This is a genomic window from Streptomyces sp. NPDC056600, assembly GCF_042792855.1.
Classification (GTDB): domain Bacteria; phylum Actinomycetota; class Actinomycetes; order Streptomycetales; family Streptomycetaceae; genus Streptomyces.
In genome coordinates this window covers 102,689-157,460 of the sequence record NZ_JBHTVQ010000005.1, presented here as the reverse complement: position 1 = coordinate 157,460, position 54,772 = coordinate 102,689, and the positions used below count along the sequence as shown (strand labels likewise).

Here is a 54,772-nt window from a genome sequence, read left to right as displayed (position 1 = left end):
CGTGGACACGCCACACCGCCAGCAGGTTCGCGGTGTTGCCGCCCCCGACGTAGAGGACGTCCTGACCGAGCAGGAAACTCCGCAGCCCTTCGTCGTCCAGCTCCCTGCGGAACAGCGGCAGGGCGGAAGCCTCGCAGTCCCGCCGTGAGAAGGCGTCCAGGAAGCGGTCGACGTACGCGGGGGCGTCCCCGCTGGCCGTGGGGACGAAGCACACCTTGGGGCGCGGTCTTCCCGCCCGTTCCAGCACCCAGTCGTCCAGCAGCCCGTCCGCGTCCGTGGAGAAGCCTCCGCCCAGCAGCGCCACACGCCGCGCCGGAGCACCCGCCATCGCCATCGGATCGCCTCCTGAAGTCATCGTTCCTGCGTCGACGTCGTCACCCAGCGGATCTCACCGTCGTGCGACTCGTCGGTGGCCTCGAGTCCGGCGGCGGTGGCGACGGCGGCGGAGGCGGCGTGTTCCGGATGGATGTGTGCCACCACGGTTCGCACCCCCTGCCGTCCGAGCCAGTCGACGAGGGCGCGGGCCGCCTCAGCGGCGATGCCACGGCCCTGCCACGGAGTCCCGACCACCCAGGCGACCTCGGCGACGGTGTCGGAGCCGTCGAAGTGGACGGTGGCCTGCACCGTACCCGTCAGGCACGAGGCGGTGCGGAGCCGGATCACCCAGTTCAGCCAGCCGACGGCCGGGTCGGAGGAGCCGGCGGCCAGGCGCCGGTAGCGCGAGCGCAGTCCCCGCGGAGACTCCGGTTCCCCACCGATGAACGCGTGCAGCGCGGGATCGCCCAGCACGGCGGCCATCTCCTCGGCGTGCTCGACGCGAAGGGGCAGCAGTTCCAGCCGGTCCGTGCGGATGGTCCCCGCCGTGAAGGTCACCGCTCGCCTCCGTCCTGGGGCGTCCGCCGGCACGGCGCGGAGCCGCGGCCCGGCCCGCTCATCCGTACCGCTCCGTCAGAGCCTCCAGGTACCGCTCCAGCCGCTGCGTGAGAACGGCCGGCGTCAGGTCCTCGCGCCCGAGCTCCCGCCAGGGCACGGCGACCTTCTCCGCGTCCGGCGCGAACGCCAGGGCGTCGAGAACCCGCCAGTACAGGTGATCCGCGGGACTCTCCGCGAGCACTCCGCCGGCCGCGACGTAGCGGTCCGCCAGCGCCATGCCGGCCTCCACGCCGTGCAGCAGGGCCAGGGCGGTGGAGCAGTGCGCCACGTCGAGGTCGGCCGGACCCCAGGAGGTCTCGACCCAGTCCACGACTCCGCTGATCCGCAGCCGGTCACCCTCGCCCGAGTACAGCACGTTGCCGGGATGGAAGTCCCGGTGCAGGAAGCAGGGCCGGTGGTCGGGGGCGGGCCGGCGGATCACCTCGACGGCACGCCGCCACACGTCCGGCGACTCCGGGTTCTCGGGAAGCCGCACGGACTCCGGGTCGGTCCATGCCTGGTAGTCGCGCGGACGGGTCGCCTCGGTGACGCGCACGCCGTGGACGGCGGCCAACTGCCGGGCGAGGAGCTCGCTCCGGTGCGCGACGCCCGTCTTCTCGCCGTCGACCCTGAGGCTCCCCGGCAGCAGCGTCATCAGCAACGAGGGGTGGTCGCAGTGTTCGGCGGTCGCGTCGACCGCGACGAGGCGGGCCGCGGGGACACCGGTGCCGTCGAGCAGGCGCAGGACGTCGGCCTCCCGGGTGAGCAGCCCGAGAGCGTGCTTCACGAAGAACGGCTTGACGAAGGACCGGAGCACCAGGGAGTAGGAGCCGCCGTCCCCCTCGATCTCGAGCCGGCGCATCCGCGCAGTCCACCCGCCGCGCAGTCGTGTGACCGCGCGGATCCGGTGACCGCGGGGGAGATGGTGCTCCACCCAGGCCCGCGTACCTGCCCAGCCCGGGTCGGAGGGATCCACGCCGTCGGCCGTCGCCACCGCGCCGTTCACCCCGTGTCCGGCCGCTTCGCTGCTGCTTGTCATGGTCACACCTTAACGATCATGTGGCAGGCGGCGGGCGCGAAGACGGCTGAAGGCGGTGGGCGTCGGACGCCGCTGAAGGAAGTCCTTGATCCGCAGGGCGCATTCGCGCGCGCTCATGCGGGTGGTGTCGCACTCCAGGTCGTAGTCGCCGTGGCTGTGCACGAGGTCGTACTGGTGGGCGGCCAACCCGGAAGGGCGGTCCCCGCGCGCCCGTTCGCGGCGGAGCAGCTCGTCCAGCGAACAACGGACCCCGACGAAGAGCACGCTCTCCGGCCGCAGTACGGTCAGGCAGTCCGCCAGCCGCCACGGCTCGCTGAGCACATGGTCGACGACGACGTCGTTACCCACCTCCGCCATGGCGGCGATCGAGCGGTGGAACCCCATCCGGGTCCTCCGCAGCGCGGCGTCGAGCTCCGCTTGCCCCAACTCCCGCTTGGTCCGCATGGCGTTGAAGCTGTCGACCGCGAGGTGGAAGAACACCCCGTCGTCCAGGACGGTCAGGAGCTCGCGGGCGATGCTCGACTTGCCCGAACTGGACGTGCCGTTGAGGAAGATGATGCGCCCGGGTCCCATGCGGACATGATCACACGGGGTCGCGCCGAGGCGTGCGGCCGCCGGCGTCCGGCAGCGCCGCAGGCGGCAGTGCGGCGTCCGGCAGCGCCGCGGGCGGCGGCGGCACCGGGGGCGGGAGCCGGAACCAGTAGCGCCTCACCGGACCGTCCTCGGTCTCCCGGATCCCCTCGAAGACACCGCCGATGCGCTCGATCGTCCTCGCCGAGGCCAGGTTGTCCCGTTCGCAGACCAGCAGGACGCGTTCCATGCCCAGCTTCCACGCCTCGCCGAGCATTCGGCCCAGCGCCCAGCCGGCCAGTCCGCGGCGGCGTGAGGACGGCCGGATGCCGTACCCGATGTGACCGAACTGCAGGATGTGGTCGTCGTGACCCTGACGCAGCGCGATGCCGCCGAGCACCTGTCCGCCCTCGACGATCCACCGGTACACGCAGACCGTCCGCGCCGCCTCATCGGGCCCGACGGCAGGGAAGGACTCCGCGGCCATCCGCGCCAGCCAGGCCGCGAAGCCGGCCGGTGACTCCACCTCGTCGGTCGGCTCCAGACCGAATCCGTCCTCGTGGGGACCCGGACCCCACTCGCGATGCGCCTGGAGCCATGCGGCGTGCAAGTCCGCGGTGGGCGCGATGAGTTCAGGCATGACGCGACGATACCCACGCACACCGCTGTGCGTCGCCGACCGCGGCCGGTCCCGTGCGGTGGCAGGCCGCTCCCGGCCACCATCGGTCGGCCGCGTCGCGCGGAGGCGCGGTACCGGCGTCCAGACTCGGCCGGGTCGCAGCCCCGTCGTCGCGCCACCGCAGAGTCCGCGCGCGAGAGAGTCCGCGCGCGAGAGAGTCCGCGCGCGAGAGAGCCCGTGCGAGAGAGCCCGCGCGGGGGATGACATGAGCACGCCCTTGTGGTGGGTAGGTATCGGCGGGAACGCTGCTCGCCCCCGCCCCCACCGGAAAGAGACGGCATGAGACTTCACCGCACGTCCGGAGCGGCCGCCCTCGCGCTGGCCCTGCTCCTGGCCCTGACCCTGTCGCTGACGTCGGCCGGGCCCGCCGAGGCAGGCCAGACGAGCCTCCGCGCCGCAGATCCGAGTGTCCTGCGGGTCGGCGGCACCTACATCTCCGTGCAGTCGACCGGCGCCGGCATCGCCGTCCGCCAGGCGTCCTCCACCGGCGCGCTGGCCTCGGCGACGCCCCGCCAGGTCTGGTCGGACAGCCGGAACCTCGGCGAGGTGTGGGCGCCCGAGATCGTGCGCGACGGCGGCCGCTACTACATCTACTTCACCGCGGGACGCGGATCCGCCCACCGGATGTACGTGATCAGCTCGGCCTCCCCGGACAGCGGCTGGAGCGGCGAGACGAAGCTCGCGCTGCCCGACGACAAGTGGGCCATCGACGGCACCCTGTTCACCTTCAACGGGCAGCGCTGGTTCGTCTGGTCGGGCTGGGCGGGCGACACCAACGTCGAGCAGAACCTCTACATCGCCCGGATGAGCAGCCCCACCACATCGACCGGCGGCCGGTACGTCATCTCCCAGCCCCGCGAGAGCTGGGAGCGCGTGGTCGGCAACCCGTACATCAACGAGAGCCCCGAGGCGATCAAGGACCCCAACGGGCAGCTGCACATCGTCTACTCGGCCAACGGCAGCTGGAGCGACCAGTACTGCCTGGCCGACCTCCGGCTACGGGCCGGAGGCGACCCGACCTACGTCTGGGACTGGTACAAGTCCAACGGCTGCCTGTTCGGGTCCAACCGGGCGACCATGATGGCCGGCTGGGACCCGACGCTGCACGTCAACGGCCCGGGCCATCACACCTTCGTGCTGCTCGACGGGGACATCGCCACCAGCCCGCCGGCCGGGCCGACGTTCCCCCTGATGTTCCACGCCGTGCCCAAGGGCACCCCGTACGCCTGGGAGAACCGGTACTGGTACACCGGAAGCTTCTGCTGGTGGGGCAACACCGCCTACAGCAGGGCCAACGTCCCCGGCCCCAACACCGACACCGGGTGGAGCCTGAAGTTCTTCGAGTGACCCGTCGGTGAGGGGAGGACCCGACGGAGCGGGCCCTCCCCTCACGGCGTCGTCGGAACCGTGTCACTCCCCGCCGTCGGGGACGTACAGGCAGAACGGATGGCCCGCGGGGTCGATCAGCACCCGTACGTCTTCCTGCGGCTGGAAGTCCGCCTCCTTCGCGCCCAGGGCGAGCGCGCGGTCGACGGCCGAGGGGAGGTCGTCCACCTCGATGTCCAGGTGCATCATCATCTGCTGGTCGGACGGGCCGGCGGGCCACACGGGCCGGGTGAACCGCGACTCCGTCTGGAACGACAACGCGGCGCCTCCGCCGGGCGCCGCGAGCTCGATCCAGTCGCTCTCCTCCCTCCGAACGGACCACCCGAGCAACTCGCGGTAGAAACGCGCGAGTTCGCCTACGTCGGGAGCGTCGAGCGTGGTGGCGGACAGAGTGAACCGTGGTTGCTTCGTCATGCGGTACGTCTTGCCCGCTTGCCTTGACCGAAAGACCGGGGGGAGCGGGTTCCGGGTCGAACTCGGCCGGTTCCATCCACTCGGACGATCCGGCGAACCCACTTCGCAGCCCCGTCCGGCCGCTGCCGATGCGCCGGGCGGCGGCCAGGCCCATCCCGCCCGCACCGGTGACCACGACGACGTCGGGTTCGGTCACTGTTCCTCCTTGAGGAGATGCCTGCCGGCATCGCTGCCGAGATGCCCGCCGAGATGCCCGCCGTGCGGTCCGCCGAGAAGGGCCTGCCGCCACGGGCGGACCGCCTTGGGCGGCATGCCGACCGCCAGGGCCCCGACCAGGCGGCCCTCCGCGCGGTAGGCGGCGAGGAAGCGCCGCTGCCCGAGGTCTCCCTCGGCGATCTCGACGGTGTCGTGACCCCGCAGGTGGCCGTACGCGTGGATCTTCATGTCGTACTGGTCGGACCAGAAGTAGGGGAGTGGGGCGAACACCGTCCGGGCCTGCGGCCGGAGCAGGTTGCGCGCCGCCGCCATGCCCTGCTCGGCGGCGTTGGTGCGATGCTCGATCCGCATCGACGTCCCGAAGAGAGGGTTGTGCCAGCGGGCGACGTCACCGGCGCCGTAGACGCCGGGCGCGGCCTCGCTGAACCGGTCGCAGACGAGCCCGTCGGCGACCTCGAGGCCGCTGCCCTCCAGCCATTCGGTGTTGGGCCACGAGCCGATCGCCACCAGGACCTCGTCACCCTCGACCGAGGAGCCGTCGGCGAGCAGCACCCCGCCGTCGACGACCTCGGTGACGGCTACACCGGTGCGCAGGTCGACGCCGTGCTCGCGGTGCGCCGCGGCCAGGACCTCTCCCACCTCTGCTCCCACCGCGTGGGCCAGCGGTACCGGGGCGGGCTCGAGCAGCACCACCTCGCAGCCCAGTCCACGGGCGACCCCGGCGGCCTCGGCGCCCAGGAACCCGGCGCCCACCACCACGAGCCGTCTGCCCGCGTACAGCCGCTCACGGAGCTCCAAAGCGTCCCGCAGGGTCCGCAGTACCCGGCCGCCGCCGGGCAGCCCTCGGGGCCGGACGCCGGTGGCCACGATCAGACCGTCGTAGCCGACCTCACCGCCGTCACCCAGACGCACCACCCGCGCGATGGTGTCCAGGCCCGTGGCGACGGCGCCGAGCCGCAGGTCCAGGTCGAGCGCCCGCAGCGCCTCCTCGGTCCGCCGCGACAGCCGATCCGCGACCCAGGCGCCGGAGAGGACCTGCTTGGACAGCGGCGGACGGTCGTAGGGGGCGTGCGGCTCCTCACCGATCAGGGTGAGGGAGCCCGCGAAGCCCTCACGGCGCAGTGTCTCGGCCGCGGTGAGACCCGCGGCCGAGGCGCCGACGACGACGATCCGTCTCACCGCTCCACCAGACGCAGGGCGGCCGCCGGGCACACCGCCGCCGCCTCACGGACCTCGTCGTGGTGCTCCGGACCGGGCTCGGGGTCCAGGACGACCGCGACGCCGTCCTCGTCACGCTGGTCGAACACGGCGGGCGCGACCATGGCGCACTGGCCGGCCGCGACGCACCGGGGCTCGTCGAACTCGATGTACAGGGTCATGACGTCTGCTTCCTTCACCAGGTGACCGGCAGGGACTGGAGGCCGTAGGCGACGCCCTCCATGGCGAACGGCACCTCCTCGAAGGGCACCGCGAGCGCCAGGGTGGGGATCCGCCGGTAGAGCGTCCCGTAGACGACCTGCAGCTCGACCCGGGCGAGCGACTGGCCCAGGCACTGGTGGGCGCCGTAGCCGAACGCGTGGTGATGCCGGGCCGGCCTGCGCAGGTCGAGCCGTTCCGGCTCGGGGAACGCCTCGGGATCCCAGTTCGCCCCGGCCAGCTCGAAGATGACACCGTCCCCGGCCCTGACGACCGTGTCGCGCACGGCGATGTCCTCGTCCGCGATGCGCCGGATCCCCGAGTGCACGATCGTCAGGTAGCGCAGCAGCTCCTCGACCGCGCCCGCGACGAACCGGGGATCGTCGCCGTGCTCGCGGAGAAGCTCCAGCTGGTCGGGATTCCGCAGCAGGGCGAGGGTGCCCAGAGAGATCATGCTCGCGCTGGTCTCGTGGCCGGCGATGAGGATCGCGGTGGACATCGTCACGGCCTCCTCGGGGGACATCTCCCCGGCCTTGACGCGCCCCGCCATCTCGGACATCACGTCGTCGCCGGGCGAGGCCATCTTCCTGGCGAACAGGTCCCCGAGGTAGCCGCCCAGCTCGAGGCCCGCCTCCCGGGCCTGCTCGGGCGTGGAGTCGTGACTGATCAGCACGTGGCTGGTGGTCTGGAAGAACTCGTGGTCCTCGTAGGGCGCGCCGAGGATCTCGGTGATGACGAGGGTGGGCACCGGCAGTCCGATCGCCTGGACCAGGTCGGCCGGCCTCGGCCCCGCGAGCATGTCGTCGATCAACCGGTCGAGGACCTCCTGGATGCGGGGCCGCAGCGCTTCGACCCGCTTGACCATGAAGGGGGCGTTGACGGTGCGGCGCAGCCTGGTGTGCTCGGGCGGGTCGGTGTTGGTGATCAGCGCCGGGTGGTGCGGGGCGCTCGCCGCGCGGCTGCGCGTCATGTGCGGATAGCCGGGACGCTTCTCGTCGATGCTCAGCCGGGGATCGTTGAGCAGGGCGCGCTGGTCGGCGTGCCGGGTGATGAACCACGGCGTGCTGCCGTCCCAGATCCGCACCTTGCCCACCGGATCCTCGCGGGTCATCTCACGTACCGTCGCGGCCGGGGCGAACGGGCACCGCGCCTCCCGCTCCATGGGGTAGTCGGGGACGGGACCGACAGGTTGCGGCGTCTCGGACATGGGCCTCCTCGGTGCGTCGTCACGGGCGCCACGGCGGGCGCCGGATGACGGGAAACATCGGAAGGCGCATGCAAACAGAGCCGCCTGACCCTCGACGGACGGCAACCTGACAGAAGGCTGACGTGACGCGGGTCACATGCCGCTTCCGGTCTCCCCCAGCCAATAGCCGAAGCCGCGCCGGGTGTGGATGAGGGCGGGTTCGGTGCGGTCGACCGTCACCCGCAGCCGGGACATCAGCCGCTCGACGGTGTTGGCCGGGCGCGACTCGCCCCAGACCTGCCACGCCAGCTGCTCCTTGGACAGCACCCGCCCGGCGTTGAGCAGCAGGTGGCGCAGCAGCCGGTACTGCGCCGCCGTCACCTCCAGGCGCCGGTCGCCGCGCCACACCTGGTAGACGACCTCGTCGAGGACCAGATCCGCGTACCGCAGCACCGGTCCGCGCGCGCGGCCGGCGGCCCGGAGCAGGACCTGGACGCGTGCCAGCAACTCGGCGGCCCGGCACGGCTTGGTCACGTAGTCGGCCACCCCCGTGCCGATCTCGGGCACCAGCCGGTCCAGCGACTCGCAGGAGGCGACGCAGAGGATGGGCGGACGCTCGGTCAGCGTGGGACGGTGGCGGGACAGGTCCCGCAGGTCGGGGATGTCCACGTCCATGACGATCAGGTCGAAGCGCCGCCGCCCCAGCAGACGCACCGCCTCGGCGCCCGTCGCCACCGCTTCGACCGCGTGCCCCGAAGCGCCCAGGCGGGCGGTCAGGGAACGCCGGAGGCCGGCGTCCGGCGCCGCCACGAGCAGACGACGGCCCAGGGTGATCTGCTCGTCGTGGTGGTCCACCCCAGGTCACCCTCTCGGTCCGGTCGCCGGGCGTTGACGAGTGAAGGCCATCAACTCCCCCCAGAAAACACCTGGTTGCCCGCGCGGGGCGGCAGGGCGGGGAGAGCTGTCCGAAAGTCGCCGTGCCGCGGCGCTCGGGCGCCGGCCCGCCCGGCCTCACCAGGCGGGGACGATCGCCCCCGCACGGTAGGAACGCACCACGACGCCGTCCCCGGCCGCCTCGCGGCGCACCAGGTGGGCGCGGCCGACCCCGTCGACCCGCGCCACGGGAGCCGCCGCGCCCGGCTCCGCGGTGATCCGCAGCGCCGTGTTCTCGTCCAGGGCGATCCCGGACGCGGTCAGACCCCGCCCGACCGCGGACACCAGCCGCGCCAACGTGCCCCACTGCGCGGCGTGCACGTCGACGGAGAAGGGCACGAGACCGAGCCCGGGCCGGACCTCGACCTCCTCCAGGTCCTCCGCGGTGTCCTCGGGACACACCGGCACCCCGTCGCCCAGCCAGCCGCCGACCACCGCGTCGCGGGCGGCGACGGCCGCACCGGCGGAGAACCCCGCGAAGGGCACGCCGCGCTCGCGCAGCACATCCGCCAGCGCCTTGCGGCAGTCGGCCAGCGCCGCCTGGTAAGCGGGGGTCAGCCCGCCGCCCACGAACAGCGCGTCGACGCCGTCCAGCAGCGCCGCGTCGAAACGCTCCCCGATCGGTACCAGCAGCGGCACGGGCACGCACGCCCCGCTCGCGTTCAGCACACCGGCGAACCGCTCGAACTGGGTCGGCCCGTCACCGTCCCCCTCGTCCACCAGGAGAACGCCGACCCGGGCCCCCTCCCCGGCGTCCCGCAGGAACGGCCCGTACAGCGCCGGCACGAACGCCTCGTCCCGGCCACCGCCGATCAGATGGATCCGCGTCCCGGTCCGCCCGTCACTCATCCGCACTCTCCGCTTCTCTCCAGCCCCCGAACCCGCCTGATCAGCGGGAAGGCGCACAGCGTAAGGGCGACGGGAGGCGCCGGTCGACGCATTTCCGGGGCCGGTCGAGCGTCGAGAGCGCCGAAAGGGGCCGGGGAGGGGCGAGCGTCCTCAGGTCAGCCGACCGTGCAGGCCGTGCCGTTGAGGGTGTAGGAGCCCGGCTTGGTGAAGGACCCGGAGTAGGTCCCCTGGAAGCCGAACGACTGGCTGGCGCCCGCCGCGATCTGCGCGTTGGACGAGGTGTTGGTCGCCGTCACCGCGCCGGAGTTCGGCGAGACGGTGGCGTTCCACGCGTTGGTGACCGTCTGCCCGGAGGGCAGGGTGAATCCCACCTTCCAGCCGTTGATCGCCGTGGAACCGGTGTTGGTCACGGTGATGTTGGAGGTGTAACCACCGGGCCAGGAGGTGGCCGTGTTGGTGACCTTGCAGGAACCGCTCGGGTTGGTCGGCGGCGGCGTGGTCGGGTCGGTGGGCGGCGGGGTCGAGGTGCCGGAGTTGACCGTCGACGAGAAGGAGTTCACCGCGAGGCCGGCGCCGTTGATCCAGGGCTCGAAGCCGGCCTGGATGCTGGTGATGTACCAGGACTGCTGAGCCATGCCCTTGGAGATCGTCTGCCGCACGAAGTCCAGGACGTCGAAGCTCATGCTGCTCACCGCGGACGGCGCGACGAACGAGATCACGTCGTTGCCGCCGTTGTTGCCGGTCCAGACGTCCCAGGTGCGGCCGGCGACCGTGGCCGTGCCGGTCTTCGAACCGATCGGCTGGATGGAGCCGACCTTGTTGAGCCAGATCATGATCTCGGTCGCGCTGACGCCGTCCTTCTTGGGCGACGGGTCGAGCCAGATGTCGAACGACGCGTTGTAGGTCGCGTTGCTGACGTAGGTGTACGAGATGCTGCTCGGCGCGCTGGAGATGGTGCTGATCTGCTTCGGCAGGTTCGTGCCCGGCGAACAGTTCGTGTAGTGACAGCCGTTGAAGATCGACGGGTACGACTTGGGGGCGCCGTTCGTGGGGACGGAGCCGTTCGCCGTCGTCAGCTGGAAGCCGGAGCTGGTGACGTTGATGCACTGCTGCTCGCTGGTTCCCCAGCGGTTGTTCTGGACGACGTACTTGCCCTGGATGGTCGTGGAGCCGTACTGGTCGCATATCAGGGTGTCGGCCTGCGCCGTCGTTGACGCAAGACCGACCGAGGTCAGCGAAGCGATTGTCAGGATCAACGCGGCCAGTGCGGGGTGCAGCGCGCGAAGCCTGGACAACAGGGCGGACATGCGGGTCCCTTCATCGAAACGAGCTGGTGGGGGGTGGTGCTCGGGGCGAATCGAAGACGGTCGCGCATCACTCCTTGCAGGGGGGTGCGGATGGCCCGTGGGGGACCGTGTGGGGGTCGTGCACCAGTGGGAGCGCTCCCATGGTGTGGGTGGTGATGGGAGTGGTCAAGGTGTTGGAGGGTTCGAAAATATTCGAAGACACTTTGCGGAAGCCGGCGGGAAAAAGGCCCGTCATCCATCTGTACGTGTACAGGAGTTGACGCTAACGTCCGTAGCACCAGTGGGAGCGATTCCGTTTTCAGTCGACACGTCCGCCTGTACGTGTCCGGCCCGCCAGGAGTCGCTCAAATGCGAAAGTCCCGTGTTCCCGCCCCCCGGCGTGACGCGGCGTGCTCCCGGATGCCGGGCGGAGTCGAACCGCACGGACAAGGAGACCCGCACACGATGCGCCGTACCCGAACAGCCTTACTCTCAGCTTTCGCGATGGTCGCGGGGGCAACGGGAGTGGCGGCCGCCATGCAGCCCTCGACCGCGGCTGCAGCCGCCGCGGCCTGCACCGTGAAGTACCAGGTGCAGAGCTCGTGGAGCGGCGGATTCACCGCCAACGTGACCCTCACCAACAACTCGGCCGCGAAGTCCTCCTGGAAGGTCGGCTGGTCCTTCGCCGGCAACCAGAAGGTCACCAACGGGTGGAACGCCAAGATCACCCAGAGCGGCGCCGCCGTGACCGCCGCCAACGAGTCGTACAACGGCCAGCTGGGCAGCGGGGCCTCGGTCAGCTTCGGCTTCAACGGCACCTTCAGCGGCACCAACGCGGCGCCCACGGCGTTCACGCTCGACGGCGCGGCCTGTGACACCGGGGACGGCCAGCCGCCCACGAGTCAGCCGCCGACCAGCCAGCCCCCCACCTCGCAGCCTCCGACGAGCCAGCCGCCCACCTCCCAGCCTCCGGGCCAGAAGGTGGACAACCCGTACGCCGGCGCCAAGGGGTACGTGAACCCGGACTGGTCCGCCAAGGCGGCCGCCGAGCCGGGTGGTTCCAAGGTCTCCAACCAGCCCACCGGCGTCTGGGTGGACCGGATCGCCGCCATCAACGGCGCGAACGGAGCGATGGGCGTCCGCGCCCACCTGGACAAGGCTCTGGAGCAGAAGGGCTCCGGCGAACTGGCGATCCAGTTCGTGATCTACAACCTGCCCGGCCGTGACTGCTCCGCACTGGCCTCCAACGGCGAACTCGGCCCGACGGAGATCGACAAGTACAAGACGCAGTACATCGACCCGATCGCCGCGATCTTCAAGGACCCGAAGTACGCGAGCCTGCGGATCGTCACGACGATCGAGGTGGACTCGCTGCCCAACCTGATCACCAACGTGTCCGGCCGTGACACCTCGGTGGCCATGTGCGACACCATGAAGAGCAACGGGAACTACGTCAAGGGCGTCGCCTACGCGCTCAAGACGCTCGGCGCCATCCCCAACGTCTACAACTACGTGGACGCCGGACATCACGGGTGGCTGGGCTGGGACACCAACCTGGGCCCGACGGTCGACCTGTTCAAGACCACGGCCACCACTGACGGCGCCCAGCTGTCGAACGTGCACGGCTTCATCGTGAACACGGCCAACTACAGCGCCCTGAAGGAGCCGTACTTCAAGGTCACCGACTCGGTGAACGGCACGTCCGTGCGCCAGTCCAAGTGGGTGGACTGGAACCAGTCCGTCGACGAGGTCACCTACGCGCAGATGCTGCGGGACAAGGCGATCTCGGCCGGCTTCCCGAGCAACATCGGCGTTCTGATCGACACCTCCCGTAACGGCTGGGGCGGCTCCGCCCGTCCGACCGCCGCGGGCCCGACGACCAGTGTCGACGCCTACGTGAACGGTGGTCGCGTCGATCGGCGCATCCACCTCGGCAACTGGTGCAACCAGTCCGGTGCCGGTCTCGGCGAGCGTCCGAAGGCCAACCCCGAGCCGGGCATCGACGCCTACGTCTGGATGAAGCCCCCGGGTGAGTCCGACGGCGCCAGCCAGCTCATCGACAACGACGAGGGCAAGGGCTTCGACCGGATGTGCGACCCGACCTACACGGGCAACGCGCGCAACGGCAACAGCATGTCCGGGGCGCTGCCCAACGCGCCGCTGTCCGGCAAGTGGTTCTCGGCCCAGTTCCAGGAGCTGGTCAAGAACGCCTACCCGCCGCTGTCCTGACACCGGCACCGCACAGAAGGCTGCCCGCCCCGCCGTCGACACGGCGGGGCGGGCAGCCCGCGTTCACGCCGAGGCCCGCTCCGGCCCGAAGACGTCGGCCACCACACAGCTGACGTTGTCCGGTCCGCCCACCGCGTTGGCCAGGGCGACGAGATCACGCACCGCCTGCTCCGGGCCTTCGGCCTGGGTGAGCACCCGGCGTATCTCCGCGGTCGCGACGACCGCGGACAGGCCGTCCGAGCACAACAGGTACCGGTCGCCCGGCCGTGCGTCGTGCAGGCGCATGTCGGGGGAGTGGTCCGCCCCCGGACCCAGCGCCTTCACCAGCAGGGACCGCTCCGGGTGCGAGGACGCCTCCTCGGGGCTCAGGCGCCCCTCGTCGACCATGGACTGCACCATGGTGTGGTCGTGGGTGATCTGGAACAGACCGCCGTCGCGCAGCAGGTAGACGCGCGAGTCGCCGATGTGGACCAACGCGAGCTGCGAACCGGTCCACAGCATGGCGGTCAGCGTCGTCCCCGCGACGACACCCTCGCCCGCGGTGGACGCCCCGTTCCCGACGGCCGCCCGGACCGCCCTCTCGGCCTGCTCGACCGCGTCCTCCAGGACACCGAGGAGCCCGGCCGCCGGTACGCCGTCGGTCTCCAGCCGCTTCAGCGCCCCGAGGGCAGCGGTGCTGGCGGGCGCTCCGCCGGCGCCGTAGCCGTCGGCCACGGCCAGCAGCCGGGGACCTGCGTGGACGGCGTCCTGGTTGCTCTCGCGGACCAGGCCCCGGTCGGACAGGGCGGCGTAACGGATGCCCAGAGGCTCGGCGACCGTCGAGGTGTTCGTGGACATGGCAGGGTCCTTCCGCTGCAGATGGTCGACGAGGAAGGTCGCCAGATCCCTACGCGTGGCCGTCTCGGTCTCGACCCGGGCCCAGAAGGCGCGGACCTCCCGGGCGGCCGGCCCGGCCTCCAGCGCGCACACGTGCCGGATGCGGGCCAGCGGCATGCCCAGCCGTCGCAGCCAGGCCACCAGCCGGGCCCGTTCCAGCTGCTCGGGCGCGTACCACCGGTAGCCGTTCACCGGGTCGACGTGCGCGGGCGCCAGCAGACCGAGCTCGTCGTAGAGCCGCAGCGCCTTCGGTGACAGCCGCGACGCCTTCGCGAACGCCCCGATCGTCAGCAGCTCCGACTCCACCCGTGCCTCCATGACAGCCCCCTCCTCGTACCGGACGCCTCGCGCCCGGCCCTCCCGATGCTGTGGCTTTCCCCAGGGTGAAGGTCAACCTCCGCCTCCGGACGACCGTCGCCGGTGCCGTCAGACCTCGTCCGGCGCCCGGGCGGGCCCGAGCTCCGCCGCCACGGCGGTGAGGGTCGCCCCCAGCGGGAGCGCGACGCGGGTGAGGGCCAGACGGTCGCCGCGGGTCGGGTCCCGGTTGACGATCAGCACCGGCTTGCCCTCCTGCGCGGCCAGCCGCACGAACCGGAGGCCGGACATCACCGTCAACGACGACCCGAGGACCAGCAACGACGTCGCTTCTCGCACCAGGCGGCGGCAGTGCTCCACCCGCTCCGGCGGCACGTTCTCCCCGAAGAAGACCACGTCCGGTTTGAGGACGCCGCCGCAGACCGTGCACGGCACCACATGGAAGTCGCCGACCTGTTCGTCGTTCAGATCCGCGTCGCCGTCCGGATTCAGCCCACTGGCCACCGGCGCGAACCCCGCGTTGACGGCCTCCAGCCGCTCGGCCAGCTCACGACGCGCACTCCGCGTGCCGCAGGAGAGACAGACCACCCGGGCCAGACTCCCGTGCAGCTCCACCACCGCCTCGCTGCCGGCGGCCTGGTGCAGACCGTCGACGTTCTGGGTGATCACCCCGGTGAGCCGCCCCTCCTCCTCGAACGCCGCCACGGCCCGGTGCCCGTCGTTGGGGTGGGCACGGCCGAAGGTGCGCCAGCCGAGATGGCTGCGCGCCCAGTAGCGCCGCCGGGCCTGCGGGTCGGAGACGAAGTCCTGGTAGGTCATCGGAGTGTGGCGGCTCAGGCTGCCGCCTTCGCCCCGGTAGTCGGGGATGCCGGACTCCGTGGAGATGCCCGCCCCGCTGAGGACCAGCACACCGCCGGCGCGCAGCGCGTCGACGACCGGTCCCGGATCCGCGGTGCCCGGGGGCAGGTCGTCGGGCGGGGTCCAGCTCAAGGTGGGACGCGTGCGCATGCGGCCAGGGTACGGAAGGCGCGCCGACGCCCGCCCGCGCCCCGCCCGGGAAGGCGCAACGGCCGCGGTGATCACCGTCCGTACCGGCCTGGCTTCAACGGGAATTCCGGGGGCACCCTCAATGCCATGACACCCGGGGAGCGGCCGTCTCGCGACGGCTCGGGAGGTATCGGTCATGCGGATCGGCGTCGGGGTATTACTGGTCCTCATGGGGCTGTTCTCCGCCCTGGGCGGCGCGGGGAAATGGGCGGAAATCTTCGGCAGCGACGCCGGTGAGCGTGCCCGGAGTTCCCCTGAGGTCGCCTACCGCGTCGTCGGCTGGCTGCTGGTCGCCGGAGGAATTCTCTGTGCGGCCGGAGTCGGGGAATGACGTGCCGGAATTCCCGGCGGAGCGAAGGAGGAAGCGTTGACGGTGGCCCTGCCCTTACTGCTGGCGGTCGAGGACAGGCGTCCCGACGGCCCCTCGTGGAGTCCTTATCTCGCACTGGGGATATGGCTCTGCATCGCGATCGTTCTCGGTACCCGGTTCTACCGCAGCCGCCGACAGCACAAATAGCGCGGCACCTCGGACAACCTCATGCGGCATTTCCGGACGCGACCTGTCCGGCCAGGGTCCGCAGGAAGCGCGAGCGGGCGTCGTCCCGCCCCGCGCACAGTGCGGGGACGGCCTCGAAGACGGCGAGCGCCCGGCACCAGGCCAGGACCCGGTCCGGCGACTGACCGGGAACGAGGGAGGCCAGCCGCTCGGTCCTCCGCTCCAGCGCCGGGAGATCGCTCACGCCGTCCAGCACCCGGTCGACGGCGTCGAAGTCCGGGTCGCCCCAGGTGGGCCGGGGATCGATCGCCACCGGCCGGCCGCCGGGCCCGGCCAGGACGTTCCCGGCATGGAGATCGCCGTGCACCAGTCCCACGGGGCCGGTGTCGCACAGCGCGAGAGCGGCCGCGCGGGCGCGCTCCAGCACCGCCGGGTCCAGCGCGGGACGGGGATCCGCCGCGGTGAGGCGACGTCCGGCCAGGGTGTGGAGCAACCCGATCCGGTCCGCGAGCGGGCGCAGCCCTGACCGCCGCGGACGACCGGGGACGCCCTCCCGCAGCGCCCGGAGCAGCGCCGCCACCTCCGGCAGTCGCGGGCCGCCCGCCGTCGCCGGCGCCGGGGAGACGCGCGCCGCCGGAAGGCCGCCTCCCCTCGCCGACGTGGGGGAAACGTCCGCGAGCAGGAGGGCGCCGACATCGAGGTCCTGCTCCAGCAGGTCCACCACCGAGGGAGTGCCCGACCAGAGGGACAGGGCCTCCGCCTCCTCCGCGGCGATGGCGAGTTCCGGCGTGACCTTCAGCCACACCGTCGTGCCGGCGTCCCGCCGCAGACAGCGGACGACCCGCGACGTGCCGCCGCCCAGCGACTCCACGGGCAGAAGACCCCAGCGTTCGCAGAGCCCGTCCACCAGCGACGGCAAGGCGTCGCACCAGGCTGCCACGCCGGGGCCGAACCGCACCGTCAACCGGTCCCTGGCCGCCTGGGGGACACGGACCGCCCCAAGTCCTTCGTCCACCTGTCCTCCTCCCGCTGCCGACACCCCCTGATCCGAGCGGCACTTCATGCCGAAGGCCGACGCGGAGGAGCTACACGCCGGAAGAGGGCTCCCCCATCGCACGCCGTGCGTCGAGGAGGTGATGCCGCAGTTCGTGCAGTGTGTGCACGGCCAGCCAGCGCAGTGACCGCTCCTCGGGCGCGGGGTAGGTGTACACCAGCGTGCGCTCCCAGTCGGCGGGCGTCAGGAGATCCAGCGCCATGCCGAACAGCAGCACCGCGTCCCGGAGTTGGCGCGCGACGTCGGCCGGCAGCTCCCGCGCGTATCCGGCGTGCTCCACCCGTTCGTCACGGCCCATGGCCTCGGCGACGGGAGTGTCCCGACGCCGCGCGGCCAGCACTCGCTCGCGCTGCACGAGCACGACGTCCCGCACATGGCAGGCGTACTCCAAGGACGACCACACCTCCGGCGCCGGACGGCGCCGCAGCAGGGAAGTCTCGGCCGCCAGCAGGTCCGCGTACTCGCCGGCGTGCTCCTGGGCGAGCCGCGATACCGACGGCGCCAGCGAAAGGTCGTAGTCGAAACCGCACTTGTCGCAACCTGTCATGCGCCCACGCTAGTACGGCCGGAGGCCCGCCCTCACCCGTAGTACGCGATCTTCTCGTCCAGGACCCCGATCGCCCGGTGCAGAGCGGCCACCCGCTCCTCGAGGGCGGCGCGGCGCTCATGGAGGAAGGCCACCCTGTCCTGCGGAGAACGGTCCGAGCGCAGGATGGCGACGAACTCCCGCAGGTCGGCGATCCCGAGCCCCGCCTCGCGGAAGCAGGTGACGAGGCCGATCCAGAAGACGTCGTCCTCGGTGTACGCCCTGCGCCCGCCGGCGGAGCGCCCGATGGGGCCGATCAGTCCTTCCCGCTCGTAGTAGCGCAGGGTGTCGATGGACACCCCGGTGCGGCCGGCGGCCGCGGCGGGGGAGAGGGTGGTCATCAAGGGCTCCTTCGGTGACCGCTCCGGCGGGCTACCGCGCCTCCGCGAAGCGCGCCAGGTGTTCGTCCGTCAGCCGCACACGGCGCGCGGCCAGCGCCTCCTCGATCTGCTCCACCCGGCTCACGCCCACGATCGGACCGATTCCCTGCCGCAGCAGCCAGGCCAGCACGACCTGGTTCCGCGTGGCCGACACCTCGCGGGCCACGTCCTCGAGGACGGCGAGCACCCGGGTGGTGCCGGGGTGATCATAGGTCTGCGGGAACGGTTTGTCCGCGCGGACGTAGGAACCCCACAGCAACGCGCTGTACGCCCACACGGCGAGGTCCTCCGAGCGGGCCAGGTCGAGGTCCTCCGCGGTCATCATGCGGTGACCGCCCTCCGCCACCGGCGTCAGCGGGCGCGGCTGGACCAGGGAGTGCCGCAACTGAAGGGCCGACCACGGCTCGACGCCCTGTTGGCGAGCCAGCGACCGGGCGCGCTCCACCCGCCAGGCGGCGTGGTTCGCCGCCCCGATCCGCAGCGCCGTCCCCTTCGCGGCCAGTTCGCCGAAGGCGCCCACCGTCTCCTCCAGCGGCGTCCCGCGGTCCTCCGTGTGAGCCCACAGGAGATCGACGTGGTCGACCCCCATCCGCCGCAGGCTTCCTTCCACCCCGGCGTGGACGGCACGGGCGGAGAGCCCTTCGGCGCTCTCCGGCCAGACGTGCGGAACGAGAGGGTTCTGACGGACCTTGGTCGCGATCCGCACCCGGTCGCGTGCGCCCGGCCGGGCCGCCAGCCACGCCCCGATGACCCGCTCGGAGGCGCCGCCGAGGCCGTCGGGGTCGTTCCAGAAGGCGTAGCAGTTGGCGGTGTCCAGCCAGACGCCGCCGTCGGCGACGAAGGCGTCGAGGATCGCGAAGGCCCGCTCGGGGGCGACGCGCGTGCCGAATTCCATGGTGCCCAGTACGACGGGCGGTCGGTTGCCGTTCATGCCGACCATGCTCGGATCTGGAGCGCGCTCCAGGTCAAGTGGTTGGTGCGGCAACGCGTTTGACACCGCCCCGTCGCCCGCGCGCACACTCCCCGCCATGCGCACCTACCGAGAGCTCTTCCGCGCCCCCGAGTTCACCCCGCTCTTCGTCTCGAGCGCCCTGTCGGTGGCCGCCACCACGGTCTCCGGGCTCGCCCTGGGCACCCTGGTCCATGCGGCCACCGGCTCCCCGCTGCTCACGGCCCTCGCCATGTTCGGACCCTCACTGGCCCAACTCGTGGGCGCCGCCACGTTGTTGTCGGCGGCCGACCGTATCCGTCCGCGCGCCGCGTCCACCGGCCTGGCACTGGCCTTCGCGCTTGCCACGGCGGTCCAGACCGTCCCGGGACTGCCGGTGTGGGCGGTCTTCGCCGTCCTGGCGGCCGAAGGGCTGGTGGCCTCCGTCGGAGGCGGGGTCCGCTCCGGGCTGCTCAACGACATCCTCACCAAGGACGGTTACCTGCTGGGCCGCTCCGTGCTCAACATGGCGGTCGGCACCCTGCAGATCTGCGGCTACGCCGTCGGCGGCCTGCTCGTCGTCCTGTTCGCCCCGCGCGGCACCCTGTTCGTCGGCGCGCTGCTGTACCTGGCCGCCGCGGCCGTCAGCCGCCTCGGCCTGTCCGACCGGCCGCCCCGGGCGAGCGGCCGGCCCACAGTCTCCGCCACCTGGCGTGTCAACGCCCGCCTCTGGGCCTCGGCCCCCCGCCGCCACGTCTACCTGGCACTGTGGGTGCCGAACGGGCTCGTCGTGGGCTGCGAGTCCCTCTTCGTGTCCTACGCCCCCGACCACGCCGGAGTGCTCTTCGCCTGTGGCGCCCTCGGCATGCTCGTGGGAGACACGCTCGCCGGCCGCTTCCTCGCCCCGCGATGGCGCGAACGCCTCGCCGCACCTCTGAGGTTGCTGCTCGCCGTCCCCTACCTCGTCTTCTTCCTCGAACCGGGACCGATCGTCGCCTCGGCAGCCGTCGCCCTCGCCTCCGTCGGCTTCGCGGCCGGTCTCCTGCTCCAGGAACGCCTCATGCGGTTCACACCCGACGAACTGAGCGGACAGGCCCTCGGACTCCACTTCTCGGGCCTGCTCGCCCTCCAGGGCGTCGGCGCACTGCTCGCCGGCACTCTGGCCGAACTCACCACGCCGGCCGTGGCGATGACGGTGACGGCCGCCGCCTCGGTCGCCGTCACCCTCCTCCTCGCCCCCGGCCTGCGGGAACGCCCACCGGCTGTCGCCACGGCCTGACCGCCGACCCAGGACGCCTCCCGGGCGCCCCGGCGGCGTGTCAGCGGCCGTCCCCCGCGCCGGGGAACCAGGTGTACTCGAACTCGGGGAGCTCGAAGCCCTGCGGGAACCTGCACACCCGGGACGCGGTCCGCCGCCCGCCGCACCGTTCGTAGAACGCCACGGCACGGGTGTTGCCCTGCAGCACCTCCAGGTAGGCGTCCCGGCCGGGGTGGACGTCCCGGACGTGGGCGAGGGCGTGCCGCAGGAGCCGGCCGCCGATTCCGCGGCCCGTGTGCCCCGGACGGGCGTGCAGGTTGTCGATCAGGACCCGCCCGTCCGCCCGGGGTTCGAGGTAGACGAAGCCGAGCAGTTCCTCTCCCTCATGGGCCAGGAACAGCGCCGCCCCCTGGACGGGCGTCCGCAGCCGGGCCCGCCAGAGATCTCGACGCTCGGCCAGGAGCGGGCCCCGCAGGTAGTCCGCCGGGAAGAGGGCCGCGTAGGCGGTGCGCCAACTGGCCGTGTGCACCTCCGCGACGGCGTCGGCGACGGCATCGGGGTCCGTCGGCACAGAATCCGTCGGCGCGGGGTCCGTCGGAGCGGCGGTCGTCCGCGCGGGGTTCGTGATGGCGCTTGCCGTCGGCCCGGTGGTCCTGGGGACGGCGATGGCCGGCGGTGCTGTCGTCGGTGTGGCGGCTGTGATCTCCACGCACGCATCATCGTCGCCACGGCCGTCCGCGTCCACGCCGCTGCTTCCTGCGACGGCCGGTGCGGGCCTCACCCGGCGACCGGTGTCGCGAGGAGCGCCTCCCACCGCGCGCGGCTCGGGCCTTCGTACCCGGGCGTGAAGCCGGGGCGGTCGGCCAGCCAGGCGGTCACGTGCTCGCGCACCTCCTCGCAGCCGTAGGCGTCGTCGGCCGTGCGCAGCAGATGACGCACCTGCGCCCTCGCCCGCATGACGACGGGATCGTCGAACGCACAGGCCGCCTGCGCCGCCGCACGCACGTCGCCGGACGACTCGCCCCGTGCGAGACGGAGCCCGCCCACGTGGTCGGCCGTCACCTGGGCGTCGAACCACGGTCGCAGCGCCCGCGTCGTCCAGCGGTGATGGCCGGCGGCATCGGCGGCGACCTCCTCGGCGTGCCGGGCGAGCCGCTGCCCGGCGAGCAGGCCCAGGGCGACACCGTGCCCCAGGGTCGGGTTGGTGTGCACCAGGCTGTCGCCCACGTTCACCAGCCCTTCGACCACCGGACCCTCCTCGTCGGCGAGGGCGCACCAGCGGTTGTCCAAGCCCGCCATCGCGAGCACGGGGGACAGCGGCTCGGGTCCCAGATCCAGCCACGCGGCGGTGGCGGGGAAGGCACGGGCGGCGGCCTCGAACACCTCCGGATCGAGGAGTGCGGCGCGGGTCGGGTCGCCCGTGGACAGCACGAGGTGCAGCGCGAAGGTGTCGTTGTCGGAGGGGAACACCCCCGCCAGAGCGAACGGCCCCGTGGAGCCGGTCCTCACCCTCCCGGGGTCACGCGGACCACCGGGCCGCGTGCGGTACCAGCGGCACAGGTAGGCGATGCCCGTGCGGTGACTGTCGACCACCGGCGGACGGCAGCCGGCCGCGGTGAGCCAGGCGGGCACCTGCGAGCGGCGTCCCGAGGCGTCGACGACCAGGTCCACCCGGTGCGACCGCGCCCCCGTCCGGACCCCGGTGACCCGCGGGGGACGGCCGTCCCGCACGACCAGTCCGCTCACCGCCTCCCCTCGCCGCACCTCGACGGACGGCTCCCGGCGCACGGCGGCGGTCAGCGCCGCCTCCAGGACGATCCGGCGCGTGCGCAGCGTCACCAGGTCCTCGTCGCCCGCCCGGTACGGGGGACGCTCGGGGAACCAGTCGAAGTCGTGGTACTCCCGCGCACCGCGACGCAGCAGGTCGGCGTGGACGTCGGGCGCCTCGGCGCGCAGGACGGTGCGGACCGGCGCCAGCAGCGAGTGCGGCTGGACCGCCTGCGGGACGCGAGGACGAGGCCAGCGGAAGAAGTCCTCGTCCAGGTCCTCCGCGGCGAGCCGCGGATCCCGCTCGAAGAGGACGACCGAGTGCCCCCTTCTTCCCAGCATCAAGGCGGTCCCCAGCCCGCTGATGCCCCCGCCCGTCACCGCAACCCGCGCCATGCGCCGCTCCTCGCGTCGTGTTGCGGGCCGAGACTACTGTCCCGGCGTCGCGCTCATCGGACAGGGGGAGTCCCACGAACTCGGCGGAAAGCGAGGACCCGCCCTCGCGGGACGGCTAGCCTTCCTCACTGGACGATCTTGAATCGACGGGTCCGGCGGCCATCGGCACGCCTTCGACAGCGACTTCGCAAGGGAGAGGCCGGCACATGGAGAAGACGCGACCGCGCCCCGCTCCCTTCCTGATCGGGGCCCTCGCCCCGCTGTCCCGCCCCGGCTGGACGGAGGCCGGCCGACACCTGCTCGCCGGGCTGGAACTGGCCCTGGAGGACGTCGACGCGGACGGCGGCGTCCATGGAAGGCCGCTGGAGCTGGTGGTCCGGGACACCGCCGCCGATCCGGCGCGTGCCGTGGCGGCCGTCGACGAACTGGTGGGTCTGGGCGTCGCCGCGCTGGCGGGGGAGTACCACAGCGTCGTCGCCCGCGCCGTCGCCGCCAGGGCCGACGCCCTGGGCCTGCCCTTCCTCTGCTCCTCCGCGGTGCTCGACGCGCTCACCGACCGGAGCACCGACCATGTCGCCCGCCTCGCCCCGCCCCAGTCCCACGGCTGGCGGACCTACGCGGACTTCCTCCTCGCCGCGGGCCACAGCCGGATCACCGTGGTGAGGGAACCGAGCGCGTACTGGACGGCCGGCACCCGCATCCTCGACGACCACCTCACCGCGCGCGGCGGGGCCTTCACCGCGCTCGACCTGCCCGCCCTGACGCCCGCGGAGGTCTGCGACGCACTCGCCGCGGACCGGTCGACGGCCCTGCTGCTCCTGCTCGGCCACCCGGAACCCGCGGTGTCCGTCGTCAAGGCCGTACGCGGCGACCGGCGCCTCACCGGCCTGCTGATCGGCGCCCCGGCGGGACAGCCGGAGTTCGCCTCATGGGCGCGGCTGCTCGGGGACGACGGCGTCGGCGTCCCGTTTCTGCGCTACCTGCCCGAACGCCTCGGCCCGCTCGGCACCAGGGTCCAACAGGCCCTGCGGTCGCGGCTGGACACCGAACCGTCCTTCGTCGCCTTCGAGGGGTACGACACCGGCCTCGTCCTCGCCCACCTCCTGCGGTCCCACGGCGCCGACCCCGCGGCGATCGCCGCCTCCTGGCCGCGGGTCGCGGTTGAGGGCTCCCGCGGCGAGATCCGGTTCACCCGCACCCCGGGAACCGGCGTCCGGCAGTGGGCCCACCCGCCGGTCCAGGTCGTCGACCGGGATCCGGCACACCCGGCACGCTTCCGCGTCCTGCACACCGGCTGAACCGGGGGCGCCCGGAGCCCGCGCGAACGCGCACCGTGGGGGCGAGCGCCCCCGGACGACGAGTTGCGGCCTGCACTCACACCGGGATCGCGGCGCGGGCCGTGACCGAGGCGGCGTACCTCGAGCCCCCCGGGTCCTCCTCGATGAGCCCCGGGACCGGCCGGGCAGCTGCTCAGTGGCCGCGCAGCGGGCGGAAGTACCGGTCGAGGGCCCAGTCGGCGATCCGGTGACCGACGCGGTTGCCGACGACGTCGGCGGTGCGGGTGTGGATGCCCGCGAACACCCGGGCGTCGATCGCGTCACGGTCGTACGCTCCCGCGTGCTCGTAGTGCCGCGTCGTGCCGCCACGCGTGGAGTGGACGGTGAGGTCGATCCGGTCGGTGCCCAGCAGCTTGGTCATGGCGCCGGTCAGCGCACCCGCGGTGGTCGCGTGACCGCTCAGGTAGTCCGGATGGGCGGGGGTCATGAGCAGCGGCTCCCAGCCGGGGTCCGGCGACGTCGCGGGACTGCCGTCCTCGTCCGCGCGGTGGATGGCGGTGACGGGGCGCCAGTTGCCGTACCGCAGCTTGGCGTCCCAGGCGGCGACGATCGCGTCGGCCTGGACGGTGTGCACCGCGGCGTACAGCCTGGCGGTGGCGGCGATGTCCAGCCGGTGACGGGCCGCGTGGTCCCCCAGGGCGCCGGGGAGGTCCAGCTCGGTGAAGAACCGCGCGGTGTCGGTCTGCGCCGGGGTGCGCCGCGTGCTGTCCTTCGCCCCGAACTCCCTTACCTCGACGAGGTCCCGCACGTACCGGGCGGAGCCCAGCGCGGGCGGCGGGCCGGGGCGGAACATGTCGGGGGAGCGGAGGAGCAGCGGGCGCATCCGGCCGAGCCAGGCGTTCGAGAAGGGGGCGAACGCCGGCGGGGTGGGACGCCAGACACCCGGGGCCGGCGGCCGGTCGAAGGACACCGGAGCGCCCCGGCCGTCGTTCGCCCTCAGGCCGACGACGTGGTCCGCCGCGCGCCGGCCGAAGGCGACGCCCTCGCGCTCCGCCCGGCCGTCGGGGATCTTCGCCAGCGTGGCCGCCAGAGCGGTGTCCAGGCCGGCCGCCGAGGCCGGGAAGTAGCGGGTGAGCAGACGGTGGGCCGCCGCGGCGGCGGCCGCCGCGGAGGAGGCGTGGCGCGGTCCGCGTTCCCGCCAGCGGTACGAGGCGTACCGGCCCTCGATCCCCGTCACGGCGTTGTGGACGGCCGTCGCCGCGTACGCCTCCCAGAACGCCCGGTCCGGCGGGGTGCCGTCCACCTCGACGGCGATCGTGTCGGCGGCGGTGCGCATCCAGTCGGAGACCACGGCAGGGTCCCGGCCGGCCGGCGGCGCGACCTCCTCCGCGGCGGCGGTCGCCGCCGTCGGCAGGGCGGAGACGAGCACCGCCAGGCCCACGGCCAGCCGGGCCAGCGGCGCGGACGCGACACAACTGTTCTTTCTCGTCATCAAGAGGCTCCTCGCACGAGTCCCCCGCAGCACTCTGCCCCAGCCCACGAGACGCGGCACCACCAGGCGACCGCCCCTGCGCCGACGGGAGTACCCCCTGCCACCGACGGAGCACCCGGCCACCGTCCGGTCGAGCCGCCCGAACTCGGAATCCCGGGCCGTCAGTCGATCCAGACGAGCACCGCGTCCCCCGCACGCGCCGCCGCCCGGAAGAACTCGCCCAGCGCCGCGTAATGACCGGTCACCCAGTCCAGCGACTCGCCGCGCTCCCAGACGACGTGCGGATAGATGTCCGCGGCGGCGAGATCCGCCGGGCCCACACCGTCGGCGAGGGAGGCGGGCGGGATCCGGTCGAACGCCTCGGCCGCGACGCGGACCCGCTCGGGCCGGATCAGCCGCGGCGGTCCGTAGCCCCAGTCCTCTGCCCCGGGAAGCACCTCGTCACCGAGGACGACGTCGACCGGGAAGCTCACCCGGTCGAGCAGGAACCCGAGCGCCTGCCAGGTCTTGTCGACGTCGTGGCGGCGCGATCCGGGCCCGGCGTCCGGCTCCTGTGCGACAGGCGTGTCGACGAGCCCCATCGCCCATTTCGGCTCCCTCACCGCCCGCTCGAGTTCCCCGGGGGACAGGCGCGCGTACTCTCCAATCATGCTCATGACCGGGCACCGGAGGCAGGGGCCGACACCAGGGCCTCCTCCCGCGAGACCCGCCCGGTCGCCTCCTTGACCAGACGGACGGTGTCCTCGTCCGGACCCGGCACCACCTGGTACCCCTCGCCGCGGTAGAGGCGGATGTTGCCCTCGCTGCGGGCGCCCGTGTGGAGAACCAGGGTGTCGCACCCCGGTTCGGCCTGCCCCTCCCCGACGCGCAGCAGCCACCGGCCGAGCCCCTGACCGCGCAGGTCCGGTACGACGGCGAGCCGCCCCACGTGCCACTCCCCGCCGGTGCGCCGGGCCCGGACCATGCCGAGCAGTCGGCCGTCCCGCCACAGCCCGGTGGCCTGCCAGGTCCCCAGCCACTCGCCCACCTGCTCCGGCGATTCGTCCAGCGCCGGAACGGCCAGGCTGTCGTTGGCGAGGGCCTCGTCCACCCAGCAGCAGCGCTGCAGCACCGTCACCTCGCCGGCGTCCTCGGGGGTCAGCCGCCGCAGGTAGGACCCCGGCAGGGGACCGGCCTGCACGCCGGGGCGCGCCCTCTCCCGCAGCGGCCGCAGCGCGTGCGAGACCCGGACCAGCTCGTCCAGGACGCCCACCGCCGCCCCCGCGAGCGCGGGAGCGGGACGGACCCGCCCGTCCTCGACGGCGTCGTGGATGCGTATCGCGACCGTGGAACCGAGCGGTACCAGACGCAGGGTGGTCACCACCTGCTTGGCGTGCTGCACGGCCCGTGTGCCCGCGGAGGTGTGGCCGTAGCTGACGAAGCCCATCGGCTTCCACGCCCACTCCCGGGTCAGGTAGTCGAGCGCGTTCTTGAAGGCGGCGGGCATCCCGTAGTTGTACTCCGGAGTGACCACCAGGAACCCGTCGGCGGAGTCCACCAGAGCGCTCCAGCGGCGGGTGTGCTCGTGGGCGTACACGCCCGAGGAAGGTTCCCGTTCCTCGTCCAGGAACGGCAGGGCGAGGTCGGCGAGGGACACGGGAACCAGCTCGACGCCGAGTTCGGCGGCGCGTGCGCCGACCGCCTCGGCCAGCCACGAACCGACCGCGGGTCCCAGCGCGCCGGGACGGGTGCTGCAGACGAGGACCAGGACACGCATCGTTTTCGTTGTCATGGAAATGAAAGCTAGGTGTAAATTGATTCCATGTCAACGAACGAGTCGCCGGAAGCCGTCAACTGGCTGAATCACGACGAGGAACGGGCGTGGAGGTCCTACCGGCGCATGGTGCTCGCCGTGCAGGCGGCCACCGCGCGCGACCTGGCCGACGTCGGTCTGTCCGAGCCCGACTACGAGGTGCTCAGCACCTTGTCCGAGCTGCCCGGACGCACCAGCACCCTGCGGGACCAGGCCGCCAAGATGCGCTGGTCACGCAGCCGGCTCTCCCGCCACGCCACCCGCATGGAGGCCCGCGGCCTGCTGCGGCGCGAACCCGATCCCGCGGACGGTCGGGGCTGCTTCCTGGTGCTGACCGACCAGGGGATGGAGACCCTCGAAGCGGCGGCCCCCGCCCATCTCGCCTCGGTTCGCCGCCACTTCGTCGACCGCCTCACCCCCGAGGACCTCCGCGTGCTCGAACGCGTGGCGGCGAAGCTGCGGGACGACGAGGACTGACCCGTCGCCCTGGTGCCCGTCGCCCGGGGCCGGGTAGGTTCTCGGCGTGAGCGACGACGGCAGGACCCGGATCCGACGGGCGGAACAGGCGGACGCGGCGACGATCGCGCGCATCCACATGACCTCCCGGTCGGCGACCATGCCCTATCTGCCCCCGCAGAAGCGCGATCACGAGCAGGTGACCCGATGGGCCCGGGACGTCCTGCTCCGGCGACACCGCACCTGGGTCGCGGTGCGCGACGCGGAGATCGCCGGCTACGCGGCCCTCGACGGCAGCATGCTCGAACACCTCTATCTGCGCCCCGACATGCGGCGCCTCGGCATCGGCACGCTGCTGCTCGACGAGATCAGGCGGCACAGCCCCGACGGGGTGCGCCTGCACGTCTTCCAGCAGAACACCGACGCCCGCGCCTTCTACGCGTCGCACGGTTTCACCCTCCTCGACACCGACGACGGATCCCGCAACATGGAGAACCTGCCCGACATGACGCTGGGCTGGACACCGAGGGACACGCGGTGATCCGCGCCGTCGGTCGTCACGGCAGGTGGAGGACCTCGTCGATCGCCGCCCGGGTCTCCTCGTCCTGGAGGAACGCCCGGTAGTCCCGGCGGTGCGACAGCCGCCGATCGGTGTCCCGCACCCTACGCAGAGTTGTCCGCGCCGCCGCAGAGACCGTGCCGAACCGGGCGAGGGCGCGCAGCGCCTCGCGGAAGTGGCCGTACGCTGCGCCGTCGTCGGCGACGGGATGGAGATGTTCCTCCAGGACGGACGCGCTCGGTTCGGTCTCGCCGGTGATCGACCACAGCGCGACCGCCGCCTGCAGCCGGGGCCAACCGTCACCGTGCTCCATCACCTGCCGCACCCGGCCTGCGTAGCCCGCGGCCGCCGGCCCGAAATCACCGAGGAGGCCGACGGGGCCGTACAGCGGTGCTTCCCCGGTCCGCACCGCCTCACCGATGAGGCGCAGTGCCGCGTCCCGGTCACCGCCCAGACGCCAGACGGCCCACGCCACCCTGCGAAGGTTTCCGGGAGAGTCGAGGACGGTGCATCCTCGTACGGCGGGCTCGGCCGACGCCGCGGCCGGTCCCATCGCCACCAGCGCATCGACTGCGTGCAGCGAGTACCGGGCGTCGTCCAGCAGCGTCACCACTTCCGGCAGCGCGGGCAACGCGGCCGGCCCCCACGCCTTGAGGACTTTCAGAAACCCGCAGGTCAACGGGCCGCCTCTGGCGTCCTCCCGGAGGATCTTGCGCACGGCCGGCAGCAAGGTCTCCGCGTGCGCCCGCAGTGGCATCAGGACCTCCTCGACCTCCGGCAGACGGGGGTCGCCCATGACGTACGCGCGCGAGTACTGGGCCTTGTACGGCGCGTACAGCCGCTCGACCAGCCCCGGCAGGGCGCGCCCGTCGCCGATACGGGTCAGCGCCCAGCGCGCGTGGTCGCCGACGGTGCCTTCGAGGAACTCGGCCTCGCCGGCGTCATCGAGGAGGGCGGCCAACTGATCGGCGTACGGAGCCGCCCGCGAACCCAGCACGGCCATCAGATGGGCCGCCCGGTACCGCACACCGTCGTCCGGCTCGGCGAGCAGCGCACCCGCGAGCGGCAACAGCACGGACGCCACGGAAGGCCGGACCACCAGAAGCCGCCACCCCTCGTCCAGCGCGGCCCGGCACAGCAGAGCGTCCCCGTTCCGGCGCGCCGCTCCGATGAGCCGGACGACGAAGGCGAGCGCCGTCGACGGCACGCCGTCGAAGAGGGAGGCCGTCCACGAAAGAACGGCCTCACGGGTGAAGGCGCCGCCTTCGACGCCCGGCACGTACCAGATCTCCTCGAACTGCGGACGCACCGCCACATCGGACAGGACCTCCACCAGCGCGTCCAGTTCACGGACCGCCGTCCCGGGCTCGAACCTGGCCCAGGCGTGCACGGCCGCGACCCGCATCACGGGGCTGTCTGTCCGCAGAGCCTCGGCCACCACCGCCCGAACCCGGTCCACCAACCCGTCCTCGACGGCATCGGCCGCGGCGGACCCCAGCGTGAGCAGCAGGGGTAGCCGCACCGTCGGATCCGTCTCGGCGTGCCACCGCTCCAGCAGCACGCCCACGTCCTCCGCAAGAGGAAGAGCCTCCCTCCGCACCTCGGGAAGGGGGTCCGAGAGCAGCGCCAGGACCCCGGGGCGCTGGGCCCGCCATGCTCCGTACCACCCCGCATCCACCAGATCCGGATCGGCCTCGGCCGCCGCTTCGGACGCGCATGCCAACAGCTCGGCCAGCGTGGCCCGGACGCCCGTCATGTCCGGATCGCCGGCGAGGGCGACGACGAACGGCAGCGCGGCTGTCTGGACGGAGGCCACGCGCCCGGTGCCGAAAGCGAAGCAGTCGAACAGGGGATAGCAGTCCTCCTCGGTCGCCGCTCCACCTTTGAGCGCCAGGCGACGCAGCTCTCGCCGCATCTCCTGGGGCGGACGGTGGGCGAGCGCCGATTCCAGCCGCTCCCACGGCACGTCCTCGAGCGCCTCAAGGTTTATGCCTGCCACTCGTACCCCCATGACCTCACGCGTGTCGGCTCCCGGCGGACATGACATCACGCGCTCGGCGACTTCGGAGATCACATCGGTCGGCGCCTCCGAGCCCGAAGTGCGGTGCACGGGAGCCTGAGTCACCTGCTCCTCACCCGCGCTCGTCGCGGCCGAACGTGCACCCGAGGAGCGCGGGAGGAGGCACGGGAGGGGCAATGTCCGAAAGCGTCCCCATCCGCTCCGCCGAGCGGAATACTGATTTCTCCGACGAACAGAGCGGCAGGGGAGACACATCAGTGGAATCCGCACGGAGGACGGGTCGTTCGGATACGGGCAACGATCGCGGCACGCGGCACGCGGTCGTGGTGGGCGGGAGTCTGGCGGGGCTGCTCGCCGCGCACGTCCTCGCCGGTCAGGCCGACCGGGTGACCGTCGTCGAGCGCGACCGGCTCCCGAGCGACGGCGGGCCGCGGCCCGGGGTGCCGCAGGCCCGGCATCCACACGTTCTGCTGGAGGGCGGGCAACTGGCGCTGGAGTCGCTGCTTCCCGGCTTCGTGGCGGAACTGCGGGCGGTCGGCGCACCGCGTGTGGGCATGCCGTCGGACCTGGTGCAACAGCAGGACGGGCACTGGTTCAGGAGGCTCCCCGCGACGACGCACATCTACACCGGTTCCCGTGGGCAGCTCGAGGAACTCGTACGGCGGCGGGTCCTCGCCAGTGCGTCGATCAGCGTGGTGGAGAAGACCGAGGTCGTCGGCCTTCACGGTGACGCCCGGCGGGTGCGGGGCGTCCTGCTCCGGAACCGTTCCGGTGGCGCCGGGGGAAACGAAGAAGTTCTCGAGGCCGATCTGGTCGTCGACGCCTCCGGCGCGGGAACGAAGGCTCCGCGATGGCTGACGGCCATCGGAGCCGATCCCGCCCGTGAGGAGACCATCGAGACGGGCCTGGCGTACTCCTCCCGCGTCTACCGTGGCCCGGAGGGTGTACTGGACGGCGAAACCCGCGGCTACTACGTCTACCCCAGTCCCGCCCAGGTGTACGCCGGCGGTGCGCTGCCCCTGGAGGACGGCACCCACCTGGTCGTCGCCTCGGGACTCCGCGGTGACGAACCGCCCACGGACGGCGAAGAGTTCGTGACGTACATCAGGAAGAGGCTGCCGCATCCGCTTCTGCACCGGTGGCTGGACGAGGCCGAACCCCTGACGCCCGCGTTCTCGTTCCGGCGGACTGCGAACGTCCGCCGCCGCTACGACCTTCCCGGCCGCCGCCCGGCCGGATTCCTCGCCACCGGCGACGCGCTGTGCACGTTCAACCCGATCTACGGACAGGGCATGTCCGTCGCCGCGATGAGCGCGGTCGTCCTGCGCGACGCATTGGCCGACCGACGCCGGCCCTCCACGACGCGACGCGTGCAGAAGGCGCTCCTCGCGGCGTCCAAGCAGGCATGGGACATCTCGGCCGGCTCCGACCGGTCGATGCCGGGCGCGGTGGGCAGCGCCGTGCAGACCGGGCCGGCCGACCGCGTCGCCGGCCTGTATCTGCAGCGCGTGCTGGAGCGCTACCCCGCCGACCCCGTGGTGGGGCCTGCCTTCCGCTCCGTCCTCGGCCTGTGCGCACCGTTCACCAGCCTGTTCGCCCCGTCCGTGGCCCGTGCCGTTCTCTTCACGCCGCCCACGCCGACCCCCACCGGGCCGCCGACGGCACCGGAGGTCCCCGCGGAGTGAGCGGGGGCCAGGGTGCCTCCCCGCACGAGACGGTCTAGGCCCGCCAGGCCCGCAGCCGCTCCGCGGCGGCGTACACGTCGGCCTTGTACGTCCTCACCTGGGCCACCAGCTCCGGCAGCGCCCCCCGGGGCGCGTCCACCGCCTCGCCGGCCTGCGCCATGTACTCCACCGCGGTCAGCGCGGCGAAGAACGCGTTGCGCGCCGGCAGCGGCTCCTCGCGGGCGATGGTCACCAGCAGGGCCGCGGCACGCCAGGCGTTGTCCGGCTCGTAGCCGATCCGGGGCGTGTTGACCCGATGGCGCTGCACGGCGGCGGCCAGCGCCGAGTAGTCGGCGACGTCCAGCTCGCGCGGCATGAGCAGTGCCTGGCGCTCCAGGAGCCACGCCAGGTCGATCAGCAGTTCCATCAGGCGGCGTCGGCCTCGGCGCCCCGCGGCACGGGGGCCGGCTCCTCGTCGGGGAACGCCTCCGCGAACTCCTCGGCGTGCTGCCGCACCCATGCCGCAGCCCGGCCGAGCGAGGCCGGATCGGACAGGCGGGGATCGCGCAGGGCGGCCTCCGTCAGGATCGCGGTCACGGTGCTGCCCTCACGGGCCGCCCGCTCCTGCAGCCGGGCGTGGACCTCGTCGGGGACGCGGATGGTCACGGACTTCGCCATGCGGCCCAGCGTACAGCGCGTGCTGTACGTGGTCGATTCACCCGTTCCGGTCGTGGGGGAGGAGCCCGCGGAGTGGCGACGAGTTCCGTCCCGGACCGGAGTCTGTACTGATGCCCGGGTCGGCCGCCGCCCGCTGTGGACCGTCACCCGGGGACCCGACGAGACGAACACACCACGGAGGACGACGCCATGACGAGCCCGCCCGAAGGCCCGCCCGTCCAGCTCCCCGGCCGCCCGCCCGTCGTCGACATGGCCACCTGGCAGGCGACCCGCGACGAGCTGCTGCGGCGCGAGAAGGCCCATACGCATGAGGGCGACGCCATCGCCGCAGCCCGCCGCCGGCTGCCGATGGTGGAGTTCGACGGGGCGGTCGAGGTCGTCGGACCCGACGGCCCGGTCCCGTTCCTGGACCTGTTCCAGGGGCGCGAGGAGCTCGTGCTGTACAAGCACATGTGGTACCACGGCGCACCGCCCCAGGGGCAGTGCGAGGGCTGCACCACGACGGCCTGGCACCTGAAGGACGCCGTCTACCTCAACGCCCGCGGCGTCTCGTTCGCCGTGGTGACCACGGGCCGGTGGGACGAGGTGGCCGCGTTCGTCGAGTTCATGGGCTACACCCAGCCCTGGTACTCGGTGCACGACGTGGACGAGCCGGTCGGCGGGAGCATGGGCTACCTCGCCTCCTACCTCAGGGACGGGGACCGCACCTTCCTCACGTACTCCACGACCGGCCGCGGCACCGAGCGCGCCAACAGCTCGATGGGGCTGCTGGACATGACTTCCTACGGCCGCGGCGAGGCATGGGAGGAAAAGCCCGAGGGCTGGCCCGAGGGCGACGAGCCGTGCTGGTACTGGCGGACGGACGCGCAGGGCAGCGCCACCTGGGGGCCGACCAGCCGTCCCGTGCCGCAGTGGACCCGCCCCGGCGCGACCCCGGTCCGGACCCTCGGACGGCACGGCCCCCACCACTGACCACCCGCCAAGGAATCCCGCCACTGACCCCTGCCACCGAACCGCGGGCCGCGGCGGGCTCACCGCGCGGCGGGTCGACCGTGCTCAGGAGGACTCGCGCACCACCAGCTCGGTCGGCAGCGTCACCTGCTGCCGCCGCGCGCCGGCGTCGGCGATCTCGGCCAGCAGGATACGGGCCATCATCCGGCCCACCTCCTCCACCGGCTGACGCACCGTCGACAGCGGCGGATTGGTGTGCCGGGCGAGGACGGAGTCCTCGAACCCCACCACCGCGACGTCCTGCGGCACCCGGCGGCCCTGGTCCCGCAACTCGGCCAGCGCACCCACGGCCATCAGGTCGGACGCGGCGAAGACGGCGTCGAGATCCGGTGCGCGTTCAAGAAGCGAACGCATCGCCCGGCGGCCGCCCTCCTCCGAGAAGTCCCCGGGCTCCACCAGTGACTCGTCGGCCCGGCGTCCTGCCAGCTCGTGGGCGCGGCGCCAGCCGGCGAGCCGGGAGCGGCCCACGTCCATGTCGAGGTCTCCGGTGATCGTCGCGACGCGGTCGCGGCCGCCGCGCAGCAGGTGTTCGACCGCCGCGGTCGCGCCCCCGATGTTGTCCGAGGTGACGTGGCTCAGCCGCTCGTCCTCCCCGCGACGGCCGGCCAGGACGGTGGGCAGGCCCATCTCCTCCATCATGGCCGCCACCCGCTCCTGGGCCCGCACCGAGACCAGCAGTACACCGTCCACGCGTCGCGTGGCGATCGACGCGGTCAGCTGGTCGCGCTCCAACTGGTCCCGGACCAGGACCAGTTGCAGTTGGGTCCGGGTCTCGGTCAGCACTCCGCTGACGCCGCGGATCAACGCCGCGAAGAACGGTTCGGACCCCAGCCGGCTCTCCGACTCGGGGATCACCAGGGCCACCGCCTCGGTCCGGCTGGTCACCAGGCCTCGGGCGACGGAGTTCGGGACGTAGTTGAGCTCCTTGATCGCTCGCAGCACCCTCTCCCGCGCGTCGGCGCTGACCAGTTCCGAACCGTTGAGGACGCGGGAGACCGTCGTCCGCCCCACTCCGGCTCGGGCGGCGACGGTCTTGATCGTGGGCGGACGGCCCTCTGACATGCGGTTCTCCCTCGGTGGCCGCGGCGAGGGCCACGGACATGATCGCCGCAATTGTGGCAGACGCCGAGCCCGTCCCGGCCCCGGGTGACACACGCTCGTGTGAACGGCACGACGGGTTCCGGAAACAAGTTGGTTTCACGTTATTGACATGTGCCCCCGGTTGGTACGAGTGTTCCATTCGTTGGTGGGAACGTTCCCACCCCGCGTTGGGAACGTTCCCACCCGGTGAATCGGCACGTTCCCCCTGGATCGTCCCACTTGCCGTGGTTCTTACAGGACTCGTAACTCCGGTGCGTCAGCGCCGTCGCTTGGAGGAAAGAAACATGACCACTGTTCACAGGTCCGCACGGACGAGGGCGATCGCGCTCGTCGCCGCGGTCAGCGCCATCTCGCTCCTCGCCGGCTGCAGCGACAGCGAGGAGTCCGTCACCGGCGGCGGCAAGAAGGACGGCAAGGTCATCATCACCATGGGCATGTACGGGGTGATGGGCTTCAAGGAGACCGGCCTCCTCGAGCAGTACGAGAAGGAGAACCCGAACGTCGACATCCGGGCCGAGGTGGCCGGCGACGAGCAGACCTACTACACCGCCCTGCAGACCAAGCTCGCCGCGGGCAAGGGCCTCAAGGACATCCAGGGCATCGAGATCGGCCGCGCCAAGGAGGTCGTCGACACCCAGGCCACGAAGTTCGCGGACTTCAAGGGCATGGCGAACACCGACCACTTCCTGCCCTGGAAGCAGGCCCAGATCACCACCAAGGACGGCAAGGTCCTCGGCCTGGGCACCGACATCGGCCCGATGGCCGTCTGTTACCGCAAGGACCACTTCGAGGCCGCCGGTCTGCCCACCGACCGCGAAGAGGTCGCCAAGCTGTGGGAAGGCGACTGGAAGAAGTTCGTCGAGGTCGGCAAGGACTTCAAGAAGAACTTCAAGGGCGGCAAGGTCGCCTACATGGACGCCTCCAGCGGCCTGTTCAACGCCATGATCTACGGCCACTCGGAGCAGTTCTACAACGAGCAGGGCGACCTGATCTACAAGGACAACCCGGTCATCAAGGAGGCGTGGGACCTCGCGGCCGACGCCGCCGAGGCCGGCCTGTCCGCCAAGCTGCGCCAGTTCCAGCCGGGCTGGGACCCGGGTCTGTCCAACGGCACCTTCGCCACCACCGTGTGCCCGGCCTGGATGCTCGGCCACATCGGCGAGAAGGCTGGTGACAAGAACAAGGGCAAGTGGGACGTCGCCAAGGCCCCCAAGGGCGCCAACTGGGGCGGCTCCTTCCTCGGCGTGGTCGAGCAGAGCCCGGTGAAGGAGGAGGCCAAGAAGCTCGTCGCCTGGCTGACCGCGCCGGAGCAGCAGGCCCACATCTTCAAGAAGCAGGGCAGCGTGCCGTCCTCCCAGGTCGCCCTCGAGGACCCGGCCGTCAAGAACAGCACCTCCGAGTACTTCAGCAACGCCCCGATCGGCCAGATCTTCGGCCAGGCCGCCCAGGAGATCCCGGACAAGCAGGTCCTGGGCCGTAAGGACGGCACCATCAAGGACACCTTCTCCCAGGGCCTGACACTGGTGGAGCAGGGGACCGCGCGTGCCAAGGCGTGGGAGACCACCTCGGAGCGCATCGAGAAGGCGGTCGGCTGACCGACGCTCCTCCCGGCCGCCCCGGGCCCGCCGGCCACAAGCCGGCGGGCCCGGAGCCCGGCTCGTACATCTGCTCTCAGGAAGGAAGTCCGGTGGCCACCTCCACCACCAAGGCCCAGACCGGCGAGGGACGCGAAGGTCCTGCCCCGAAGCCCGGCTCCGACGGCCGGCGCCGTCGCGGCGCCCTGCTGCACCGGCTGGACGTCAAGGGCGCGCCCTACGCGTTCGTCGCGCCGTTCTTCGTCGTGTTCGCGGCGTTCAGCTTCTACCCGCTCGTGTACACCTCCTGGATCTCCCTGCACCGGGTGGAGCTGGCCACTCTGGACATCATGGAGTGGGTGGCGTTCGACAACTACGTGGCGCTGTGGAGCGACTCGCGGTTCTGGAACGCGCTGGGCAACACCATCACCATCGGCATCCTCTCCACGGTGCCGCAGCTGCTGATGGCGCTCGGCCTCGCGCACCTGCTCAACTTCAAGATGCGCGGCTCGCTGTTCTTCCGCGTCGCCTCGCTCGTGCCGTACGCCACCTCGGTCGGCGCCGCCGCCCTGGTGTTCACCATGCTCTTCGAGCGCGACTTCGGTATGATCAACTGGGCGCTCGGCTCGGTCGGCATCGACCCGGTGAACTGGGAGTCCGACAAGTGGCCCGCCCAGTTCGCGATCTCCACGATCGTCATCTGGCGCTGGACCGGCTACAACGCGCTGCTCTACCTGGCCGCCATGCAGGCCATCCCCGTCGAGCGCTACGAGGCCGCCGGCATCGACGGCGCCTCCCGCTGGCAGCAGTTCATCCACGTCACGGTGCCGGGGATCCGCTCCACGGTGGTCTTCACCATCGTGCTGTCCACCATCGGCGCGACCCAGCTCTTCGGCGAGCCGCTGATCTTCGGCCAGGGCCCCAACGGCATCACCGGCGGCGCGGACAACCAGTACCAGACGCTGGGACTCCTCCTCTACGAGGAGGGCTGGAAGAACTACCAGATGGGCCGCTCCGCGACCGTCGCCTGGGCGATGTTCCTGCTCCTCATCATCGTCTTCGCGGCCCAGGCACTGATCAAGCGCCTGCGCTCCCGCACGTCCTGACCAGGAGACTCCATGACCACAGAAAGCCTCTCGGTCCGGACGAACGCACCGGCCGGGACCACCACCCCGGTGAAGCGCCCCACCGGCCGCCCCGGCCGCTTCGCCCTGCGCCAGCGCGCCGGCCGCCAGCACCACGCGGGCCCGCTCGCCTACATCCTGCTCGGGATCACGGCGCTGCTGTCGATCTTCCCGCTGTACTGGACGATGGTGGCGGCGTCCACCGACAACACCCGCGTCAGCGAGACCCCGCCGCCGTTCCTGCCCGGCCCCAACCTCTTCAGCAACCTGGCCCGCGCCTGGGACGAGGCGGCGATGGGCAAGGCCATGCTCAACAGCCTGATCGTGGCCGGCGTCATCGCGCTGTCCACGGTGATGTTCGCGACGCTGGCCGGCTTCGCCTTCGCCAAACTGCGCTTCAAGGGACGCAACATCCTGCTGATGCTGGTCATCGGCACCATGATGGTTCCGCCGCAGCTGGGCGTCGTGCCGCTGTTCATGATGATGGCCGAGCTGGGCTGGTCGCAGCAGCTGCCCGCCGTCATCTTCCCGACGCTGGTGAGCGCGGTCGGCGTGTTCTTCATGCGCCAGTACCTCTCGGAGGCGCTGCCCGACGAACTCGTCGAGGCCGGCCGCATCGACGGCGCCCACTCGCTGCGCATCTTCTGGAGCATCGTGCTCCCCGTCGCGCGGCCCGCGATGGCGGTCCTGTTCATGATCACCTTCGTGCACGCCTGGAACGACTTCTTCTGGCCGTTCGTCGTGCTCGACATGACCAACCCCACGGTCCCCGTCGCGCTCACCCAGCTCAGCGCGGGCTACATCCGCGACCAGTCCCTCATCATGGCGGGCGCGCTGCTGGGCACCCTGCCCCTGCTGGTGATGTTCATCGTCTTCGGCCGACAGATCGTCAGCGGCGTCATGGCGGGCGCCGTCAAGGGCTGAACCGCCGCAGGACCCCTCCCCCCTCTTCCTTCGAACGTGAAAAGGAAACACATGGTCACCGCTGATCAGGCCGCCTCCACCCCCGGCGCCGACCTCACTTTCCCCGAGGGCTTCCTCTGGGGATCCGCGACCGCCTCGTACCAGATCGAGGGCGCGGCCGCCGAGGACGGCCGCACGCCGTCCATCTGGGACACCTACTCCCGTACCCCGGGCAAGGTCCGCAACGGCGACACCGGAGACATCGCGACCGACCACTACCACCGCTGGCGTGAGGACGTCGCGCTGATGTCCGAGCTCGGCATCGGCGCCTACCGGTTCTCCCTCGCCTGGCCGCGGATCCAGCCCACCGGGCGGGGCCCCGCCGTGCAGAAGGGTCTCGACTTCTACCGGCGCCTGGTCGACGAGCTGCTGGAGAAGGGCATCCAGCCGGTGGCGACCCTCTACCACTGGGACCTGCCGCAGGAGCTCGAGGACGCGGGCGGCTGGCCGGAGCGCGCCACCGCCGAGCGGTTCGCCGAGTACGCGGCCCTGGCCGCGGACGCCCTGGGCGACCGGGTGAAGACCTGGACCACCCTCAACGAGCCCTGGTGCAGCGCCTTCCTCGGCTACGGCTCCGGCGTGCACGCCCCGGGCCGCACCGACCCGGTCGACGCCCTGCGCGCCGCCCACCACCTCAACCTCGGCCACGGTCTGGCGGTGCAGGCGCTGCGCAGCCGGATCCCCGCCGACGCGCAGTGCTCGGTCACGCTCAACATCCACCACGTGCGCCCCCTCACCCAGGACGCCGCCGACGTCGACTCCGCCCGCCGCATCGACGCGCTGGCCAACCGCGTGTTCACCGGCCCGATGCTGGAAGGCGCCTACCCGGACGACCTCCTCAAGGACACCGCCCAGCTCACCGACTGGTCCTTCGTCCACGACGGCGACCTGGCCGAGATCCACCAGCCGCTGGACTTCCTCGGTGTGAACTACTACTCGCCGACCCTGGTCTCCCGCGCCGACGGCAGCGGCACCCACAACTCCGACGGCCACGGCCGCAGCGCCCACAGCCCGTGGCCGGCCGCCGAGGAGGTGGCGTTCCACCAGCCGCCCGGCGACACCACCGCCATGGGCTGGGCGATCGACGCCTCCGGCATGTACGAGCTGCTGCGCCGCCTCGGCTCGGACTTCCCCGAGCTTCCGCTGATCATCACGGAGAACGGCGCCGCCTTCGACGACTACGCCGACCCCAACGGCGAGGTCAAGGACCCCGCGCGCATCGCGTACGTCCGTGACCACCTGGCCGCCGTCCACCGTGCCGTCCAGGACGGCACGGACGTGCGGGGCTACTTCCTGTGGTCGCTGCTGGACAACTTCGAGTGGGGTTACGGCTACAGCAAGCGGTTCGGCGCCGTCTACGTCGACTACCCGACCGGCAGGCGCATCCCCAAGGCCAGCGCCCGCTGGTACTCCCAGGTCGCCCGGACCGGCATTGTGCCCGGAGCCTGACAGCCCGGCCACCGACCTGGTGCGGCGTCCCACAGCCCGCATGTCGCCGCACCGCGGACCCGCCCCCGAACGCCCGCTCTCCCGGGCCCGGGGGCGGGCCTGTTTCCCGCGCGGCGGCCCCGGTCGGCCGGGCGGTAAACCGCCGGGCGACCGATCGTCACTCCAGCAGACCGAGCTCCGTGTCCGGCCGGCACTGCGGACACGGCTGCACCCCCTCGGCCAGGGCGCGCAGCGCCTGCTCGCGCGCGACGCCCCGGCTGCGCCGGCCGCCGCTCCAGCACCCGCCGACGTGGACGTAGACGGGGGAGCGGCCGCCGAGCCCGTGCTCGACCAGCCATTCCGCCTCCGGCGGCCCGTCGCGCTCCGCTCGCCGCCGGGCCACGGCGGCGCGATGCTCCTCCTGCGCGATCCACCCCCGGGTGCGCTCGAGGTCGCGCAGCTGCACCCTCTCCAGGAAGCGCAGAAGGGCGAGCCGTGAGGGCTCGGCATCGGACTCGGTCACGTAATCGAGTATACGTTCGAATGCTTGGGGCGGGTTCCGGCGACCCGACGAAACCGCGGGCAGGCTCCTCCTAGACTGGCCGGATGCCAGGCAGCAGGCCCGCGTCCCCGGGCGGAACCCGGACCCTCGCCGACACCTACCGCCGCTTCGGCGAGTCCGACGTGGCCAAGGCCTCGCCGCTGTCCGCGCACGTCGCCCTCGCCCTGAGCGCCTCCCCCCAGGCCCTGCGCGTCGTCGGCACGGCGCCCCCGCGCCGCCGTGGCCCTCGGCTGATCCTCGCCGCCCTGCACGACCTCGCCCTCGCCGGCCGGGCCCCCGCCCTGGCGGCCGCCTACCGCGCCGGGGACGCCGAGGCCGCCGCGGCGGCAGCGGTCGACAGCCTCCTGCGCAGCGCCGACGAGGTCGTGGCCACCGCCGCGCGACGCCGGACACCGGCCGACGTGACCGGGCGCCACACCGTGCTGCGCCCGCTCGTCGCAGAGGCCGCGCACCGCCTCGACGCCCGCGCGATCGCACTGATCGACCTCGACTGCGCCGCGGGCTTCAACCTCGACGTCCACCGCGCGGCCGTCGCCTACGACAACGGGCAGACACTGGGCGACCCCTCGTCGCCCGTGCGCCGCACGGCCTCGGTCGTGGGGGACCGGCCCCTGCCGGAACGAGACCTGCCCGAGGTCGTCGTCCGCCTCGGCCTCGACGCGCACCCCGTGGACGTCACCGACGCGACCGAGGCCCGCTGGCTGCGCGCGGGCCGGTGGCCGGACCGCCCGGAGGAGCTGGCCGCACTCGAGGCGGAGATCGCCCTGGCCGCCGCCGACCCCCCGCTGCTCCTGGTCGGGGACGTGCTCGACACCCTGCCCGAGGCGTTCGCGCGGGTCCCCGCCGACGCGCTCCCCGTCGTGACCACCACCTGGGCGCTCTCCCGCCTGCGCCCCCAGCGGCGCCTGCGCTTCCTGGGCCACCTGCGGGACGTCGCGCAGGCCCGGCCGGTCGCCTGGGTGTCCGCGGAAGGGGTCGGCGTCGCCCCCACGATCCCCACCCTGGGCGACCGGCCCGCCTCCGGCCACAGCATCCTCGGCCTCGCGCTGTTCGACGGATCGGGCACCCGGACCACGGCGGTCGGCCGGTGCTGGTCCCAGGGCCGCATCCTGAGCTGGCCGGCCGACGACGCCGACTGACTCCTCGCCCCGCCCGGGTCCCTACCGGTTCCGCCCTTCGGGTAGACGGTCGAGCCCCGGGGCGGACAGGTGCAGCACCTCGTAGCGTTCCGTCGCCTCCTCGTCGGCCGCGGACGTCCCCGCCCACAGCAGGAACCGCAGCAGCCGCCAGTGGTACGGGTCGACGGCCAGCGCGGCGGTGTGCACACCGTCGAGACGGGACAGGCGGCGCAGCTTCTCACTCTCCCGCTCGACCAGCGCGGACAGGCCAAGCCCCGTACCGTCCGGATCGGCGTCCGCGGCCACCGCGGTCAGCCGCCGCGACGCCGCCCGGACCGGAGCGGTGCGCGCCGGTCCGGCGTGGCAGGCGATGCCCGTCCAGTGCAGGACCTGGGGCCGGCCGAAGTCCCGCACGATGTTCTGGAAGCCGCCTCCGCCGACCAGGAAGTGCGCCATCGCCCCCGGCTCGTTCCACAGGTAGAACGGCGCGTACTGGTTGGCCGGGGAGCCGTCGACGCCGCGTTCACGGATCGCATAAGCCTTCAGCCCCAACCCGGCGCGGTCGTCCAGGACATGACCGCCCCTGGTCACGCGGTCGCGGATGATCCCCATGTCGTAGTCGGCGGGCAGGGTGATCTCGTACTGCTTGGCGTACACGGCGGTGACCTTCCGAAGGAGTGGGCGGGGAGGGCGGTGACCGGCGCGGGCGGTCAGGGGCGGACGTGCGCGGCGAGCAGCCCGAGCACACCGTCGACGGCCAGGTCGAACGGCTCGACCGAGGCGGCGGCCCGTGCCAGGACGTATCCGCCCTGCAGCACCGCCACCGTCGCCGCCGCCACGGCCCGCGGGTCCAGCCCCGCGTCCAGCTCGCCCCGTTCACACCCCTCGGCCAGCACCTGCGCGAGCCGTTCACGCAGCCAGGCCAGCGTCCGGTCGACCGGCTCCCGCAGCGCGGGGTCCGCCATGACCTCCGGATCCTGGGTGAGGCGTCCGATCGGGCACCCCTTCAGCACATCCCGTTCCCGGCGCAGGTAGGCGGTCACCCGCTCCACCGAGCCCCCGCTCCCGGACAACTCCTCCTCGGCCCTGGCGCGCATCTCCTCGGCCGTCCGGTTGACGGCGGCCAGCGCCAACTCCCGCTTGCCGGCGAAGTGGTGGTACATGCTGCCCTGGCCGACCCCGGCCCGCTGCTGGATGCCCTTCGGGCTGGTGCCGGTGTACCCACGCTCCCACAACAGTTCGCGGGTGCTTTCGACGAGACGTTCCGCTGCGTTCACGCGAGCACTGTACCTACTAGTAGGTACAGAATTCCGCGAATGATGCGGAGTTCGGCCGCGCGGTGTGCGTCGCAGGGCATGAGCACCATCCGACCTGTCGGACCCCATGCCTACGATCACCCGCATGTCGGATGCCTTCACGGTCCAGTGGGCCCACGAACGATGCCGAGCCCTGCGCAAGGCCGGCAAGGTGGGGGAGCGGCCGCCGGTCGCCTTCAGCGGCGCCCACACCTCCCTGCCCACCTGGTCACGTGCCCGCGCGGGCGACGAGGTCTACGCCCTCCACGTCGACCGGCGCGTCGTCCACGTCGTCACCCGGATGCGGGTGACGGACCGTGAGCGCGGCGCTTGCTGCGGCACCCCGCCCGCCACCTGGCAGGACCAGGCTCACCCCGGCCACGACGACTGGTGGATGCTGGGCGCTGACGGCTGCGGCGCCGAACCCGTGCACGTCGACGCCACACCGGTTTGTTTCGACATGCCCCTCCCCGGCGACCTCCTGTCGACCCTCACCTGGCGCAACCTCAAGGGCCGAACCCGTCGGCTCAAGCACGTGGTCGACGGCCGCCTGGAGAACTCGATCGGCATCCAGGGCTTCTACCGGCTCACCCCCGAATCGGCCGCCGACCTGGCCGAGTTCGTCCGCACCGGCACCTGAGGCGGTCGTGCGGGCCGCTGTCGGTCCCCGCCGGTAGCGTGCGTTCATGCCCCTCGACCACGATCTGGCCGCCCGTATGGCGCAGCCGGACTTCTGGCCCCTGTACTCCTTCGACGCCACGGCGGTCCGCGCCTACGACGATGCGCGGGAGGAGGCGGGAGAGGAGGACGAGGAGGAGTTCCGCACCCGCTTCCTGCCGGCCCAGGAGCTGGGCCTCGAGCTCAGGTTCGAGCCCGGCTTCTCGTACGTCGACCTGGCCGTGGTGCCCCCCGGAGTGGCGGAGCCCGAGATCGTGGGCTGGGACGACACCGCGCACTTCCACCCGCACGTCATGTCCTGGTCCGAGCTCGACCTGCTCTGCAGGGCGACGGCCCTCCATGACCCGACGCTGCGTCACCCGGGCCCGATGTCGGCCCTGCTGCTCCGCTTCGCCTTCCTCACCGAACAGGACGACCTCGACACGATCACCCCGTTCACCGATGCGGCCTTCGCCGAGGCGTTCCCCACCGGGGTCTCCGATGCCGTGGCGCTGTCCACCGGACCCACCGGCACCGCGCCTGCCGACACCGCGCACGGCGCCGCGCACGGCGCCGTGCGCGTCCGCGAGGAGACACGCGCCTGGTTCGACCAGCGGGACCTGCGCGGCACCGGCGTCACCTGGTCCACCCGCCCGGACGGCCACCGCGCCGTGCACCAGGAGGACGAGTCCGGGGCCCACCTGTACTCCTCGCGCGCACCCGAGGCGACCGAGGAGGAGTTCCCCTTCACCGCCTGGTCCCGGCTCCTGCGGGGCGCGACGGCGACCCTGGAAGCCGCCGGAGCCCACCCGGCCCTCCGCTGCCCCGAGACGCGCAGGGCCCTCGACCGCTGCGCCGAGCCGGACGGACACACCCAACTCGGCTCCCTGGCCACCACGTTGCGCGCGGCGGGACTGGGGGAGGGGCCACTGCTGCGCGCCGTCACGCGGCCGTCGTCACGGGCGGAGGCCGCCTGGGTGGTGGAGACCCTGGGAGGCTTCCCACAGGGCCGGGTGACGGCCGCCTGGTTCGGCCGGAGCCCTCTCGCGGACGCCCGCACCTGGTACCTCGACCTCACCCTGGCCGCCGCCGGACACGGAAGCCGCTTCGGCACGACGTTCGCCGCGGAACTCTCCGCGGCACTGGGGGACGCCGGCCTGGGCTGGGCGGAGACCACCGGCAGCACCTCCGTGCGGGACGCGAAAGGCAGCTACGTCCACACGTCGGACCTGCTGACGGTCCTTGTCAGGGACGACCTCCCGGCGGCAGCCCGCGTCATCGCACGCCGACTCCACGAACACGGCGCCCTACGGACGGCCGACCTCCGGCACTCCGGCGCACCCCGCGAGCGGGTACCGCTCCCCGAACCGTCGTAGGGCGCCGACGCGGGCCCTTGCACGGGAGGAGAGCCGGACCCGCCCGAGGTCGCAAGCCCTCCGGGCCTACCGCCGCCCGGCATCGAGCACATGGCCGATCGCGGCGGCGACGTCCGGAGCCACATGGGTCGGCCGGCAGGAGTTCCCGGCCCACGTCCGGCCGTTCGACACCCACACGCTCGGCAACCCGAGCGCGTCGGCCCCCGCGATGTCGGCGTGGGCCGAGTCGCCGATCACCCACGCGCCCGGCGCGCGGGGCACGGACGCCCCCACCGCGTCCGCGGCCGCCCGGAAGATCGCCGGGTCGGGCTTCGCGCAGCCCACCGCCTCGGACACCACCCACCCCTGCACCAGCCGGTCGAGCCCGGTACGGCGCAGTTTCGCCTCCTGCTGCGCCGTGCGCCCGTTCGTCACGACCACACAGGTCCAGCCCTCGGCCACAGCCCGCGTCAGTGCCTCCCGGGCACCGGGAATCAGGACCACCCGATCGGCCGCACCCCGGTCCACCAGGGCGCGCACCGCAGCGGACGAGGCCCGCCCGCGGTACCGGTCGAGAAGGGTCGCCGCGACGTCCTCGCGCGTGGCGTAGCCGCCCGCGTCGAGTGCCGTCGCCCACGCCAGATCGGCCGCGGGCAGACGCTGCTCCGCCAGGAACGCCGCGACGGCCGCACGGAAGGCGGCGTCGCGGTCGACCAAGGTGTTGTCCAGGTCGATCATCAGCAGACCTGCCCCGGCTGCTCCACGCCGCGTCATCGGCCAGTGCCCTCCGTCGTCCCCGCGCCATCGGCGCCGCACCGCTCGATCCTGGCAACCACGTACGCCACCCACTCGGGGACCCGCGCGAGAAGCTCCCCGTCCCAGGTCTCCTCGTGGTAGCCGCAGTGGAGATAGAGATGCCTGGCATGCCGCAGGACGGGCCGGAGCCCGGCCGGCAGACGGTCCAGCACCCAGTCCGCCGCGGTGTCCTTGCGGCCGATCCGGCCGGTGCCGAGCGTGTACCAGACACGGGCCAGGGTCAGCAGGACGTTGCGGGTGTCCTCCTCGACGCTGTCCAGCAGTCCGGGCACCGCCTCCCCGCAGGCCCGGACGATGTCCGCGTGCGGGACCTCGTCGAGCAGCCGGGCCGGTTCCGGCCCGGCGAGCGGGCCGTCACCGGCCAACGCCGTCGCGACCGTCAGCGCCAGGTCGGGCATGGGCCGCGGCCGCGGCACCAGTCCGGCCTCGTACGCGTCCCGAAGCCACTCGCCGTAGAGGAAGTCGCCCTCCGGCGGGTACCGCCACGGTCGCACCTGCGACAGGACGACCACGGTGACCTCGAGCGGACGCAGCCCGTTGCGGGAACCCGAGACCGGCAGCAGTCCGGCGAGCAGGGCCCGCCGTCGCCGCTCGTCCATCCCCGTGCGGGTGACGAGCAGCACGTCGACGTCGCTGGCCGGCCTCCACCCCCCGAGCACGGCGGACCCGTGCAGGTAGGCGCCGGCCAGGCCGCTCCCCAGCACCTTGTCGGCGAGGCGCACGACTTCCCGTGTCTGGTCCACCCCACGAGCATCGCCGGTGCCGCCCTCCGGCGCACCGCCTTTCCGGCGGCCCGACCCGTCGACCCGGCCCGCGGGCCCCGGAGTGTCCGGCGACCGTCAGCCGGAGAACTCCACCGACAGATGCTCCGACAGCGCGCCCAGGAAGTCCGCCGCGTCGAAGATCTCGCCCGCCGAGGCCACCCCCTTGGTGCGGATACGGCCCGAGAGGATGCGCTCCACCGCCTCGACGGCCAGCGGGGCGGTCACGGCGTAGATGTCCCGGCCCCGCGCCACCGCCCGGCGCTCGACCCCGTCCTTGCGCACGACCACGTCGACGAGGAACGTTTGCGCCGAGCGGCCTCGCGCGTCGGAGGCGGACGCCACGGGGGAGGGGGTGTCGGGGGAGGCGATGTCCCGGGCGGCCTCGACGGTCATGTACGTGCGGACCTCGGGCACCCGCAGGTGGCTCGGCACGGTGACGATGTCGGCCATCGAGAACTCGCCGATGACGGCACGCCGCCCCATCGGCTCCGGGAAGTTCCAGGTCGTCGTGGGCGCCGCGTCGTCCCGGTACTCCAGGCGACCGGCGGCGTAGCGGACGCGGCGGCCGTCACGACGACGGCGGGACACGGCGCCCGCGGCGCGGGTGCCGGCCGTCGGGTGCCAGTGGTCCAGCCCGTACGCGATCTCCACCTCGTCGGCGGACGTCCAGTCCCCGAGTGCCGCGGTGGCCAGCAGGTCGCCGAGCCCGCCGTAGAAGGCCATCGCCGGAACGACCACCGCACCCGCCTCACGGGCACGGTCCGCGAAGCCCTCGAAGGTGTCGGCGTTCGCCTCGATCTCGGCCGCCACGTCCACGTAGGGGATGCCCGCCCGCAGCGCCGCCTCGACGACGGGGGCCGCGGTGTCGGCGAACGGCCCCGCGCAGTTCACGACGGCAGCCGCGCCGGCCAGCGCGCGGTCCAGGGAGGCGGCGTCACCGGCGTCCGCCGGACGGGACCGTGGACCGCCCACCGAGGCGGCGAACTCCTCGAGGCGCACGGCGTTCCGGCCGCTGAGCACGGGGACCAGGCCGCGGGCCGCCAACTCGGCCACGACGAAACGGCCGGTGTGCCCGTACGCCCCGAACACCACTACCTGGCGCATGACTTCTCCCTCGTCACCGGGCGGAGAGCCGAAGTCCCTCCGTCTGACCCGTCGCGCCCATCCTTGCGGGGGAGTCAGCGCGATCGTGAGTGTCTGGAACGACACGACGCGTACACTTCCGGACATGGACCACACCGTGGCGGTCGCTGTCACCGACGGCATGCTGAACTTCGAACTCGCCCTGGCACTGGAGGTGTTCGGCAGCCCGCCCGATGCCGTGAAGGGCCCCTGGTACCGGCTGGTCGTCTGCGCGCCCCGGCCCGTGGGCAGTGGCCGGTTCCTCCTGGAACCGGACCACGGCCTCGAGAGGCTGGCGGACGCCGACACCGTGATCGTGCCGGGCTGGGCCGACATCGAGCAGCCGCCGCCCGCCGAACTCCTGACCGCGATGCGCGCCTCCCACGAGGCGGGCGCCCGCCTCGTGTCCCTGTGCACCGGGGCGTTCGTGCTGGCGGCCGCCGGCCTGCTGGACGGCCGCCGCGCCACCACGCACTGGGCGCACACCGCCGACCTCAAGGCCCGCCACCCCGGCGTGGACGTCGACCCCGACATCCTCTACGTGGACGACGGCCGTGTGCTGACCTCCGCGGGCAAGGCCGCCGCGATGGACCTGTGCCTGCACCTGGTCCGCCAGGACCACGGCTCCGCCGTCGCCAACGCGGTCGCCCGTCGGCTGGTCGTCCCGCCCCACCGCGACGGCGGCCAGGCCCAGTTCGTCACCACACCGGTGCCGGCCCCCGCCCAGCACCCGCTGGCCGACCTGCTGCCCTGGGCCATGGAGCGGCTCGACCAGCCGATCACCGTGGAAGACCTCGCCCGCCGGGCCGGCATGAGCTCCCGCCACCTCACCCGCCACTTCCACTCGGTCAGCGGCACCACCCCGCTGCGGTGGCTGCTCACCCAGCGCATCCGCCGCGCCCAGGAGCTCCTGGAGACCACCGACGACGGCGTCGACACCATCGCCACCGCCACCGGCATGGGTACCGCCACCACCCTGCGCCGCCACTTCCACCGCACGGTGGGCGTGCCCCCGGACACCTACCGCCGCACCTTCCGCGCCCGGCCCCGCTGACGGGACGCCCGCCCGCAGCCCCCCTTTTGGATGCCTCGCTGGGTCCCACCACGCCGCCTCGCCCCGTACCCGCCGCACCCCCGTCTTCCGTACCCTGGTCCCATGCCGACCGCGCCCGAGCCCGCCGCCGACCCCCACGCCTGGGCGAGCCAGGACGCCCGTGCGGCCGTCGAGGACTACCTCGATGCGCTGAGCCGCGGCGGGTACGCCCCCGCGACGCGGCGACTGCGCGCCGGACTGCTGGGCGAGTTCCTCGACCACGCCCTCGACGCGGAGGGGACCGTCGCCCTCAGCGCCGGTCAACTCCTGGACCCCGACCGGGCGTCGGCGTGGCTGGAGGCGGCCGCCGCGGGGGAGACCCGTCGGCGGAACACCCTGCGGGGACCGGACGCCCGGGCGTCGGAGGAGTCGCAGCGCGCCCGCGCCCAGAGCTACAACAGCCTCGCCGCCCACCTCGGAGCCCCGCACCGCCTCGACGTGGCGCCCCAGGGCATCGGCGAACGGCTCACCCCCACCGAGGCGGACCGGCTCCTGCACACCCTCGCCGTCAAGCGCCCCTCCGGCGCCAACGCGGCCACCAGCATCCGCACCGCCGCGGTGGCCGCCCTCGTCGCCGGCACCGGACGCACCGTCCCGGAACTGCACCGGCTGCGCACCGCCGACATCGACCTTCCGCGACGCCTCGTCCACCTCGACACCGGCCCGGAACCCCTGGACGCCCGCACGGCCGAGATCCTCGGCCGCTGGCTCGACGTCCGCGGCCACATCACCGACCGCCTCGAGGGCAGCGACCCGGGCCACCTGTGGATCCCCACCAAGCCCGGACGCCCCCGCGACGGCGCCCGGGCCCTCAAGCCCGGCATCGCCCGCGCCGCCGTCCGCACGCTCCACGCCGCCCACCGCAACCTGGTCCTGCAACTCCTCGGCCGTCCCGTGCGGCCGGGCGCGCTGCTCCCGACGGACTGACCCGGATCGGCTCCAGCCCCTCCCTCCCGAACCGGACCACCGGCTACCGTGCACAGATGAACGCCGCACTGCCCGCCGACGTGACCGAAGCGCTGGACGCCGTCCTCGGCCCCGACAACGCCGTCCACGCCGCCTTACGGGCCCAGATACCGCACCTGACCGTCCGCACCCGCTGCACCTGCGGATGCGGCAGCGCCTACTTCCAGCTCGACACCGAGACCGTGGAACGCGCCCCCACCGGTCCCGGCACGGCGATCGCCGCCGAGGCCCGGTTCGTCATGGAGGACGGAACCTGCCCCGGTGAGGTCCTGCTGTTCGTCCAGGACGGCTGTCTCTCCTGGCTGGAGGTCTGCACCTGGAGCGACGACACGGAGGTCTCGCTCGCGACCACCCTCCACCGGTTGCGCCCCGTCCGCTGACCGGCCCGCTCCCAGGGCGAGCGGTCCCGCACCACGGCGAGGGCCGGTCCGACGCGGGGGAGAGCCGTCCGCCGCGGGCCCTCCGCCGCGACGAAAGCCGCCGGACGCGGTGGGCAGGCGCCGTCGGACGCGGCGGGGCCCTCATACGCGGCGAGGCCCGCGACCGCCCTCGGCCGCCCCGCGCCCTCCGAGGCGCTCCCCGGCAGCGTGGCGCACCCGCCGTGTCCGCCCGCCCTCGGCCAGTACCCGCAGGACCTCCGACGGCGCCGCCACGGCGACGACCCGCCGCTGGAACCAGTCCGATGCCCGAAGCACCGCCTCGCGCCCCCACGACCGGCCGAGCACCACGGCACGCAGGAGCCGCCACTCCTCCACACGCCGGGCCAGGAAGGCATCCCCTCCCACCACCTCCAGCAGCGTCTCCGTCCAGGCCCCGAACCCCGGCTCGGTGAGCAGCACGGCCGCCCGCCGGTCCAGATGCTCCAGGACTGCCGACCGTGCCATCACCTCGTCCTGATCGGAGAGCACCCGCCGGACGAGCGCGAGCTCACCCCCTTCGCCCACCTGCCCGAGCGCGGCGCGGTACGCGGCGTACCGCCGGTGCTCGCTCGGCTCGCCCAGCTCCCCGGGGCCGTCAGGTCCGCCGTGCCCGGACGCCCCGCCCTCGCTCACGCGGACAGGGCCTGATCCTGGCCGTCGGTCTCCGGCGCGGCGGCCGCCGCCAACGCGTCCAGGGACAGGTCCAGCGCGGCGGCCAGGGCCGCGATGGTGAAGAAGGCCGGGGTCGGCGCCCTTCCCGTCTCGATCTTCCGCAGGGTCTCCGCCGAGACGCCTGCCGCTGCCGCCACGTCTGCCATGCTCCGGTCGCCACGAGCGCGGCGCAGCAGCGCACCGAACCGCTCGCCGCGTTCACGTTCCCAGGGGGTCAGAGGAGTTCGCACCATGACCGTGATACTAATACCGGTATAAGTATTGGGTCGAGGTGGACGCCTCCGAGACAGGAGTTCCAGGACACATGGTGGAGATCAAGACCGACGCCGCGCTCGACGCGATGAGGGAAGCGGGGCGTGTGGTGGGACAGGCCCTGGCCGCGGTCCGGGAGGCGGCCGCCGTGGGGGTGTCCCTGCGAGAACTGGACGAGGCGGCCCGTGAGGTCCTGCAGAAGGCGGGCGCCACCTCCCCGTTCCTGGGGTACCGGCCCTCCTTCGCCCCGGTCCCCTTCCCCGCCGTCATCTGCACCTCGGTCAACGACGCCGTCGTCCACGGCATCCCCACCGCCTACCGCCTGGCCGACGGCGACCTGGTGAGCGTCGACTGCGGCGCCCGCCTCGACGGCTGGACCGGCGACGCCGCGATCACCTTCACCGTCGGAACGCCACGCCCGGCCGACGTCGCCCTGATCGACGCCACCCGCCGCGCCCTGGACGCGGGCATCGCCGCCGCCCGGGTGGGCGGCCGGATGGGCGACATCTCCCACGCCATCGGCTCCGTCGCCCGCGAGGCCGGTTGCGGCATGCCCGCCGACTTCGGCGGTCACGGCATCGGCCGCCAGATGCACGAGGACCCCCACGTCCCCAACCGGGGCCGCTCCGGCCGCGGTTATCCGCTCCGCCATGGCCTCGTCCTCGCCATCGAACCCATGCTCATGGCCGGCGGCAACGACGCCTACCGCACCGACCCCGACGGCTGGACCCTCCGCACCACCGACGGCAGCCGCGCCGCCCACATCGAGCACACGGTCGCCATCACCGACCAGGGCCCCCGCGTCCTCACCCTGCCCTGACGACGTCCGCCGAGCGCCGCTGCGCCCTTTCGCCCCCGCAGTCGAAACTTGCGAGATCCAGCGAAAGTCGATCCTGACCCATCCCCCGCGAAAGTCGGGAGCCCGTACCCTTCTCCTCTCCGCAGGGTCCGCCCCAGATCCACGACCTGCACCATTCACCCACTCCCAAGCGATCTTCCACGCAACGACTTTCGCAACACCGGTCGAAAGTATTGACACACCATGCGGACCGTCACGAAACTCGGCGTTCTGCAAGACCGCCCGGGTGTCCCACGACCGCCCGGCGTCCCGCCAGCCTTCGGCAGGAGGAGTCGTGCACGACGAGAAGAGCCCCGTCCGGGGGCCGAGCCGCAGGGGCTTCATCGGCGGCACGGGAGCCCTGGTCGCCGCCACCTCGGGGCTGCTCCTGCCCGGCACGGCCCATGCCGACACGACGGTCACGGCCAACCGGACCGGCACGGACAGCGGGTTCTTCTACTCCTTCTGGACCGACGCCCCCGACACCGTCTCGCTGACGCTGCAGCCGGGCGGCGCCTACAGCACCACCTGGCGCGACACCGGCAACTTCGTGGCCGGCAAGGGATGGAGCAACGGCAGCCGCCGCACGGTGCGTTACTCCGGAAGTTTCTCGCCCTCGGGCAACGCCTACCTGTGTCTGTACGGGTGGACCGCGAACCCCCTGGTCGAGTACTACGTCGTCGACAACTGGGGCGCCTACCGTCCGACCGGCTCTCCCCGGGGCGCCGTCACCAGCGACGGCGGCACCTACGACATCTACCAGACGACCCGGTACAACGCGCCGTCCGTGGAGGGCACGAAGACCTTCAGCCAGTTCTGGAGCGTCCGTCAGCAGAAGCGCACGGGCGGCGCCATCACCACGGGCAACCACTTCGACGCCTGGTCCCGCGCAGGCATGGAGCTCGGCAGCCTCAGCCACTACATGATCATGGCCACCGAGGGCTACCAGAGCTCCGGCACCTCCAGCCTCACGGTCGGCTGAAGGCTCCCCGCACCCTCGGGTCACCCCGCTGCCCGCGCGGCCCGTCCCGTCCGCCTCCAGCAGCGAGCTCCCGGAGCGACGACACGCACGGACCCGCGCGAACGCACCGCTCACCGTGCCTTCTTGTTCCAGCGGAGTATGGAGGAGAACACCGACGGGATCGTCGGCCCACACGAACGAGAGGACACCCGCATGCGCAGGTTCAGCACGGGCCGCACCGTGATCCGCCGGGACGTGCACCGCTCCGGCCGGGTATGGAGCGAGCACGCGCTGCGCGTCATCGAGGACACCGGCGAGACCCTTCTGGCGGCCTGTCCACCAGGCGCCGAGACCCGCTGGCCCACTCTCTACGCCCGGGCCCGCGCGGACGAGGACCGCTCGATCCGGCTGGCCGCCTTCGACGCGATGGCGGCCGACACCTGGGAGCTGACCGCCGCGACCTGGCAGCAGACCGAGGTACTGCTGTGGAGGCCGCAGCACGCCTGGTTCAGCGTCAACGCCCTTTACACCGACGCCGGACTGCGGACCTGGTACGTGAACTTCGAGCATCCCGCCACCCGCACCCCCGACGGCTACGACACCCTCGATCTCACGGTCGACCTCCTCGTCGCCCCTGACCTGACCACCTGGCGCTGGAAGGACGAGGACGAGTACGCGCACGTGCGCCGCCTCGGCATCGTCACCGACGCCGAGCACGAAGCCGTGACCTCCGCCCGCGACGAGGCCCTCGCCATGATCGAGGAACGTTCCGGCCCGTTCGCCGACGCCGCCGCCTGGCAGACATGGCGTTGGGACTCCCTGTGGCCCACCCCGCGCCTGGGCGACGGGCGCGACGAGCAGTGATCGGACGTCTCCCGCTCGACGAACAACTCCTCGCCCTCCGGTCCACGCTCTCCCGCAACGAGGTCCTGCTGGACGTCCTGGACCGCACACAGCAACTGCGGCTGCCCGGCTGGTACCTGACGGCCGGCTGCCTCTTCCAGACGGTCTGGAACGTGGTCACCGGCAGACCCCCCGCCGACGGCATCAAGGACTACGACCTCTTCTACTTCGACGACCACGACCTCTCCTGGGAGGCGGAGGACGCGGTCATCAGGACCGGCGAGGCGGTCTTCGCCGGTCTGCCCGCCGAGGTCGAGATCCGCAACGAGGCCCGTGTGCACCTCTGGTACGAGGAGAAGTTCGGCGTCCCGTGCCCCCCGTACACCTCCACCGAGGCCGCGATCGACAGCTTCGCCGCCACCACCTGCTGCCTGGGCGTGCGCCTCGACCCGTCAGGGCGATGGCGGGTGTACGCACCCCACGGTCTCGCCGACGTCTTCAACCTCGTCGTACGCCCCAACCCGGTGCTCGCACCGCGTGAGGTCTACGAGACCAAGACGTCCCGGTGGCGCCGCAGGTGGCCCGAACTCACCGTCCTGGACTGGTCCGCCGGGACAGGTGAACTTCCCCCGCCCGGCTTCGCGGGCCAGGGAAGCCAGGGGCGGTGAGCGACCGGGAGATGGCGTGCGCATAACATGCGCACGCCATTCACCCGTCGACATGTCATGTCCTTACGAGGAGCACCATTCGTGGCCACCGACCAGCCCGACCCGCACAGACCCGGCAGCCCCGAGGCCGGCCTCCCGTCGGCCACCCACCCGGGGCCGCCCCCGGGCGGCCCCGCTCGGCGGGCCCGGAACGACTCGGACGGCGGATCTGCCCCGCAACCCACCGTCGGCAGGCCCGCCTACGACCGGTTCGCCATCGCCGCCCTGGCGTCCGGCGTCCTGTGCTTGGTCCCGCCGCTCGGTCTGATACTCGGTGTGATCGCCCTCGTCGGTATCAGAAGGACCGGTCGGCGTGACCGGGGCCCGGCTCTCGCGGGGATGGCTCTCTCCGCCACCGGCACGCTGCTCATGGTCCTGTTCTTCACCACTACGGGCGGCGAGGCCCTGCGCGAGAGGCTGCTCAAGGGTCTGGGGCAGGGCTCCGGACAGACCTCCGTCACGGCCGGCCTGGAGCCCCGTGACTGTTTCGACGAGCCCGGTGCGCCGAAGGACCCGGCGGATCTGGCGACGTACGTGGTCGCCGACATCGACGAGGCGTCCTGCGAGGACCCCCACGACGGTGAGGTGTACGGACGCTTCGATCTCCCGGCCGGCGCGTTTCCGGGGGACGGCGAGGTGGTCGCCGTGGTCGACAAGTGGTGCACGGAGCGGACGAGTTCCTACAGTCCGGACGCCTGGAAGCTCTTCGGGCGTGCGCGCTTCAACTTCTACCCTCCGTCGGAGGAGGACTGGGCCCGCGGCGAGCGCGGTGCCGTCTGCGCGTTCGCCCCGGCGGAGTACGGCGACCGGCTCACCGGGTCGCTCCGTCAGGACGGTGACGCGCTCGACCGTCACCAGCGGGCCTATCTGGATGCCGCAGGCCAGTTGAACGCCGCTCTGGCCCGAGTGCCGCTCGTCGACGTGGAGGAAACCCTCGTCCACCACCAGGAGTGGGGATCCGACGTCGCCGGCTAC

The 54,772-nt window shown here is 72.6% G+C and carries 59 protein-coding genes (2 of these 59 cut by a window edge); 24 read left to right on the top strand and 35 right to left on the bottom strand.

Annotated features, from left to right (window positions below; all coding sequences use genetic code 11):
- The 5 genes in view from ACFRAV_RS04750 to ACFRAV_RS04730 are tightly spaced (at most 58 nt apart) and all read right to left on the bottom strand, a layout consistent with a single transcriptional unit that may run on beyond the window.
- Window positions 1-334, bottom strand: partial view of a Type 1 glutamine amidotransferase-like domain-containing protein gene (locus ACFRAV_RS04750; protein WP_382551647.1) — the beginning only. 407 nt of this gene lie to the left of the window's left edge; the window shows 334 of its 741 coding nt (coding positions 1-334); it begins with the start codon at window positions 332-334; the stop codon falls past the left edge of the window.
- 17 nt (window positions 335-351) lie between these two features.
- A complete protein-coding gene (locus tag ACFRAV_RS04745) occupies window positions 352-873 on the bottom strand; it encodes a GNAT family N-acetyltransferase (RefSeq protein WP_382551645.1) in 522 nt (173 codons plus the stop codon).
- Window positions 874-931: 58 nt separating this feature from the next.
- Entirely contained in the window at window positions 932-1,951 is a 1,020-nt protein-coding gene (locus ACFRAV_RS04740; RefSeq protein WP_382551644.1) for a phosphotransferase family protein, read from the bottom strand.
- Window positions 1,952-1,960: 9 nt separating this feature from the next.
- Window positions 1,961-2,524, bottom strand: coding sequence for a chloramphenicol phosphotransferase CPT family protein (locus ACFRAV_RS04735; RefSeq protein ID WP_382551643.1), 564 nt, complete (start codon window positions 2,522-2,524; stop codon window positions 1,961-1,963).
- A gap of 10 nt (window positions 2,525-2,534) precedes the next feature.
- Window positions 2,535-3,161 carry a GNAT family N-acetyltransferase gene (locus tag ACFRAV_RS04730; protein WP_382551641.1) on the bottom strand — a complete coding sequence of 209 codons (627 nt, stop codon included), beginning with the start codon at window positions 3,159-3,161 and terminating at the stop codon, window positions 2,535-2,537.
- Between the two features lie 318 nt (window positions 3,162-3,479).
- On the opposite strand from ACFRAV_RS04730, the gene ACFRAV_RS04725 reads away from it, so the two are divergent.
- A complete protein-coding gene (locus ACFRAV_RS04725) occupies window positions 3,480-4,547 on the top strand; it encodes a glycoside hydrolase family 43 protein (RefSeq protein ID WP_382551640.1) in 1,068 nt (355 codons plus the stop codon).
- Between the two features lie 63 nt (window positions 4,548-4,610).
- Here the strand turns inward: ACFRAV_RS04725 and ACFRAV_RS04720 are convergent, their stop codons facing one another.
- From ACFRAV_RS04720 to ACFRAV_RS04690, 7 genes are all read right to left on the bottom strand, one after another.
- Entirely contained in the window at window positions 4,611-5,000 is a 390-nt protein-coding gene (locus ACFRAV_RS04720) for a VOC family protein (protein WP_382551638.1), read from the bottom strand.
- A 192-nt stretch (window positions 5,001-5,192) separates the two neighbouring features.
- Window positions 5,193-6,395 (bottom strand): NAD(P)/FAD-dependent oxidoreductase, encoded by a 1,203-nt coding sequence (locus ACFRAV_RS04715; RefSeq protein WP_382551637.1) that lies wholly within the window; start codon window positions 6,393-6,395, stop codon window positions 5,193-5,195.
- On the bottom strand, window positions 6,392-6,589 hold the full coding sequence (locus ACFRAV_RS04710) for a ferredoxin (RefSeq protein WP_351115436.1): 198 nt from the start codon (window positions 6,587-6,589) through the stop codon (window positions 6,392-6,394). Before ACFRAV_RS04710 ends, ACFRAV_RS04715 begins: the two co-directional genes overlap by 4 nt.
- Window positions 6,590-6,609: 20 nt before the next feature.
- A complete protein-coding gene (locus ACFRAV_RS04705) occupies window positions 6,610-7,839 on the bottom strand; it encodes a cytochrome P450 (protein WP_382551636.1) in 1,230 nt (409 codons plus the stop codon).
- 132 nt (window positions 7,840-7,971) lie between these two features.
- Complete coding sequence (locus ACFRAV_RS04700) at window positions 7,972-8,673, bottom strand: response regulator transcription factor (RefSeq protein WP_382551635.1); 702 nt, start codon at window positions 8,671-8,673, stop codon at window positions 7,972-7,974.
- Between the two features lie 156 nt (window positions 8,674-8,829).
- Window positions 8,830-9,600: a Type 1 glutamine amidotransferase-like domain-containing protein gene (locus ACFRAV_RS04695; RefSeq protein WP_382551634.1), complete on the bottom strand. Its 771-nt coding sequence runs from the start codon at window positions 9,598-9,600 to the stop codon at window positions 8,830-8,832.
- A gap of 155 nt (window positions 9,601-9,755) precedes the next feature.
- Entirely contained in the window at window positions 9,756-10,907 is a 1,152-nt protein-coding gene (locus tag ACFRAV_RS04690) for a cellulose binding domain-containing protein (RefSeq protein ID WP_382551631.1), read from the bottom strand.
- Between the two features lie 444 nt (window positions 10,908-11,351).
- On the opposite strand from ACFRAV_RS04690, the gene ACFRAV_RS04685 reads away from it, so the two are divergent.
- Entirely contained in the window at window positions 11,352-13,115 is a 1,764-nt protein-coding gene (locus ACFRAV_RS04685) for a glycoside hydrolase family 6 protein (RefSeq protein WP_382551629.1), read from the top strand.
- A gap of 63 nt (window positions 13,116-13,178) precedes the next feature.
- Here the strand turns inward: ACFRAV_RS04685 and ACFRAV_RS04680 are convergent, their stop codons facing one another.
- The gene (locus ACFRAV_RS04680; protein WP_382551628.1) at window positions 13,179-14,309 is read right to left on the bottom strand and encodes a MerR family transcriptional regulator; all 1,131 of its coding nucleotides are present in this window, start codon (window positions 14,307-14,309) and stop codon (window positions 13,179-13,181) included.
- Between the two features lie 108 nt (window positions 14,310-14,417).
- Window positions 14,418-15,314 (bottom strand): NAD-dependent protein deacetylase, encoded by an 897-nt coding sequence (locus tag ACFRAV_RS04675; protein WP_382551626.1) that lies wholly within the window; start codon window positions 15,312-15,314, stop codon window positions 14,418-14,420.
- A 175-nt stretch (window positions 15,315-15,489) separates the two neighbouring features.
- On the opposite strand from ACFRAV_RS04675, the gene ACFRAV_RS04670 reads away from it, so the two are divergent.
- Entirely contained in the window at window positions 15,490-15,684 is a 195-nt protein-coding gene (locus ACFRAV_RS04670) for a hypothetical protein (RefSeq protein ID WP_382551625.1), read from the top strand.
- Between the two features lie 205 nt (window positions 15,685-15,889).
- On the opposite strand, the gene ACFRAV_RS04665 is transcribed toward ACFRAV_RS04670, so the two are convergent.
- The 4 genes from ACFRAV_RS04665 to ACFRAV_RS04650 form a co-directional block, all read right to left on the bottom strand.
- Entirely contained in the window at window positions 15,890-16,864 is a 975-nt protein-coding gene (locus ACFRAV_RS04665; RefSeq protein WP_382551623.1) for an aminoglycoside phosphotransferase family protein, read from the bottom strand.
- 70 nt (window positions 16,865-16,934) lie between these two features.
- Complete coding sequence (locus ACFRAV_RS04660; protein ID WP_382551621.1) at window positions 16,935-17,450, bottom strand: DinB family protein; 516 nt, start codon at window positions 17,448-17,450, stop codon at window positions 16,935-16,937.
- Window positions 17,451-17,482: 32 nt separating this feature from the next.
- Complete coding sequence (locus tag ACFRAV_RS04655; protein ID WP_382551619.1) at window positions 17,483-17,830, bottom strand: MerR family transcriptional regulator; 348 nt, start codon at window positions 17,828-17,830, stop codon at window positions 17,483-17,485.
- Window positions 17,831-17,861: 31 nt separating this feature from the next.
- The gene (locus ACFRAV_RS04650; RefSeq protein ID WP_382551618.1) at window positions 17,862-18,809 is read right to left on the bottom strand and encodes an aldo/keto reductase; all 948 of its coding nucleotides are present in this window, start codon (window positions 18,807-18,809) and stop codon (window positions 17,862-17,864) included.
- 88 nt (window positions 18,810-18,897) lie between these two features.
- On the opposite strand from ACFRAV_RS04650, the gene ACFRAV_RS04645 reads away from it, so the two are divergent.
- Window positions 18,898-20,076 carry an MFS transporter gene (locus tag ACFRAV_RS04645; protein WP_382551616.1) on the top strand — a complete coding sequence of 393 codons (1,179 nt, stop codon included), beginning with the start codon at window positions 18,898-18,900 and terminating at the stop codon, window positions 20,074-20,076.
- A gap of 40 nt (window positions 20,077-20,116) precedes the next feature.
- On the opposite strand, the gene ACFRAV_RS04640 is transcribed toward ACFRAV_RS04645, so the two are convergent.
- Both ACFRAV_RS04640 and ACFRAV_RS04635 read right to left on the bottom strand, forming a co-directional pair.
- Window positions 20,117-20,626 carry a GNAT family N-acetyltransferase gene (locus tag ACFRAV_RS04640; protein ID WP_382551614.1) on the bottom strand — a complete coding sequence of 170 codons (510 nt, stop codon included), beginning with the start codon at window positions 20,624-20,626 and terminating at the stop codon, window positions 20,117-20,119.
- Between the two features lie 206 nt (window positions 20,627-20,832).
- The gene (locus ACFRAV_RS04635; protein WP_382551613.1) at window positions 20,833-22,218 is read right to left on the bottom strand and encodes an FAD-dependent oxidoreductase; all 1,386 of its coding nucleotides are present in this window, start codon (window positions 22,216-22,218) and stop codon (window positions 20,833-20,835) included.
- A 206-nt stretch (window positions 22,219-22,424) separates the two neighbouring features.
- Here ACFRAV_RS04635 and ACFRAV_RS04630 point away from each other — a divergent pair, with 206 nt between their 5' ends.
- Window positions 22,425-23,516 (top strand): ABC transporter substrate-binding protein, encoded by a 1,092-nt coding sequence (locus tag ACFRAV_RS04630; protein WP_382551611.1) that lies wholly within the window; start codon window positions 22,425-22,427, stop codon window positions 23,514-23,516.
- Between the two features lie 172 nt (window positions 23,517-23,688).
- Here ACFRAV_RS04630 and ACFRAV_RS04625 read toward each other — a convergent pair whose 3' ends face one another.
- From ACFRAV_RS04625 to ACFRAV_RS04615, 3 genes are all read right to left on the bottom strand, one after another.
- On the bottom strand, window positions 23,689-24,987 hold the full coding sequence (locus ACFRAV_RS04625; protein ID WP_382551610.1) for a vanadium-dependent haloperoxidase: 1,299 nt from the start codon (window positions 24,985-24,987) through the stop codon (window positions 23,689-23,691).
- Window positions 24,988-25,148: 161 nt separating this feature from the next.
- Entirely contained in the window at window positions 25,149-25,643 is a 495-nt protein-coding gene (locus tag ACFRAV_RS04620; RefSeq protein WP_382551609.1) for a YfbM family protein, read from the bottom strand.
- Complete coding sequence (locus tag ACFRAV_RS04615; RefSeq protein WP_382551608.1) at window positions 25,640-26,758, bottom strand: GNAT family N-acetyltransferase; 1,119 nt, start codon at window positions 26,756-26,758, stop codon at window positions 25,640-25,642. Before ACFRAV_RS04615 ends, ACFRAV_RS04620 begins: the two co-directional genes overlap by 4 nt.
- 30 nt (window positions 26,759-26,788) lie before the next feature.
- Between ACFRAV_RS04615 and ACFRAV_RS04610 the strand changes: the two genes are divergently transcribed.
- Entirely contained in the window at window positions 26,789-27,256 is a 468-nt protein-coding gene (locus tag ACFRAV_RS04610) for a MarR family winged helix-turn-helix transcriptional regulator (protein ID WP_382551606.1), read from the top strand.
- Between the two features lie 46 nt (window positions 27,257-27,302).
- The gene (locus ACFRAV_RS04605) at window positions 27,303-27,776 is read left to right on the top strand and encodes a GNAT family N-acetyltransferase (RefSeq protein ID WP_382551605.1); all 474 of its coding nucleotides are present in this window, start codon (window positions 27,303-27,305) and stop codon (window positions 27,774-27,776) included.
- Window positions 27,777-27,792: 16 nt separating this feature from the next.
- Here the strand turns inward: ACFRAV_RS04605 and ACFRAV_RS04600 are convergent, their stop codons facing one another.
- The gene (locus tag ACFRAV_RS04600) at window positions 27,793-29,793 is read right to left on the bottom strand and encodes a hypothetical protein (protein ID WP_382551603.1); all 2,001 of its coding nucleotides are present in this window, start codon (window positions 29,791-29,793) and stop codon (window positions 27,793-27,795) included.
- Window positions 29,794-30,140: 347 nt separating this feature from the next.
- Between ACFRAV_RS04600 and ACFRAV_RS04595 the strand changes: the two genes are divergently transcribed.
- Window positions 30,141-31,499: an FAD-dependent oxidoreductase gene (locus ACFRAV_RS04595; RefSeq protein WP_382551601.1), complete on the top strand. Its 1,359-nt coding sequence runs from the start codon at window positions 30,141-30,143 to the stop codon at window positions 31,497-31,499.
- Between the two features lie 34 nt (window positions 31,500-31,533).
- On the opposite strand, the gene ACFRAV_RS04590 is transcribed toward ACFRAV_RS04595, so the two are convergent.
- Together ACFRAV_RS04590 and ACFRAV_RS04585 are read right to left on the bottom strand one after the other, a co-directional pair.
- Entirely contained in the window at window positions 31,534-31,905 is a 372-nt protein-coding gene (locus ACFRAV_RS04590) for a toxin Doc (RefSeq protein ID WP_351115311.1), read from the bottom strand.
- Window positions 31,905-32,156, bottom strand: a complete 252-nt coding sequence (locus ACFRAV_RS04585) for a ribbon-helix-helix protein, CopG family (protein ID WP_382551599.1) — start codon at window positions 32,154-32,156, stop codon at window positions 31,905-31,907. Before ACFRAV_RS04585 ends, ACFRAV_RS04590 begins: the two co-directional genes overlap by 1 nt.
- A gap of 189 nt (window positions 32,157-32,345) precedes the next feature.
- On the opposite strand from ACFRAV_RS04585, the gene ACFRAV_RS04580 reads away from it, so the two are divergent.
- Entirely contained in the window at window positions 32,346-33,128 is a 783-nt protein-coding gene (locus ACFRAV_RS04580; RefSeq protein ID WP_382551598.1) for a DUF899 family protein, read from the top strand.
- Window positions 33,129-33,212: 84 nt separating this feature from the next.
- Here the strand turns inward: ACFRAV_RS04580 and ACFRAV_RS04575 are convergent, their stop codons facing one another.
- Window positions 33,213-34,229 carry a LacI family DNA-binding transcriptional regulator gene (locus ACFRAV_RS04575; protein WP_382551595.1) on the bottom strand — a complete coding sequence of 339 codons (1,017 nt, stop codon included), beginning with the start codon at window positions 34,227-34,229 and terminating at the stop codon, window positions 33,213-33,215.
- Window positions 34,230-34,552: 323 nt separating this feature from the next.
- Here ACFRAV_RS04575 and ACFRAV_RS04570 point away from each other — a divergent pair, with 323 nt between their 5' ends.
- The 4 genes from ACFRAV_RS04570 (at window position 34,553) to ACFRAV_RS04555 (ending at window position 39,378) form a co-directional block, all read left to right on the top strand.
- Window positions 34,553-35,863 (top strand): ABC transporter substrate-binding protein, encoded by a 1,311-nt coding sequence (locus ACFRAV_RS04570; protein WP_382551593.1) that lies wholly within the window; start codon window positions 34,553-34,555, stop codon window positions 35,861-35,863.
- Between the two features lie 92 nt (window positions 35,864-35,955).
- Window positions 35,956-36,948 (top strand): carbohydrate ABC transporter permease, encoded by a 993-nt coding sequence (locus tag ACFRAV_RS04565; protein WP_382551592.1) that lies wholly within the window; start codon window positions 35,956-35,958, stop codon window positions 36,946-36,948.
- A 12-nt stretch (window positions 36,949-36,960) separates the two neighbouring features.
- Window positions 36,961-37,890, top strand: coding sequence for a carbohydrate ABC transporter permease (locus ACFRAV_RS04560; protein ID WP_382551590.1), 930 nt, complete (start codon window positions 36,961-36,963; stop codon window positions 37,888-37,890).
- 51 nt (window positions 37,891-37,941) lie between these two features.
- Window positions 37,942-39,378 (top strand): GH1 family beta-glucosidase, encoded by a 1,437-nt coding sequence (locus ACFRAV_RS04555; RefSeq protein ID WP_382551588.1) that lies wholly within the window; start codon window positions 37,942-37,944, stop codon window positions 39,376-39,378.
- A gap of 157 nt (window positions 39,379-39,535) precedes the next feature.
- Here ACFRAV_RS04555 and ACFRAV_RS04550 read toward each other — a convergent pair whose 3' ends face one another.
- The gene (locus ACFRAV_RS04550; RefSeq protein WP_382551586.1) at window positions 39,536-39,880 is read right to left on the bottom strand and encodes a DUF6233 domain-containing protein; all 345 of its coding nucleotides are present in this window, start codon (window positions 39,878-39,880) and stop codon (window positions 39,536-39,538) included.
- Window positions 39,881-39,963: 83 nt separating this feature from the next.
- On the opposite strand from ACFRAV_RS04550, the gene ACFRAV_RS04545 reads away from it, so the two are divergent.
- Complete coding sequence (locus tag ACFRAV_RS04545) at window positions 39,964-41,058, top strand: DUF2332 domain-containing protein (protein ID WP_382551584.1); 1,095 nt, start codon at window positions 39,964-39,966, stop codon at window positions 41,056-41,058.
- A 21-nt stretch (window positions 41,059-41,079) separates the two neighbouring features.
- Here the strand turns inward: ACFRAV_RS04545 and ACFRAV_RS04540 are convergent, their stop codons facing one another.
- Together ACFRAV_RS04540 and ACFRAV_RS04535 are read right to left on the bottom strand one after the other, a co-directional pair.
- The gene (locus ACFRAV_RS04540) at window positions 41,080-41,694 is read right to left on the bottom strand and encodes a DUF4865 family protein (protein ID WP_382551583.1); all 615 of its coding nucleotides are present in this window, start codon (window positions 41,692-41,694) and stop codon (window positions 41,080-41,082) included.
- A gap of 53 nt (window positions 41,695-41,747) precedes the next feature.
- Window positions 41,748-42,314, bottom strand: a complete 567-nt coding sequence (locus ACFRAV_RS04535) for a TetR/AcrR family transcriptional regulator (RefSeq protein WP_382551581.1) — start codon at window positions 42,312-42,314, stop codon at window positions 41,748-41,750.
- 124 nt (window positions 42,315-42,438) lie between these two features.
- Here ACFRAV_RS04535 and ACFRAV_RS04530 point away from each other — a divergent pair, with 124 nt between their 5' ends.
- Window positions 42,439-42,972, top strand: coding sequence for a hypothetical protein (locus ACFRAV_RS04530; protein WP_382551580.1), 534 nt, complete (start codon window positions 42,439-42,441; stop codon window positions 42,970-42,972).
- Between the two features lie 46 nt (window positions 42,973-43,018).
- A complete protein-coding gene (locus ACFRAV_RS04525; protein ID WP_382551578.1) occupies window positions 43,019-44,365 on the top strand; it encodes a hypothetical protein in 1,347 nt (448 codons plus the stop codon).
- A 66-nt stretch (window positions 44,366-44,431) separates the two neighbouring features.
- Here ACFRAV_RS04525 and ACFRAV_RS04520 read toward each other — a convergent pair whose 3' ends face one another.
- The 3 genes from ACFRAV_RS04520 to ACFRAV_RS04510 form a co-directional block, all read right to left on the bottom strand.
- Window positions 44,432-45,118: an HAD family hydrolase gene (locus tag ACFRAV_RS04520; protein WP_382551576.1), complete on the bottom strand. Its 687-nt coding sequence runs from the start codon at window positions 45,116-45,118 to the stop codon at window positions 44,432-44,434.
- Window positions 45,115-45,903: an aminoglycoside adenylyltransferase family protein gene (locus tag ACFRAV_RS04515; protein ID WP_382551575.1), complete on the bottom strand. Its 789-nt coding sequence runs from the start codon at window positions 45,901-45,903 to the stop codon at window positions 45,115-45,117. The genes ACFRAV_RS04520 and ACFRAV_RS04515 overlap by 4 nt, the downstream gene beginning before the upstream one ends.
- A 96-nt stretch (window positions 45,904-45,999) precedes the next feature.
- Complete coding sequence (locus ACFRAV_RS04510; protein WP_382551574.1) at window positions 46,000-47,028, bottom strand: saccharopine dehydrogenase family protein; 1,029 nt, start codon at window positions 47,026-47,028, stop codon at window positions 46,000-46,002.
- Between the two features lie 124 nt (window positions 47,029-47,152).
- Between ACFRAV_RS04510 and ACFRAV_RS04505 the strand changes: the two genes are divergently transcribed.
- From ACFRAV_RS04505 to ACFRAV_RS04495, 3 genes are all read left to right on the top strand, one after another.
- On the top strand, window positions 47,153-48,100 hold the full coding sequence (locus tag ACFRAV_RS04505; protein ID WP_382551572.1) for a helix-turn-helix domain-containing protein: 948 nt from the start codon (window positions 47,153-47,155) through the stop codon (window positions 48,098-48,100).
- A 102-nt stretch (window positions 48,101-48,202) separates the two neighbouring features.
- The gene (locus ACFRAV_RS04500) at window positions 48,203-49,066 is read left to right on the top strand and encodes a hypothetical protein (protein ID WP_382551570.1); all 864 of its coding nucleotides are present in this window, start codon (window positions 48,203-48,205) and stop codon (window positions 49,064-49,066) included.
- A 56-nt stretch (window positions 49,067-49,122) separates the two neighbouring features.
- On the top strand, window positions 49,123-49,485 hold the full coding sequence (locus tag ACFRAV_RS04495; RefSeq protein WP_382551569.1) for a hypothetical protein: 363 nt from the start codon (window positions 49,123-49,125) through the stop codon (window positions 49,483-49,485).
- Between the two features lie 141 nt (window positions 49,486-49,626).
- Here ACFRAV_RS04495 and ACFRAV_RS04490 read toward each other — a convergent pair whose 3' ends face one another.
- The gene (locus ACFRAV_RS04490; RefSeq protein ID WP_382551568.1) at window positions 49,627-50,157 is read right to left on the bottom strand and encodes a hypothetical protein; all 531 of its coding nucleotides are present in this window, start codon (window positions 50,155-50,157) and stop codon (window positions 49,627-49,629) included.
- Window positions 50,154-50,429, bottom strand: a complete 276-nt coding sequence (locus ACFRAV_RS04485; RefSeq protein ID WP_382551566.1) for a multiprotein-bridging factor 1 family protein — start codon at window positions 50,427-50,429, stop codon at window positions 50,154-50,156. Before ACFRAV_RS04485 ends, ACFRAV_RS04490 begins: the two co-directional genes overlap by 4 nt.
- Before the next feature lie 71 nt (window positions 50,430-50,500).
- Between ACFRAV_RS04485 and map the strand changes: the two genes are divergently transcribed.
- The 5 genes from map to ACFRAV_RS04460 all read left to right on the top strand — a co-directional run.
- Window positions 50,501-51,268 (top strand): type I methionyl aminopeptidase, encoded by a 768-nt coding sequence (map, locus tag ACFRAV_RS04480; RefSeq protein WP_382551565.1) that lies wholly within the window; start codon window positions 50,501-50,503, stop codon window positions 51,266-51,268.
- A 313-nt stretch (window positions 51,269-51,581) separates the two neighbouring features.
- A complete protein-coding gene (locus ACFRAV_RS04475) occupies window positions 51,582-52,268 on the top strand; it encodes a glycoside hydrolase family 11 protein (protein WP_382551563.1) in 687 nt (228 codons plus the stop codon).
- Between the two features lie 192 nt (window positions 52,269-52,460).
- Entirely contained in the window at window positions 52,461-53,111 is a 651-nt protein-coding gene (locus tag ACFRAV_RS04470; protein ID WP_382551562.1) for a DUF402 domain-containing protein, read from the top strand.
- Entirely contained in the window at window positions 53,108-53,758 is a 651-nt protein-coding gene (locus tag ACFRAV_RS04465) for a nucleotidyltransferase family protein (protein ID WP_382551560.1), read from the top strand. The genes ACFRAV_RS04470 and ACFRAV_RS04465 overlap by 4 nt, the downstream gene beginning before the upstream one ends.
- 81 nt (window positions 53,759-53,839) lie before the next feature.
- On the top strand, window positions 53,840-54,772 hold the 5' portion of the coding sequence (locus ACFRAV_RS04460; RefSeq protein WP_382551559.1) for a DUF4190 domain-containing protein. The gene runs 285 nt beyond the window's last position; the window shows 933 of its 1,218 coding nt (coding positions 1-933); its start codon is at window positions 53,840-53,842; its stop codon lies beyond the right edge, outside the window.

Coding starts and splice junctions, on each gene's coding strand:
- ACFRAV_RS04740 (WP_382551644.1), bottom strand. CDS start 1,951: ATGACAAGCAGCAGCGAAGCGGCCGGACACGGGGTGAACGGCGCGGTG.
- ACFRAV_RS04735 (WP_382551643.1), bottom strand. CDS start 2,524: ATGGGACCCGGGCGCATCATCTTCCTCAACGGCACGTCCAGTTCGGGC.
- ACFRAV_RS04730 (WP_382551641.1), bottom strand. CDS start 3,161: ATGCCTGAACTCATCGCGCCCACCGCGGACTTGCACGCCGCATGGCTC.
- ACFRAV_RS04725 (WP_382551640.1), top strand. CDS start 3,480: ATGAGACTTCACCGCACGTCCGGAGCGGCCGCCCTCGCGCTGGCCCTG.
- ACFRAV_RS04720 (WP_382551638.1), bottom strand. CDS start 5,000: ATGACGAAGCAACCACGGTTCACTCTGTCCGCCACCACGCTCGACGCT.
- ACFRAV_RS04705 (WP_382551636.1), bottom strand. CDS start 7,839: ATGTCCGAGACGCCGCAACCTGTCGGTCCCGTCCCCGACTACCCCATG.
- ACFRAV_RS04695 (WP_382551634.1), bottom strand. CDS start 9,600: ATGAGTGACGGGCGGACCGGGACGCGGATCCATCTGATCGGCGGTGGC.
- ACFRAV_RS04690 (WP_382551631.1), bottom strand. CDS start 10,907: ATGTCCGCCCTGTTGTCCAGGCTTCGCGCGCTGCACCCCGCACTGGCC.
- ACFRAV_RS04685 (WP_382551629.1), top strand. CDS start 11,352: ATGCGCCGTACCCGAACAGCCTTACTCTCAGCTTTCGCGATGGTCGCG.
- ACFRAV_RS04680 (WP_382551628.1), bottom strand. CDS start 14,309: ATGGAGGCACGGGTGGAGTCGGAGCTGCTGACGATCGGGGCGTTCGCG.
- ACFRAV_RS04675 (WP_382551626.1), bottom strand. CDS start 15,314: ATGCGCACGCGTCCCACCTTGAGCTGGACCCCGCCCGACGACCTGCCC.
- ACFRAV_RS04670 (WP_382551625.1), top strand. CDS start 15,490: ATGCGGATCGGCGTCGGGGTATTACTGGTCCTCATGGGGCTGTTCTCC.
- ACFRAV_RS04660 (WP_382551621.1), bottom strand. CDS start 17,450: ATGACAGGTTGCGACAAGTGCGGTTTCGACTACGACCTTTCGCTGGCG.
- ACFRAV_RS04655 (WP_382551619.1), bottom strand. CDS start 17,830: ATGACCACCCTCTCCCCCGCCGCGGCCGCCGGCCGCACCGGGGTGTCC.
- ACFRAV_RS04650 (WP_382551618.1), bottom strand. CDS start 18,809: ATGGTCGGCATGAACGGCAACCGACCGCCCGTCGTACTGGGCACCATG.
- ACFRAV_RS04645 (WP_382551616.1), top strand. CDS start 18,898: ATGCGCACCTACCGAGAGCTCTTCCGCGCCCCCGAGTTCACCCCGCTC.
- ACFRAV_RS04635 (WP_382551613.1), bottom strand. CDS start 22,218: ATGGCGCGGGTTGCGGTGACGGGCGGGGGCATCAGCGGGCTGGGGACC.
- ACFRAV_RS04630 (WP_382551611.1), top strand. CDS start 22,425: ATGGAGAAGACGCGACCGCGCCCCGCTCCCTTCCTGATCGGGGCCCTC.
- ACFRAV_RS04625 (WP_382551610.1), bottom strand. CDS start 24,987: ATGACGAGAAAGAACAGTTGTGTCGCGTCCGCGCCGCTGGCCCGGCTG.
- ACFRAV_RS04620 (WP_382551609.1), bottom strand. CDS start 25,643: ATGAGCATGATTGGAGAGTACGCGCGCCTGTCCCCCGGGGAACTCGAG.
- ACFRAV_RS04615 (WP_382551608.1), bottom strand. CDS start 26,758: ATGACAACGAAAACGATGCGTGTCCTGGTCCTCGTCTGCAGCACCCGT.
- ACFRAV_RS04610 (WP_382551606.1), top strand. CDS start 26,789: ATGTCAACGAACGAGTCGCCGGAAGCCGTCAACTGGCTGAATCACGAC.
- ACFRAV_RS04590 (WP_351115311.1), bottom strand. CDS start 31,905: ATGGAACTGCTGATCGACCTGGCGTGGCTCCTGGAGCGCCAGGCACTG.
- ACFRAV_RS04585 (WP_382551599.1), bottom strand. CDS start 32,156: ATGGCGAAGTCCGTGACCATCCGCGTCCCCGACGAGGTCCACGCCCGG.
- ACFRAV_RS04580 (WP_382551598.1), top strand. CDS start 32,346: ATGACGAGCCCGCCCGAAGGCCCGCCCGTCCAGCTCCCCGGCCGCCCG.
- ACFRAV_RS04575 (WP_382551595.1), bottom strand. CDS start 34,229: ATGTCAGAGGGCCGTCCGCCCACGATCAAGACCGTCGCCGCCCGAGCC.
- ACFRAV_RS04570 (WP_382551593.1), top strand. CDS start 34,553: ATGACCACTGTTCACAGGTCCGCACGGACGAGGGCGATCGCGCTCGTC.
- ACFRAV_RS04560 (WP_382551590.1), top strand. CDS start 36,961: ATGACCACAGAAAGCCTCTCGGTCCGGACGAACGCACCGGCCGGGACC.
- ACFRAV_RS04555 (WP_382551588.1), top strand. CDS start 37,942: ATGGTCACCGCTGATCAGGCCGCCTCCACCCCCGGCGCCGACCTCACT.
- ACFRAV_RS04545 (WP_382551584.1), top strand. CDS start 39,964: ATGCCAGGCAGCAGGCCCGCGTCCCCGGGCGGAACCCGGACCCTCGCC.
- ACFRAV_RS04530 (WP_382551580.1), top strand. CDS start 42,439: ATGTCGGATGCCTTCACGGTCCAGTGGGCCCACGAACGATGCCGAGCC.
- ACFRAV_RS04525 (WP_382551578.1), top strand. CDS start 43,019: ATGCCCCTCGACCACGATCTGGCCGCCCGTATGGCGCAGCCGGACTTC.
- ACFRAV_RS04520 (WP_382551576.1), bottom strand. CDS start 45,118: ATGACGCGGCGTGGAGCAGCCGGGGCAGGTCTGCTGATGATCGACCTG.
- ACFRAV_RS04510 (WP_382551574.1), bottom strand. CDS start 47,028: ATGCGCCAGGTAGTGGTGTTCGGGGCGTACGGGCACACCGGCCGTTTC.
- ACFRAV_RS04505 (WP_382551572.1), top strand. CDS start 47,153: ATGGACCACACCGTGGCGGTCGCTGTCACCGACGGCATGCTGAACTTC.
- ACFRAV_RS04500 (WP_382551570.1), top strand. CDS start 48,203: ATGCCGACCGCGCCCGAGCCCGCCGCCGACCCCCACGCCTGGGCGAGC.
- ACFRAV_RS04495 (WP_382551569.1), top strand. CDS start 49,123: ATGAACGCCGCACTGCCCGCCGACGTGACCGAAGCGCTGGACGCCGTC.
- ACFRAV_RS04485 (WP_382551566.1), bottom strand. CDS start 50,429: ATGGTGCGAACTCCTCTGACCCCCTGGGAACGTGAACGCGGCGAGCGG.
- map (WP_382551565.1), top strand. CDS start 50,501: ATGGTGGAGATCAAGACCGACGCCGCGCTCGACGCGATGAGGGAAGCG.
- ACFRAV_RS04470 (WP_382551562.1), top strand. CDS start 52,461: ATGCGCAGGTTCAGCACGGGCCGCACCGTGATCCGCCGGGACGTGCAC.